Annotated in this window: 51 protein-coding genes and 2 tRNA genes (1 of these 53 only partly in view); 34 read left to right on the top strand and 19 right to left on the bottom strand. The window is 63.2% G+C overall.

Features of this window, described 5'->3' with window-relative positions:
• Positions 1–300: 300 nt before the first annotated feature.
• Positions 301–960 (bottom strand): ceramidase domain-containing protein, encoded by a 660-nt coding sequence (locus GOX53_RS04275; RefSeq protein ID WP_171173760.1) that lies wholly within the window; start codon positions 958–960, stop codon positions 301–303.
• A gap of 57 nt (positions 961–1,017) precedes the next feature.
• Here GOX53_RS04275 and GOX53_RS04270 point away from each other — a divergent pair, with 57 nt between their 5' ends.
• Genes GOX53_RS04270 through GOX53_RS04260 form a run of 3 tightly spaced genes read left to right on the top strand, consistent with a single transcriptional unit; the run spans position 1,018 to position 3,850 of the window.
• Positions 1,018–1,710: a metal-dependent hydrolase gene (locus GOX53_RS04270; RefSeq protein WP_171173759.1), complete on the top strand. Its 693-nt coding sequence runs from the start codon at positions 1,018–1,020 to the stop codon at positions 1,708–1,710.
• Positions 1,710–2,885, top strand: coding sequence for a M24 family metallopeptidase (locus GOX53_RS04265; protein WP_171173758.1), 1,176 nt, complete (start codon positions 1,710–1,712; stop codon positions 2,883–2,885). Before GOX53_RS04270 ends, GOX53_RS04265 begins: the two co-directional genes overlap by 1 nt.
• Positions 2,882–3,850: a nuclear transport factor 2 family protein gene (locus tag GOX53_RS04260; protein ID WP_171173757.1), complete on the top strand. Its 969-nt coding sequence runs from the start codon at positions 2,882–2,884 to the stop codon at positions 3,848–3,850. The genes GOX53_RS04265 and GOX53_RS04260 overlap by 4 nt, the downstream gene beginning before the upstream one ends.
• Before the next feature lie 4 nt (positions 3,851–3,854).
• Here GOX53_RS04260 and GOX53_RS04255 read toward each other — a convergent pair whose 3' ends face one another.
• Positions 3,855–4,304, bottom strand: a complete 450-nt coding sequence (locus GOX53_RS04255; protein ID WP_171173756.1) for a nucleoside deaminase — start codon at positions 4,302–4,304, stop codon at positions 3,855–3,857.
• Here GOX53_RS04255 and GOX53_RS04250 point away from each other — a divergent pair.
• The 7 genes from GOX53_RS04250 (at position 4,285) to GOX53_RS04220 (ending at position 11,338) form a co-directional block, all read left to right on the top strand.
• Positions 4,285–5,184, top strand: a complete 900-nt coding sequence (locus tag GOX53_RS04250) for a pseudouridine synthase (RefSeq protein ID WP_254446453.1) — start codon at positions 4,285–4,287, stop codon at positions 5,182–5,184. The genes GOX53_RS04255 and GOX53_RS04250 overlap by 20 nt on opposite strands.
• Positions 5,185–5,360: 176 nt before the next feature.
• Entirely contained in the window at positions 5,361–6,272 is a 912-nt protein-coding gene (locus GOX53_RS04245) for a 5-bromo-4-chloroindolyl phosphate hydrolysis family protein (RefSeq protein ID WP_171173755.1), read from the top strand.
• A gap of 28 nt (positions 6,273–6,300) precedes the next feature.
• Positions 6,301–7,491, top strand: a complete 1,191-nt coding sequence (locus GOX53_RS04240) for a toxic anion resistance protein (RefSeq protein ID WP_171173754.1) — start codon at positions 6,301–6,303, stop codon at positions 7,489–7,491.
• Between the two features lie 45 nt (positions 7,492–7,536).
• Positions 7,537–8,460: a DUF2927 domain-containing protein gene (locus GOX53_RS04235; protein ID WP_171173753.1), complete on the top strand. Its 924-nt coding sequence runs from the start codon at positions 7,537–7,539 to the stop codon at positions 8,458–8,460.
• Between the two features lie 22 nt (positions 8,461–8,482).
• Entirely contained in the window at positions 8,483–9,631 is a 1,149-nt protein-coding gene (locus GOX53_RS04230; RefSeq protein WP_171173752.1) for an SPFH domain-containing protein, read from the top strand.
• A 66-nt stretch (positions 9,632–9,697) separates the two neighbouring features.
• On the top strand, positions 9,698–10,189 hold the full coding sequence (locus tag GOX53_RS04225; protein ID WP_371810248.1) for a cytochrome b: 492 nt from the start codon (positions 9,698–9,700) through the stop codon (positions 10,187–10,189).
• 18 nt (positions 10,190–10,207) lie between these two features.
• The gene (locus tag GOX53_RS04220) at positions 10,208–11,338 is read left to right on the top strand and encodes a TFIIB-type zinc finger domain-containing protein (RefSeq protein ID WP_171173750.1); all 1,131 of its coding nucleotides are present in this window, start codon (positions 10,208–10,210) and stop codon (positions 11,336–11,338) included.
• A 34-nt stretch (positions 11,339–11,372) separates the two neighbouring features.
• On the opposite strand, the gene GOX53_RS04215 is transcribed toward GOX53_RS04220, so the two are convergent.
• Positions 11,373–11,792: an Hsp20/alpha crystallin family protein gene (locus tag GOX53_RS04215; RefSeq protein ID WP_171173749.1), complete on the bottom strand. Its 420-nt coding sequence runs from the start codon at positions 11,790–11,792 to the stop codon at positions 11,373–11,375.
• 149 nt (positions 11,793–11,941) lie between these two features.
• Here GOX53_RS04215 and GOX53_RS04210 point away from each other — a divergent pair, with 149 nt between their 5' ends.
• On the top strand, positions 11,942–12,610 hold the full coding sequence (locus GOX53_RS04210; RefSeq protein WP_171174015.1) for a nitroreductase: 669 nt from the start codon (positions 11,942–11,944) through the stop codon (positions 12,608–12,610).
• 102 nt (positions 12,611–12,712) lie between these two features.
• Here the strand turns inward: GOX53_RS04210 and GOX53_RS04205 are convergent, their stop codons facing one another.
• The 3 genes from GOX53_RS04205 to GOX53_RS04195 all read right to left on the bottom strand — a co-directional run bounded on the left by GOX53_RS04205 (position 12,713) and on the right by GOX53_RS04195 (position 15,549).
• Positions 12,713–13,516: a hypothetical protein gene (locus GOX53_RS04205; protein ID WP_171173748.1), complete on the bottom strand. Its 804-nt coding sequence runs from the start codon at positions 13,514–13,516 to the stop codon at positions 12,713–12,715.
• Between the two features lie 87 nt (positions 13,517–13,603).
• Entirely contained in the window at positions 13,604–14,062 is a 459-nt protein-coding gene (locus GOX53_RS04200; RefSeq protein ID WP_171173747.1) for a DNA polymerase III subunit chi, read from the bottom strand.
• Positions 14,063–14,067: 5 nt separating this feature from the next.
• The gene (locus GOX53_RS04195; protein WP_171173746.1) at positions 14,068–15,549 is read right to left on the bottom strand and encodes a leucyl aminopeptidase; all 1,482 of its coding nucleotides are present in this window, start codon (positions 15,547–15,549) and stop codon (positions 14,068–14,070) included.
• A 230-nt stretch (positions 15,550–15,779) separates the two neighbouring features.
• Between GOX53_RS04195 and lptG the strand changes: the two genes are divergently transcribed.
• From lptG to GOX53_RS04125, 14 genes are all read left to right on the top strand, one after another.
• Positions 15,780–16,880, top strand: coding sequence for an LPS export ABC transporter permease LptG (gene lptG, locus GOX53_RS04190; RefSeq protein ID WP_171173745.1), 1,101 nt, complete (start codon positions 15,780–15,782; stop codon positions 16,878–16,880).
• Positions 16,880–19,042, top strand: coding sequence for an LPS-assembly protein LptD (locus GOX53_RS04185; RefSeq protein ID WP_171174012.1), 2,163 nt, complete (start codon positions 16,880–16,882; stop codon positions 19,040–19,042). The genes lptG and GOX53_RS04185 overlap by 1 nt, the downstream gene beginning before the upstream one ends.
• Entirely contained in the window at positions 19,033–20,286 is a 1,254-nt protein-coding gene (locus GOX53_RS04180; protein ID WP_171173744.1) for a peptidylprolyl isomerase, read from the top strand. The genes GOX53_RS04185 and GOX53_RS04180 overlap by 10 nt, the downstream gene beginning before the upstream one ends.
• A complete protein-coding gene (gene pdxA, locus GOX53_RS04175) occupies positions 20,283–21,248 on the top strand; it encodes a 4-hydroxythreonine-4-phosphate dehydrogenase PdxA (protein ID WP_171173743.1) in 966 nt (321 codons plus the stop codon). The genes GOX53_RS04180 and pdxA overlap by 4 nt, the downstream gene beginning before the upstream one ends.
• Before the next feature lie 84 nt (positions 21,249–21,332).
• Positions 21,333–22,175, top strand: coding sequence for a 16S rRNA (adenine(1518)-N(6)/adenine(1519)-N(6))-dimethyltransferase RsmA (gene rsmA / locus GOX53_RS04170; RefSeq protein WP_171173742.1), 843 nt, complete (start codon positions 21,333–21,335; stop codon positions 22,173–22,175).
• Between the two features lie 105 nt (positions 22,176–22,280).
• The gene (gene dtd, locus GOX53_RS04165; protein WP_171173741.1) at positions 22,281–22,718 is read left to right on the top strand and encodes a D-aminoacyl-tRNA deacylase; all 438 of its coding nucleotides are present in this window, start codon (positions 22,281–22,283) and stop codon (positions 22,716–22,718) included.
• Entirely contained in the window at positions 22,715–23,821 is a 1,107-nt protein-coding gene (locus tag GOX53_RS04160; protein ID WP_254446452.1) for a DUF4147 domain-containing protein, read from the top strand. The genes dtd and GOX53_RS04160 overlap by 4 nt, the downstream gene beginning before the upstream one ends.
• Positions 23,822–23,872: 51 nt before the next feature.
• Positions 23,873–25,867 carry a CocE/NonD family hydrolase gene (locus tag GOX53_RS04155; protein WP_171173740.1) on the top strand — a complete coding sequence of 665 codons (1,995 nt, stop codon included), beginning with the start codon at positions 23,873–23,875 and terminating at the stop codon, positions 25,865–25,867.
• Between the two features lie 127 nt (positions 25,868–25,994).
• Positions 25,995–27,581 (top strand): ABC transporter substrate-binding protein, encoded by a 1,587-nt coding sequence (locus GOX53_RS04150; RefSeq protein ID WP_171173739.1) that lies wholly within the window; start codon positions 25,995–25,997, stop codon positions 27,579–27,581.
• A 1-nt stretch (position 27,582) separates the two neighbouring features.
• Positions 27,583–28,539 (top strand): ABC transporter permease, encoded by a 957-nt coding sequence (locus tag GOX53_RS04145; protein ID WP_171173738.1) that lies wholly within the window; start codon positions 27,583–27,585, stop codon positions 28,537–28,539.
• On the top strand, positions 28,536–29,351 hold the full coding sequence (locus tag GOX53_RS04140; protein WP_171173737.1) for an ABC transporter permease: 816 nt from the start codon (positions 28,536–28,538) through the stop codon (positions 29,349–29,351). The genes GOX53_RS04145 and GOX53_RS04140 overlap by 4 nt, the downstream gene beginning before the upstream one ends.
• A complete protein-coding gene (locus GOX53_RS04135) occupies positions 29,348–30,985 on the top strand; it encodes an ABC transporter ATP-binding protein (RefSeq protein ID WP_171173736.1) in 1,638 nt (545 codons plus the stop codon). The genes GOX53_RS04140 and GOX53_RS04135 overlap by 4 nt, the downstream gene beginning before the upstream one ends.
• A 160-nt stretch (positions 30,986–31,145) precedes the next feature.
• On the top strand, positions 31,146–31,982 hold the full coding sequence (locus GOX53_RS04130) for an alkaline phosphatase family protein (RefSeq protein ID WP_171173735.1): 837 nt from the start codon (positions 31,146–31,148) through the stop codon (positions 31,980–31,982).
• 55 nt (positions 31,983–32,037) lie between these two features.
• On the top strand, positions 32,038–32,598 hold the full coding sequence (locus GOX53_RS04125) for a DUF4453 domain-containing protein (protein WP_171173733.1): 561 nt from the start codon (positions 32,038–32,040) through the stop codon (positions 32,596–32,598).
• A gap of 86 nt (positions 32,599–32,684) precedes the next feature.
• Here the strand turns inward: GOX53_RS04125 and GOX53_RS04120 are convergent, their stop codons facing one another.
• The 4 genes from GOX53_RS04120 to GOX53_RS04105 form a co-directional block, all read right to left on the bottom strand.
• A complete protein-coding gene (locus GOX53_RS04120; protein WP_171173732.1) occupies positions 32,685–33,608 on the bottom strand; it encodes an alpha/beta hydrolase in 924 nt (307 codons plus the stop codon).
• Between the two features lie 11 nt (positions 33,609–33,619).
• Positions 33,620–35,509 (bottom strand): acyl-CoA synthetase, encoded by a 1,890-nt coding sequence (locus tag GOX53_RS04115; protein ID WP_171173731.1) that lies wholly within the window; start codon positions 35,507–35,509, stop codon positions 33,620–33,622.
• Positions 35,510–35,670: 161 nt separating this feature from the next.
• Positions 35,671–37,491, bottom strand: a complete 1,821-nt coding sequence (locus GOX53_RS04110) for an ABC transporter transmembrane domain-containing protein (protein ID WP_171173730.1) — start codon at positions 37,489–37,491, stop codon at positions 35,671–35,673.
• A 132-nt stretch (positions 37,492–37,623) separates the two neighbouring features.
• Positions 37,624–37,697: transfer RNA gene (locus GOX53_RS04105), tRNA-Gly, on the bottom strand.
• A gap of 248 nt (positions 37,698–37,945) precedes the next feature.
• On the opposite strand from GOX53_RS04105, the gene GOX53_RS04100 reads away from it, so the two are divergent.
• Positions 37,946–39,835 carry a PhoX family phosphatase gene (locus GOX53_RS04100; RefSeq protein ID WP_171173729.1) on the top strand — a complete coding sequence of 630 codons (1,890 nt, stop codon included), beginning with the start codon at positions 37,946–37,948 and terminating at the stop codon, positions 39,833–39,835.
• 120 nt (positions 39,836–39,955) lie between these two features.
• Here the strand turns inward: GOX53_RS04100 and GOX53_RS04095 are convergent, their stop codons facing one another.
• Positions 39,956–42,136 (bottom strand): xanthine dehydrogenase family protein molybdopterin-binding subunit, encoded by a 2,181-nt coding sequence (locus GOX53_RS04095; protein ID WP_171173728.1) that lies wholly within the window; start codon positions 42,134–42,136, stop codon positions 39,956–39,958.
• Position 42,137: 1 nt separating this feature from the next.
• Positions 42,138–42,602 carry a (2Fe-2S)-binding protein gene (locus tag GOX53_RS04090; protein ID WP_171173727.1) on the bottom strand — a complete coding sequence of 155 codons (465 nt, stop codon included), beginning with the start codon at positions 42,600–42,602 and terminating at the stop codon, positions 42,138–42,140.
• A gap of 140 nt (positions 42,603–42,742) precedes the next feature.
• Here GOX53_RS04090 and GOX53_RS04085 point away from each other — a divergent pair, with 140 nt between their 5' ends.
• On the top strand, positions 42,743–43,348 hold the full coding sequence (locus tag GOX53_RS04085; protein ID WP_171173726.1) for a TetR/AcrR family transcriptional regulator: 606 nt from the start codon (positions 42,743–42,745) through the stop codon (positions 43,346–43,348).
• 335 nt (positions 43,349–43,683) lie between these two features.
• Here the strand turns inward: GOX53_RS04085 and GOX53_RS04080 are convergent, their stop codons facing one another.
• Positions 43,684–44,445 (bottom strand): NAD kinase, encoded by a 762-nt coding sequence (locus GOX53_RS04080; protein WP_171173725.1) that lies wholly within the window; start codon positions 44,443–44,445, stop codon positions 43,684–43,686.
• 169 nt (positions 44,446–44,614) lie between these two features.
• Here GOX53_RS04080 and glyA point away from each other — a divergent pair, with 169 nt between their 5' ends.
• A complete protein-coding gene (gene glyA, locus GOX53_RS04075) occupies positions 44,615–45,910 on the top strand; it encodes a serine hydroxymethyltransferase (protein WP_171173724.1) in 1,296 nt (431 codons plus the stop codon).
• A 174-nt stretch (positions 45,911–46,084) separates the two neighbouring features.
• Here the strand turns inward: glyA and GOX53_RS04070 are convergent, their stop codons facing one another.
• The 4 genes from GOX53_RS04070 to GOX53_RS04055 form a co-directional block, all read right to left on the bottom strand.
• Positions 46,085–46,369 carry a hypothetical protein gene (locus GOX53_RS04070; RefSeq protein WP_171173723.1) on the bottom strand — a complete coding sequence of 95 codons (285 nt, stop codon included), beginning with the start codon at positions 46,367–46,369 and terminating at the stop codon, positions 46,085–46,087.
• A 60-nt stretch (positions 46,370–46,429) separates the two neighbouring features.
• Positions 46,430–47,107: a PspA/IM30 family protein gene (locus tag GOX53_RS04065; RefSeq protein WP_171173722.1), complete on the bottom strand. Its 678-nt coding sequence runs from the start codon at positions 47,105–47,107 to the stop codon at positions 46,430–46,432.
• 93 nt (positions 47,108–47,200) lie between these two features.
• Positions 47,201–47,791: a TetR/AcrR family transcriptional regulator gene (locus GOX53_RS04060; RefSeq protein WP_171173721.1), complete on the bottom strand. Its 591-nt coding sequence runs from the start codon at positions 47,789–47,791 to the stop codon at positions 47,201–47,203.
• A gap of 58 nt (positions 47,792–47,849) precedes the next feature.
• Complete coding sequence (locus GOX53_RS04055) at positions 47,850–48,224, bottom strand: hypothetical protein (RefSeq protein ID WP_171173720.1); 375 nt, start codon at positions 48,222–48,224, stop codon at positions 47,850–47,852.
• Positions 48,225–48,317: 93 nt separating this feature from the next.
• Between GOX53_RS04055 and GOX53_RS04050 the strand changes: the two genes are divergently transcribed.
• Positions 48,318–49,076 (top strand): alpha/beta fold hydrolase, encoded by a 759-nt coding sequence (locus GOX53_RS04050; protein ID WP_171173719.1) that lies wholly within the window; start codon positions 48,318–48,320, stop codon positions 49,074–49,076.
• Here the strand turns inward: GOX53_RS04050 and GOX53_RS04045 are convergent, their stop codons facing one another.
• Entirely contained in the window at positions 49,077–49,268 is a 192-nt protein-coding gene (locus GOX53_RS04045) for a hypothetical protein (RefSeq protein ID WP_171173718.1), read from the bottom strand.
• Positions 49,269–49,355: 87 nt separating this feature from the next.
• Entirely contained in the window at positions 49,356–49,748 is a 393-nt protein-coding gene (locus tag GOX53_RS04040; protein WP_171173717.1) for a rhodanese-like domain-containing protein, read from the bottom strand.
• A 302-nt stretch (positions 49,749–50,050) separates the two neighbouring features.
• Between GOX53_RS04040 and GOX53_RS04035 the strand changes: the two genes are divergently transcribed.
• The 5 genes from GOX53_RS04035 to GOX53_RS04015 all read left to right on the top strand — a co-directional run.
• A tRNA-Glu gene (locus tag GOX53_RS04035) sits at positions 50,051–50,125 on the top strand.
• Positions 50,126–50,384: 259 nt separating this feature from the next.
• A complete protein-coding gene (locus tag GOX53_RS04030; RefSeq protein WP_171173716.1) occupies positions 50,385–51,353 on the top strand; it encodes a carbon-nitrogen hydrolase family protein in 969 nt (322 codons plus the stop codon).
• 56 nt (positions 51,354–51,409) lie between these two features.
• Entirely contained in the window at positions 51,410–54,163 is a 2,754-nt protein-coding gene (locus GOX53_RS04025; protein WP_171173715.1) for an aminotransferase class I/II-fold pyridoxal phosphate-dependent enzyme, read from the top strand.
• Between the two features lie 14 nt (positions 54,164–54,177).
• Positions 54,178–55,629 (top strand): biotin carboxylase, encoded by a 1,452-nt coding sequence (locus GOX53_RS04020; protein WP_171173714.1) that lies wholly within the window; start codon positions 54,178–54,180, stop codon positions 55,627–55,629.
• Between the two features lie 91 nt (positions 55,630–55,720).
• Positions 55,721–56,531, top strand: the 5' portion of a protein-coding gene (locus tag GOX53_RS04015; RefSeq protein ID WP_171173713.1) for a C45 family autoproteolytic acyltransferase/hydolase. 179 nt of this gene lie beyond the right edge of the window; the window shows 811 of its 990 coding nt (coding positions 1–811); it begins with the start codon at positions 55,721–55,723; its stop codon lies off the right edge, out of view.

The raw sequence follows: 56,531 nt of genomic DNA, 5'->3' as shown, positions 1-56,531 counted from the left end.
CAAGGGCGCAGGAGGCTTGTCAGGCGGGTTACAGCGAACACCCTGCCATGCCGCGCCAGCCATCCGCTTCGAAGGGACGTAGCGTAGGCGCCGCACGACATCCCGCGGCAACAGAGGGCCACGCCCTCCCTCGGGTGGGCGCCCGGAACGCGTGTGGTCAGCGATTTATCTCAAGAGCCCGGACGACGGATGGGTGGCGCAAGGCGTCGCCAATGCGCCCTCCCATGGAGGAGGGAGGGCGCGGCCCGGCGGCACTGCGTGCCTTGATTCCGGGCCAATTTGGTCGCCAACTGTGTGGGATCAATCAGCCGCAACTTTCGAAGCCTTAGACCGCCGATAAACCTCAATCATCCAACCCAGCATCACCCCGTTCAAAACGTGCCACAGGAAATGCGTCCCCACAGGCCACACACCGCAAAGCGGCACGTCCAGAGACCGGAAGGTGATGGACACGATCAGCACACACGCTCCAACGGCCAGCCCCAGCGCAGTCTTCGGCGCTCGGTGACGGAGCAATACGGCATAGATCAGGATCAGCAACGGCACCGGCGCGTAGCCCGCGGAGTCGCCCAGCCCCGGGATCAGCCGGAAGACAGGCACGGTCGCCGCTGCGTAGGGAAAAAACAACGCCGTCAGACCGAATGCCCGCCATGTGTTCAGATGCCAGACATCCCGATTGATCGCAAAGATATAGACAAGTATGAACAGCAGGATCGGTGCGACATCCACCACCGCCGCCCAGACCTGCGCATGGGTGTGGAACAGATAGCTCCCCACCCCGATCGCCGCCAGAATGACCACCAGAAGCACGGCCAGCGGCATCCCCTGCCCCCGCACCCGCCGCCACATCACAAACGCAGCGATCAGAAACGCCGCGTTTGTCACCGCGTTCACCGGCTCGGCCCAGTAGTCTGGGCCCAACCGCTCACAATACCCGTCGATTTGCCGCATCCAGTCCATGGATTTTTACTTAAGCGATGCTAGGCTGCCGCGACCAGACATGCGGGAGGTTTTTTCATGAATATCATCTGGCTGGGCCATGGCAGCTTCCGGATCGAGACCGAAGGGCAAGTGCTGCTGATCGACCCCTGGCTGACGGGAAACCCCTCGCTGCCAGAAGAGCATCACGATGCCGCCATCGAAGGAGCCACACATATTTTGCTGACCCATACTCATTTCGATCACGTGGTGGATGTGCTGCCGCTGGCCAAAAAGCTGGGCGTGCCGGTGGTTGGGCAATATGACCTGATGGGGTTCTGGGGTGAGTCCGAAGGGATCGAGACCGTGGGCTTCAACAAGGGCGGCACGGTGGACCTGAACGGCATCATGGTGTCGATGGTGCCCGCCTCGCACAGTTCGACCTTTTCGACACCGGACGGGCTGCGCACCGGCGGGACCGAGGTGGGCTACATGATCCGAACCGAGGGCAAGATGCTCTACGTCTCGGGCGACACCGACATCATGGCCGACATGGAGTGGATGGGGGATTATTACAAACCCGATATCGGCATCCTGTCGGCGGGCGGGCATTTCACCATGGACATGAAGGCCACGGCCTACGCGGCCAAGCGCTACTTCAACTTCAAGACCGTAATCCCCTGCCACTACAAGACCTTCCCGATCCTCGAACAGTCCGCGCAGGACCTGATCGACGGGCTGCCCGGGGTCGATGTGATCGAGCCGCAGGTGATGCAGGGCATCGCGCTCTGATGCCCGCCTCGGATTTCAGCCGGGCCGAATATGCCGGGCGGATCGCCAAGACGAGATCGGCGATGGCGGCGCAGGGGATCGACACTTTGCTGGTCGCGGACCCGTCAAACATGGCCTGGCTGACCGGCTATGACGGGTGGAGCTTCTATGTGCCGCAGATGGTCATCCTGCCCGCCGAGGGCACGCCGCTCTGGTGGGGGCGCACGCAGGACAAGGCGGGGGCGGCGCAGACGACGTGGCTCGATGCCTCGGACCTGCATGACTGGCCCGAAGAGCATGTCCAGCACCCCGACCACCACCCGGTCGAGGCGCTGGTAACCCTGCTGCGCGATCACGGCTGGACCCGCAATCTGGGCGTCGAGATGGACAACTACTATTATTCGGCGGCCAGCCACCGGGTGCTGGAACAGGCCTTTGGCCGTGAGGCGTTGAGCGATGCGACCGGGCTGGTGAACTGGCAGCGCGCGGTCAAGAGCAGCACCGAGTTGGACATGATGCGCAAAGCCGGGCGGCTGACGGCGCATATGCATTCTGTGCTGCGCGAGGGGTTTCGCGAAGGCGTGCCCAAACATGAGTTGGTGGCGCAGGTGCAGGCGGCGGGCGTGGCCGGGCTCCCCGGGCTGCCCGGGGATTATCCCGCCATCGCGCCCATCGCGCCCTCGGGGCGCGAGGCATCGGCCTCACACATCACCTGGAACGACCGCCCGCTGACGGCGGGTGAGGCCACCTATTTCGAAGTCTCCGGCTGCTTCCGCCGCTATCACTGCCCGGCCAGCCGCACGCTCTATCTCGGCGAGCCCCCGGCCGATATCCGCCGCGCCGAAGCGGCCGTGCTCACCGCAATCGAGGACGCCTTCGCGACCGCCCGTCCCGGCGTGACCTGCGAAGAGGTGGCGGCCTGCGTCTACGAAAGCTTCGCGCGCGCGGGTTATGTAAAGGCCAACCGCACCGGCTATCCCATCGGGCTCAGCTACCCGCCCGACTGGGGCGAACGCACCATGAGCCTGCGCCCCGGCGACACGACGCCGTTGCAGGAGAACATGACCTTTCACCTAATGCCGGGCCTCTGGACACCGGACTGGGGTCTGGCGATCACCGAGAGCTTTGTGGTCACGCCGGAGGGCGGCAAACCCCTGGCCGATATGCCCCGCGATCTTGTCGTGAAACCGTTATGACCCAAGCAGTCCGCCCCTCGCCAGAACTGATCGCCGTGGTGCGACGTTGGAACGAAGTGGTTCATGCCAAGGACAGCGCAGCGCTCTCCAACATGCTGTCGACCTCTGAATACCTGCGGTACCAGGGCTCAGCCGAAGGGGAGAGCTGGTCCGGATCTCTGTTCCGAAAAGGCTTTCCCGATCACGTGGCCGAAATCCCGGAATACGACTGGGACGAGCACAGTCTCGAGGCCTTCGAATGCGGCGCGGTCGGCTGGGCCCACTGCGTTGCCACTCTCCGCTTTGCCAGCAACCAAAAGGCCATGGTGCACCGGTTCACCTTTGTCCTGCATCTCGAAGACGGCGTGTGGAAGATCGTGCATTGCCATGTTTCGAACCCGGTCGCGAACATGGAAAAAATCGGTATCGAGCATAAGGCATTGGACGCGCTGGTTGCAGCGGCACGCGATGGGTTTCGCCAGGACCAGCGCGAAGGCATGGCGTCGGTCATGTTCACCGATATCGTCAACTCCTCTGCCATCGCCGAGATGCTGGGGGATCGGGTCTGGACCGAAGCGGTTCAAAAACACCTCGATCTCGCCCGTGACACGATCGAGGCGCAAGGCGGGACGCTGGTGAAATCACTGGGCGATGGAACAATGTCGAGCTTTTCCTCGGCCCGGGCTGCCTTGACGGCCGCCGCGGAGCTGCAACGGCGCAATGCGGAGGAACCTGATGAACCGCCACTCCAGATCCGCATCGGAATTCACACCGGGGACGTGATCCAAACGGATGACGATTTCTTCGGCACGGTGGTGAACAAGGCGGCGCGGGTTGCGGCGGCCGCCACTCCGGGTGAAATCTGCGTGTCCGACGCGACGCAGTTGCTGGTCGGCGGACAGGGCGCACTGACCTTCGGCGCGCCCAGATCGGTTACCCTGAAAGGCCTGCCCGGCGATCACAGGATTTTCGACCTGAAATGGTAGCGCCCTAACGCCGCTCGGCAAAAAACCCCTTGAGCAAACGCTCGGCCTCTTCGGCTCCGATCCCGTCATAGACCTCAGGCACATGATGCGCCTGCGGATGGCTGAACACCCGTGCCCCATGCGCCACCCCGCCCGATTTCGGATCGGCGGCCCCATAGTAGATCCGCGCGATCCGGGCCGCCGCCAGCGCCGCCGCGCACATGGCGCAAGGCTCCAGCGTCACGTAGAGGTCATGCCCTGGCAACCGCTCCGACCCCACCGCTGTGCAGGCTGCGCGCAGCGCAACGATCTCGGCATGGGCGGTGGGATCGTTCCACTCGCGGGTACGATTGCCCGCCGCGGCCACCACCTCGCCTGAGGGGGCGACGATCACCGCACCCACCGGCACCTCTCCGCGCTCTGCCGCCGCGCGCGCCTCCTGCAGGGCGCGATCCATGTATGATCTGAAAACCATGCCTCTGACTGCCCCACAATCCCGGCTTTCGCAAGCCGCCGGGATCAGGTATGGCCGGTCCATGAGCAACACCCCTCCTCCCGGCGACCGGATCGCCAAGACCCTTGCACGTGCGGGCATCGCCTCGCGCCGCGAAGCCGAGCGCATGATCGAAGCGGGCCGCGTGGCAGTTAACGGCAAGACCATCGACAGCCCGGCGCTGAACGTCACCGCCAAAGACAAGATCACCGTTGACGGCAAACCGGTGTCCGAGCCTGAACCGGCGCGGCTGTGGCTCTACTACAAGCCTACCGGGCTGGTGACCACCGCACGCGACGAAAAGGGCCGGGCCACCATCTTCGACGGCCTACCCGAAGACATGCCCCGGGTGATGAGCGTCGGACGGCTGGACCTGAACTCCGAGGGGTTGCTGCTGCTGACCAATGACGGTGGCATCAAGCGCAAGCTGGAACTGCCCTCGACCGGCTGGCTGCGCAAATACCGGGTGCGGATCAACGGGCGGCCCAAGGACGAGGATTTCGCGCCGCTGCGAAAGGGCCTGGTCATCGACGGCGAGCGATTTCAGCCGATGACGGTCACGCTCGACCGGCAGCAGGGCGCCAATGCCTGGCTGACCGTGGGCCTGCGCGAGGGCAAGAACCGTGAGATCCGCCGCGCGATGGAGGATATCGGGTTTTCGGTCAACCGGCTGCTGCGGGTGTCTTACGGTCCGTTCCAACTGGGCAACCTGAAACCCGGCGAGGCCGAAGAGGTCCGCCGCCGCGTGCTGCGCGACCAGTTGGGGCTGGATGCGGACGGCAAAACCCCGCCGCCCGGCGCCGAACGCCCGAAACGTCCCCAACGCAGCCGCAAACCCATCGGCAAAAAACCCCGCGCCTGAGACCTTTAAGCAAACCTTCCCCCTAGCGTGGCGCGGGCGCATCCTCTAGATTCCGGGTGAACACGACACCTTGGGGAGCCTCATGTCTCAGACCGGAGTGCAGAAAATGGCCTTTGCGGCCCTGCTCGTGCTGTTGTTCGGTGTCTGCACCGGATTGCTGGGAGGGCTCTGAGCGCATGGCCAAACGCTATGGCGGCAAGTTCAGCCCCGACGGCTCCGACACCCCCGAGCAGCCGGAACGCAACCAGTTCGATGGTGCGCGCGTGGATCCGGTGGGCGTGCGGGCGAATGTGATGTTCGCACCGGCGATCCCGCTGGTGTTTCTCTCTCTCAACGATGGCGCCATCGGCATGACGCTGGGTCTTGTGGCCGCCGGTCTGCTGACCGGGGCGGCCTACCTGTTGCGCGAGGGGCTGCGGGCCGAGGCCGCCTATAACGCCCGCCGCGTGGCCCGGCGGCCCGCCTTTCCGCGCAAGATCTTTGCCAGCGTCCTGACCGGCATCGGCGCAGGGCTTGCCGCTTTTCGCAATGACTATCTGGATGCCGAGACCGTCGCGCAGGTCAGCCTGCTGGCCCCGGTCCTATATGGTCTGGCGGGCACCGTTCTGCATTCCCTGGCCTTCGGCTTCGATCCGCTAAAGGATAAGGGGATGGAGGGTGTCGATACGTTCCAGCAGGACCGTGTCGCCCGCGCCGTGAACGAAGCCGAAACCTATCTGACCGCCATGTCCGACGCCATCGCCCGCGCAGGCGACCGCCGGATGGAGGCGCGGGTCGAGCGGTTCCAGACCGCCGCGCGCGAGTTGTTCCGCACGGTCGAGGAAGATCCCCGCGACCTGAGCGGCGCCCGCAAATACCTGACCGTCTACCTGCAGGGCGCGCGCGATGCGACGGTGAAATTCGCCGATGTCTACTCTCGCACCCGCGATGCGCAGACCCTGAACGACTACTCGGCACTGCTCGATGATCTCGAACAGAATTTTGCCGCCCGAACCCGCAAGATGCTGCTGGACGACCGCAGCGATCTGACCGTGGAAATCGATGTGCTGCGCGACCGGCTGCAGCGCGAAGGAGTCCGGCTGGACTGACCGGACCATTTGAGTGAGGAAGCGTTTCATGTCCGATGCGATCAAGAACAAGGCCATTGAGGCCGAAACCCTGGTGCACGAAGTCACCGCAGTGGCCCTGCCCGAACCGCAGGCCGATGTCGTGCCGCTGGAAGAGGCGGACGAACCCGTGGGCACCGAAATCCGAAAGCGCATGGGCGAGATCGACATGGGTGACACCAACTCGATCGTGTCGTTCGGCTCGGCGGCACAGGCCGAGTTGCAGGAAATCAGTCAGGCGATGCTGGCGGATGTGCGCAACAAGGATGTGGGTCCCGCCGGCGACAGTCTGCGCAATATCGTGACGACCATTCGCGGCTTTTCGGTCAGCGAACTGGATGTGCGCCGCGAGCGGTCGTGGTGGGAAAGACTGCTGGGCCGCGCCGCGCCCTTTGCCAAGTTCACCGCCCGTTTCGAGACCGTGCAGAACCAGATCGACAAGGTCACCGACGACCTGCTGGGGCATGAGCACACGCTGCTCAAGGACATCAAATCGCTGGATCTGCTTTATGAAAAAACCTTGGATTTCTACGACGAACTGGCGCTCTACATCGCTGCGGGCGAGGAAAAGCTGACCGAGCTGGACAGCCAGGACATCCCGGAAAAAGAGACCGAGGTTCAGGCCGCGCCCGAGGACCAGCAGGTGATGCAGGCGCAGGAACTGCGCGACCTGCGCGCCGCACGCGACGATCTGGAACGCCGCGTGCATGACCTCAAGCTGACGCGACAAGTGACCATGCAGTCGCTGCCCTCGATCCGGCTGGTGCAGGAAAACGACAAGTCGCTGGTGACCAAGATTAACTCGACGCTGGTCAACACCGTGCCGCTGTGGGAAACGCAACTGGCGCAGGCCGTCACCATCCAGCGCAGCGCCGAGGCTGCGGCAGCAGTGCGCGACGCCAACGATCTGACCAACGAACTGCTGACGGCCAACGCCGCCAATCTGCGCGAAAGCAACAAGATGATCCGGCAAGAGATGGAGCGCGGCGTTTTCGACATCGAAGCCGTGAAACAGGCCAACGCGGACCTGATCGGCACCATTCAGGAAAGCCTGCAGATCGCCGACGAAGGCAAGGCCAAGCGGGCCGCCGCCGAAGAGGAGCTGAAAAAGATGGAGGCCGAACTGCGCGATACGCTGGCTGCGGCCAAGGCACGGCGCGACGGGCTGGGCGACACCGCCGCCACCGCCGTTCCGGGCTGACCCTTGCAGGCGCGCACCGGCAGACATTTGGGGGGTGTCTGGGCTTTGACCGCCCTGACGGCCCTTGCCGCGTGCGAGCCCGTATTGCAGTCGGTTCCGGCCCCGCAAGCCCGCCCGGCGGGCCTGACCCAACCGGCGCCCGCTGTGACCGCCCCGTCTGCGGCCAGCCTGGATTTGGCGCGCTACTATCAGAGGGTGCAAAACGATCTGCTGACCCGGGGCCTGCTGCGTACCGATGGCGGAGGGCCGGACACGCCCTATGATGCCGAAGATCTGGCGCGCAATTTCGAGGCCATCGCCTTTTATGACGAATACCCCGGACAAGCCGTATCAGCGACCGGCCGCCGAACCAGCGGTCAGCTTAGCCGCTGGTCCGCACCGGTGCGCATCCGCACCGAATTCGGGCCAAGTGTAGCGCTGGAGCGGCGCGAGAAAGACAAGGCCAGCGTCGAATCCTACGCCGCCCGGCTGGGGCGGGTTTCGCGCCATCCGATCAACACAACGACAAGCCGCAACGCCAACTTTCTGGTTTTTGTCGCGGGCAAAGACGACACTACTTATGTGCAGAACCGCCTGCGCCAGTTGATCCCCAATATCGGCCAGGCGCAGCTCGACCTGTTCGAGGATCTGCCGCGCTCTTTCTATTGCTTTGTCTTTGCCACCGCTGGCGGCGGCTCCCCCTATACCTACACCCGCGCCGTCGCGCTGATCCGGGCCGAACACCCCGATCTGGTGCGGCTGAGCTGCATCCACGAGGAAATCGCGCAAGGTCTGGGTCTGCCCAATGACAGCCCCGCAGCGCGGCCTTCGATCTTCAACGACGACGACGAATTCGCGCTGCTGACCAGCCACGACGAAAAGCTGTTGGAGATGCTGTACGACCCCCGGCTGAAGCCGGGCATGACAGCCGAACAGGCCCGCCCGGTGGCCCGGATCATCGCGCGTGAACTGATGGGCCAGTCACTCTGACCCGCATGACAGGAGAAGACCCATGGGCATTTTCGATTTTCTAAAAGGTGAGTTCATTGACGTCATCCACTGGGTGGACGACAGCCGCGACACCATGGTCTGGCGGTTCGAACGCGAGGGGCACGAGATCAAGTATGGCGCCAAGCTGACCGTGCGCGAGGGGCAGTCGGCGGTGTTCGTGCATGAAGGGCAACTGGCGGACGTGTTCACGCCGGGCCTCTACATGCTCGAGACCAACAACATGCCGATCATGACGACGCTGCAACACTGGGATCACGCGTTCCAGTCACCGTTCAAATCCGAGATCTACTTCGTCAACACCACCCGGTTCAACGACCTCAAATGGGGCACCAAGAACCCGATCATGCTGCGCGATCCGGAATTCGGACCGACCCGCATCCGCGCCTACGGCACCTATACGGTGCGGGTAAAGGATCCGGCGCGGTTCCTGGTCGAAATCGTCGGCACCGATGGCGAATTCACCATGGACGAGATCAGCTTTCAGATCCGCAACATCATCGTGCAGGAGTTCTCGCGCGTGATCGCCGGCTCGGGCATCCCGGTTCTGGACATGGCCGCCAACACCGCCGATCTGGGCAAGCTGATCGCCGCCGAGGTGTCGCCGGTGCTGGAGGGCTACGGGCTGGAGATGCCGGAGTTCTACATCGAGAACATCTCGCTGCCGCCCGCGGTCGAAGCGGCACTGGACAAGCGGACCTCGATGGGTCTGGCGGGCGATCTGGGCAAGTTCACCCAGTATTCGGCGGCCGAGGCGATGACGGCCGCTGCCAACAACCCCGGCGGAGGTGGCGGCATGGGCGCCGGTCTCGGCATGGGGATGGGCATGGCGATGGCGCAGCAAATGTCGAACATGGCAGCGGGTCACCCGAGCGGCCCGTGGGGCGCGTCCGCCCCCGCTGCCGCCGCACCGGCATCGCCTGTGGCCCCGCCGCCCCCGCCACCGGTCGAGCATGTGTGGCATATCGCAGTTGACGGGCAGACCAGCGGCCCGTTCTCGAAGGCCAAGATGGGTCGCATGGCAACCGAGGGAGAGATCACACGCGAGACCTATGTCTGGACCGCCGGTCAGGACGGTTGGAAACGGGCGGGCGACGTGCAGGAGCTGGCGCAGCTGTTCACCATCCTGCCGCCGCCGCCACCGGGAATGTAATGCGACGGAATGTGTGCACTGGCGCGTAGAAGATCTGCGCGAATGCCAAACTCAAGGAGAATGCTAGTGTCCACACGTACCGAATACTCCAAAGCGCAGATCATTCTGCACTGGCTGGTCGCCATTCTGATTCTCGTCGCCTGGCTGACCGGCGACAACATGGGCCGCGTGCTGCGCGCGCGCTTTGACAGCGGCACCACCGGGTTCGAAGGCAGCACCCCTCATGTCTGGCTGGGATGTGCCGTCTTTGTACTGATCCTGATCCGGCTGGTGCTGCGCCGCGTACAGGGCGCGCCCGGCGCGTTGCCCGGATCGACCGAAATGATGGAGAAGGCGGCCCTTTGGGGGCATCGCGTGATCTATCTGCTGATGATCGCCGTTCCCGCCTTGGGCGCCCTCGCATGGTTCGGGGGTGTTCGCGCAGCCGGAGAGGCGCATGAAGCGGCCTCGAACGCGCTGTTGCTGGTCGCCCTTGGTCACGCCGTCGTTGCCATATGGCATCATGTCATCCGCAAGGACGGAGCGCTCAATCGCATGAGATTGTCCCAGAAAGGCTGAACTGCAAGGGTTTGCCCGATGATCGATATTCCGCCCCCACCCGGTTCTTCCACGTCGGCACAAGGCCCGGAAGAACATCGCTTTCCCTGTAACCAGTGTGGGGCGGATTACCGGTTCAATCCGGGTGACGGAGCACTGACCTGCGATCACTGCGGGTATTCCGAGCCGATCGGCGCGGGCCCGTGGAAAGGGGCCGCGCTGCGCGAGATGGATTTCGACACGGCCATCGCCCAGCAATTGCCCGACGCCGAGATCGAGGAAACGCGGGTTCTCACCTGCACCAACTGCGCGGCGCAGGTTGAGTTCGATCCCGACACCCATGCCGCCGAATGCCCGTTCTGCGCCACTCCGGTGGTCACCGATACCGGCATCAACCGCCACATCAAGCCGCGTGGCGTTCTGCCCTTTGCGCTGGATGAACGGTCGGCCCACAAGGCGATGAGCGACTGGCTGGGCGGTTTGTGGTTCGCGCCCAATGGCCTCAAGGACTATGCCCGCAAGGGGCGCCGGATGCAGGGGATCTATGTCCCCTACTGGACCTTTGATGCCGACACGCAGACGGCATATCGGGGTGAGCGCGGCGTGGTCTATTACGAAACCCACACCGTGATGCGCGGCGGCAAGCGGGTGAAGCAACAGGTGCCCAAGGTCCGCTGGAACCCCAAATCGGGCCGGGTGGCGCGGTTCTTCGACGATGTGCTGGTGCTGGCCTCACGCTCCCTTCCCAAATCCTATGCGGATGCGCTGGAACCCTGGGACCTGCCCGCGCTGGAGCCCTATCAGCCCGAATATCTGGCCGGGTTCCGGGCCGAGGCCTATACGGTCGAACTGGCCGAGGGCCAGGCCGAGGCGCGTGCCTACATGACGCGGGTGATCGAGCGGGATGTGCGCTTTGACATCGGCGGAGACCGGCAGCGCATTCACGCGATGGAGACCGCCGTGCGCGATGTGACCTTCAAACACATCCTGCTGCCGGTGTGGATGGCCGCCTACAAGTATCGCGGACAGACCTACCGGTTCGTGGTCAATGGCCGCACGGGCCGGGTGCAGGGCGAACGGCCCTGGTCGGCGATCAAGATCACCATCGCCGTGGTCCTTGGCCTGCTGGTCGCGGCCGGGGTCGGCTATCTGGCCGCCACCGGCCAGTAGCCGGTCCGGACCCGGCCGCGTTTTCCCGAGACAATCAGCTCCGGGAAATCTCGATCCGGCGCGAGGTATCGCGTTTCTCCAGCGCCTTCTTGGGCACCGTGACATGCAGCACGCCGTCCTTCATCGCGGCGCTTGCCTTGGCCCCGTCCGCATCCTCAGGCAGCCTGAACGAGCGGCGGAAGGCACCGTACTGGCGTTCCGAGAAATACCAGGTGTCGCCCTTCTTCTCTTCATGGGTCTTCTTCTCACCCCGGATGGTGACGACGCCATCCTCGACGATCAGCTCGATATCCTCGTCTGAAACACCGGGCAGTTCCATCGAGATGTCATATGCCGCATCATTGCCCGAGGCTTCGGTGGCGGGGTTCAGCCAGTCGGCCAGCTTGGCGCCGAAATGGCGAAACGGGTCGTAGAGCGACGGCCAGAGGCCAGCGTGATCGGATTTTTCAACCATGGTCAGTCCTCCTTTTTCAGCTTTGCCGCAAGGATCGCATGATCGAGCGAAACTGTCCTTGATCGGGCTCAAGCCGGGGCCAGATTGGCCCCTTGCACAGTGCCGATCCCGCCGCCATTCTGCGCCGCAACGCCGAGAGAGGAGCCGAGATGACCCTGACCGATCTGGATGATCTGCTGGCACGGCGGCATTCCTGCCGCGCCTTCCTGCCGGACTCGGTCCCACGCGAAGAGATCGAGCAGTTCATCGCTAGCGCAAGGCGTGTGCCGAGCTGGTGCAATGCCCAGCCGTGGCACGTGACCATCACCAGTGGCGCCGAAACCGACGTCTTCCGCGCCGCCCTGTCACAAGAGGCCGCCACTGGCACCCCCGCCCCAGACCTGCCCTTTCCCACCTCGTATTCCGGCGTCTACCAAGACCGCCGCCGCGCCTGCGGCTGGGCGCTGTACGAGGCTGTTGGAGTGGAGAAAGGCGACCGCGCCGGATCAGCCCGCCAGATGATGGAGAACTTCTCTCTGTTCGGAGCCCCGCACTGCGCCATCGTCTCCAGCCCCGCCGAGCTGGGGTCTTACGGCGCTATGGATTGCGGCGGCTTCATCACCGCCTTTACCCTCGCCGCGCAGGCGCTTGGCATTGCCACAATCCCACAGGCCGCCGTGGCCTCATACGGGCCGTTCCTGCACCGCTATTTCGAAATCCCCGAGGATCGCCTGATCCTCTGCGCCATTTCCTTCGGCTACCCGGACACGGACCACCCCGCCAACGGTTTTCGCACCGAACGGGCAGATCTGGCCGAGGTTATGGACTGGCGGGGGTGACCGCTCAGGCCCCGCCCGGGTTTCCGGAAGACCTTTCAGCGGCTTATCATCCGCAACAAGGTCAGGGTCCGTAAAAAGAAAATTCCGGCTCAAACCGCGAATTCAGGTCTCACCAGCAAGCAACCCGGCCAGCACTCCGGACTTGATCAATTGACGCGTCAAAAGCGTGTGCTGAGCCGACGGATACGGTCTCAACAGGATGTTCGGGAGACCCTCTAGCCGTTCGCACTGAGTTCGATCAACCTTGTGCTCCTGTCCGAAAACGACAAACGCTTTGCCCTGCATCGGGTTTGCTTCGAGCACATTGCGGATGTCGTTCTCAGGATCGGCGAAATCGTACACGCCGTCCTGGGGGCTTCCGCGTTGGAACCGGTTGTAGGTCGGCTCATCAATCAGGGTTTGGGGAGCCACGGCAACAACAACGTCGGCTTGCAGATGCGCTCCGAAATACAGTGCCGCATAAGCCCCCGCGCTCGCACCAACGAATCTGAGCGGGCGTGCTGCCGTCTCAAGCTGGACACGCAGGAACTCGACAGTCTCGTTCCGGCCGTGGGTCAATGGGTAGAGACCGTGCTGAAACCACTTCCGCTTGAAATCCTTGATAAAATAAGTGTCGCCCCAATCCTTGGAGAGGAAATTCTCAAACTCTGGGCCGACAATTCCACCCTGCAGCATCAAGCTGGAGAACGCGACCGTCGTTCCTTGGGCCCGGTCACCTCCGCGAAACTCGATGGGCGAATACCGGGAAGGATATGACGCCACTGCTGCCCGCTCGGCTGTGTGCGCCGAGCAATCAGAGAGGAGTTCCAATATGATCTTTTCTCGGTCCAGAGCGAGTTGAGAGTTCTGCGAGGACCGTTTCTTCATACGCGCAAGAAACTTGCTAGAAATCTGAACTACACTCACACCAAAATCTCAGCAGTTGTCACTCATTGCCGACTGCAGGTACCACCCCTACCTGGGCGATTACAATGGGGGCGGCTCAGCGCACGTTCAGGCCTCGGCCTTTTTCTCCCACCGGCCCGATTCCTCGGACCAGTACTGCGCAGCGCACCCTGCCTCCATCAGCGCCTTCCACTGGTCGCGCGCGTGCTGGACCGCCTGCGGGTCGTTGCCGTCGAACAGGATGCAGACCCGCTCCAGTACCCCCACCTCTTCCGCATCAACCGCCACGCCGTCGATAGCCATGACGCAGGCGGGCGTGTTTGCCGCCTCCGCCTCGGTGGTCAGCAGGATCGGCTGCATCGCGTCATGCGGCCCGCCCGCGCGGCCATGTGGCAAGAACCCGTCGTCAGGCCCCAGCCACAGTTTCTCGTCCAGCCAGTCGAGCCGTCCTGGATCGGTGCCGCGCACGGCAATCGCCCACCCGGCCTGGCACGCCTTGCCCAGCAGGACCGGCAGGGTCTCCTCAAGCGGGCGGCGGGTCAGGTGGTAGAAATAGGCGGCCCCCATCGGCGTTACTCGAAATTGTCCTGCACGAACCGGCTGAGCGCGCGCACGCCCCAGCCGGTTGCGCCCTTGGGCGCATAAGAAGTGTCGGACTTGACCGAGGCGACGCCCGCGATATCCAGATGGATCCAGGGCGTTTCCTCCTTGACGAAACGCTGCAGGAACTGCGCTGCGGTGATTGAGCCTGCGGGCCGTCCGCCCACGTTCTTCATATCCGCGATACGCGATTTCAGCAGGTCGTCATAGGCCTTGCCGAGCGGCATGCGCCACGCGCCCTCATCCTCGGCGTCAGCCGCTTTGAGGAAGGCATTGCAGAACGTGTCGTTGTTCGAGAACACGCCCGCATTCTCATGCCCCAGCCCAACGATGATGGCGCCGGTCAGGGTGGCCAGGTCGATCATGCCCACCGGTTGGAACCGTTCCTGCGCGTACCACATCACGTCGCACAGGACCAAGCGGCCCTCGGCATCGGTGTTGATGATCTCGACCGTATCGCCCTTCATCGAGCGGACCACGTCACCGGGGCGCGAGGCATTGCCCGAGGGCATGTTCTCGACCAGCCCCACAAGGCCCACGACATTGGCCTTGGCCTTGCGCAGGGCCAGCGCCCGCATGGCGCCCGCGACCACACCGGCACCACCCATATCCATGGTCATGTCCTCCATGCCGCCCGAGGGTTTCAGCGAGATGCCGCCGGTGTCGAACACCACGCCCTTGCCGACCAGCGCCAGCGGCGCGTCATCCTTGTCGCCGCCCTTCCACTGCATCACCACGACCTTCGAGGGGCTGTCCGAGCCCTGCCCCACGCTCAGCAGCGTGCGCATGCCCAGCTCGGCCAGCTTGTCCTCTTCCAGCACTTCCACCTCAAGGCCCAGCGCCTTCATCTCGTCCAGCCGGTCGGCAAACTCGGTGGTGGTCAGCACGTTGGCCGGTTCGTTGACCAGATCGCGGGTCATGTGCACGCCTTCGGCGACGGCCATGAGCGGGGCAAAAGCCGCCTCGGCCTGATCCGGCTTGGAATGATGGATCACCACATCGCCCTTGTCCGAGCTTTCCGCCTCATCCTCGTCGCCGGTCTTGTGCGCATCGAAGCTATAGGCGCGCAGCGCTATGCCCGCCGCAAGTTCCTCGATCTTCCCCTGGCTGCCAGCCATCAGAAGCAGCGGCTTGCCATCCGCCGCCTTTGCAAGCGCCACGCCGGCCTTACGGGCCTCGGTCGCATCCGTGCGGCGCGGCAGCACCAGCACATCTAGCGCCTCGGCCGCCATACCGGCAGGCCAGGCCAGCGAGATCACCTGCCCGGCCTTGGCCTTTTCGAACCGCTTGCTTTCGATCAGGCGCGCCACGGCACCCTTCGTCACCCGGTTGGCCCGCCGCGCAGCCTTGTCCAGCTTGCCGTCGGGCGTGACGATAACTGCCACCCGCCCTTCGCTGGTGGCCACAGCGTCAATATCGGTGGACTGGAAACGGATCTGGATCAGGCTGCTCATATCGGGCGCTCCTCGATTGGGTTCCGATAAGAGGTAACGCGCCCTACCCGGCTTGACCAGATAGCAGTTTTCCCCGCCGTTCAATTCGATTAAGGTCCCGGGAAAACAACACGCAGGCTCCGGGGGGAAGCAGTGGCACTAAACGACAGAAACATACTGTCGCACTTGATGTATCGGCCTGGCATCTCCAACACGAATCCCGGCGCTCGCGTCGGGCTGGAGGCGAGCCGGTGATCCTCGACCGCTACTTCGCCCGCCGTTTCCTGCAGAGCTTTCTGTTCATCGGGGCCGTCTTCATGACCCTGATTCTGCTCATCGACCTGATCGAGCAGGTGCGCCGCTTCGACGAGGCGGATCTGAGCCTTGGGCAATTACTGCAACTGACGCTGCTGAACGCTCCCGCGGCGATCAGCGAGATGTTGCCGCTGTTGATGATTCTGGCAACCATTGCGCTGTTCGTGGGCCTTGCCCGCAGCTCGGAACTGGTGGTCACCCGGTCCATCGGGCGCTCGGGCATCCGGGCGCTGGTGGCTCCGGTGCTTGTGTCGGCGGTCATTGGCGTACTGGCGGTGGCGATGCTGAACCCCATCGTCGCGGCCACCGGCGAAGAATACCAACGCCTCGCCGACACCTACCGCAACGGCGGCAACTCGGCCCTGTCGATCAGTGGCGAGGGGCTCTGGCTGCGACAGGGCACCGAGGCGGGCCAGTCGGTAATCCATGCCAACGGGTTCGGTGAGGAAGACGAATTTGCCCTGCTCGACGTGACCATCCTGACCTACTCCAAGGATGGGGGTCCGGTCCGTCAGATCGTGGCGGAAAGTGCCCGGCTGGGCGACGGTGTCTGGGTGCTGGAAAACGCCAAGGCCTGGCCCTTGGCCGCCGGTCTCAACCCCGAAACCAATGCCGCCGTGCACGAGCGGCTGGAGCTGCCAACCACGCTCACACGTGACCGCATTCTGGACACGCTCGGTCAGCAGGGCACCGTGTCGGTCTACGACTTGCCCCAACTGATTCAGGATCTGCAACAGGCCGGGTTCTCGACCAAGCAATACGAGGTCTGGCTGCATGCCGAGCTTGCCAGGCCGCTGTTTCTGATCTCGATGGTGCTGGTGGGCGCCGTCTTTACCATGCGCCACGTGCGATTTGGCGGCACCGGCGTGGCGGTCCTGACTGCGGTTCTCTTGGGATTTGCGCTCTACTTCGTGCGGAACTTCGCGCAGATCCTCGGCGAAAACGGCCAGCTTTCGGTGTACCTCGCCGCCTGGGCACCGCCGATCGCGGCGATCCTGTTGCCTCTGGGCCTGCTGCTGCACGCGGAGGACGGATGATGCGGCGCACGTTCTTTGCCGCGCTGCTATCAGGCGTGGCCTGCCTGACGTCGCTGCCGGCCGCTTTGGCACAGACCACCGCGCAACCCGACGCCGCCGCGCAGACCGAGGAAGACCCCCCCGCCCTGCTGGTGGCCGACAAGGTGTTCATCACGCCCGAGCGCGTGCTGATCGCCGAAGGCAATGTCGAGGCCTATCAGGGCGATGTCCGCCTGAGGGCGCGCAAGGTCACGTTCGACCGCGAGAACGGTCAACTAAAGATCGAAGGGCCGATCCGTCTGGATCAGGGCGGAACCTCGACCATTCTGGCCGACGCCGCGGAACTGGACAAAGGGCTGCAAAACGGCCTGCTGATCAGCGCTCGAATGGTGTTCGACCAGCAGGTGCAACTGGCCGCCCACCAGATGACGCGGGTCGGCGGGCGCTACACTCAGCTTTACAAGACCTCGGCCACCTCGTGCCATGTCTGCGAGGATGGCAGGCCGCCGCTCTGGCAGATCCGGGCGCGCAAGGTCACGCACGATCAGCTTGAACGGCAGCTCTATTTCGAGGACGCGCAGTTCCGCATTCTGGACGTGCCAGTGTTCTACTTTCCCGCCTTGCGCCTGCCCGACCCGACGTTGGAGCGGGCCACTGGTTTTCTGGTGCCGTCGATCCGCACCACTTCGCAGCTCGAAACCGGGGTCAAGGTGCCCTATTTCTTCAAGCTGGGCGATCACCGGGATCTGACGCTGACGCCGTACCTGTCGCCGCGCACCCGGACGCTGGAATATCGCTACCGGCAAGCGTTCAAGAACGGGCGCATCCATATCGAAGGCGCACACACGCGGGACGATCTGCAACCGGGTGAGACCCGGGGCTACCTGTTCGGCCGTGGCTGGTTCAACCTGAAAAACGATTACCGGCTGACCTTCGACGTCAAGGCCGCCTCGGACGACGCGTATCTGGCCGACTACGGCCTGCCGGATTTCGACCGCCTGCGCAGCGAAATCGCCCTGACCCGGATCAAGCGCGACACCGCATTCCGCGTCGGTTTCATCCACTACAAATCCCTGCGGGACAGCGACAACGAAGGCGAGTTCCCCGCGCGGATTTTGGACGTCAACTACCAGAAGCGTTTCTTTCCGACGACGCTGGGTGGCGAGGTGCGGCTGGGCCTGACCGCCCACGGGCACAAACGCCCGAGCAACGAAGATCTTGTTGGCCGCGACGTGGCACGGGCCACGGTCGATGCCGAGTGGCTGAGGACCTGGACCTTCGCCAGCGGGCTGCGGGCCGAAAGTGAGATCGGCGCTTCGGTGGACGGGTTTCGCATCCGCGACGACAGTACCTTCCCGGAGGAAACCCTCCGCACCACCCCGCGTGCGGCCTTCACGCTGCGTTATCCGATGATCAAACGCGAGAGAACCGGCGCGACCCAGTACATCGAACCCATCGCCCAGATCGGCTGGACCAATGTATCGGACACCGACGTGCCGAACGACGAAAGCAACTTCGTCGAGTTCGATCAGGGCAACCTGCTGTCGCTGACCCGGTTTCCCGCCGAGGACAAGCGCGAGGATGGCGCCACCGCCGTTCTGGGCCTCAACTGGGCGCGCTACGATCCAAGGGGCTGGCAGGCTTTTGCCACGATCGGCCAGGTGTTCCGCGACACCACCGATCCCTCGTTCTCCAAATCCTCCGGTCTTGGCGGCCACGCCTCGGACCTGCTGCTGGCGGGCCAGATCAAGCTGGATCAGGGCTTTGGCTTGACCGCGCGCGGGCTCCTCAACAGCGATTTCAACTTCTCCAAGGCGGAACTGCGCGGGGAATGGGATGCCGAACGTGGCGGGCTCAGCGGATCTTACGTCTGGCTCGGGCGCGACCCGGCCGAGGACCGGGACCTTGCGGTATCCGAGATCTGGCTCAACGGGCGTTATGAAATGACCGAGAACTGGACCACGCGCAGCGATATCCGCTATGATTTCAAGGATTCCCGGCCCATCAGTGCCGGCTTCGGTCTGGCCTATCAAAACGAATGTGTGACCGTTAACTTGACCGTCAGACGGCGCTATACCTCGTCATCAACTATTGAGCCCTCGACCGATTTCGGCTTTACCGTTGCCCTGACCGGTTATGCGGTTGACAGCGGACAAAAGAAATACAGGCGAACATGCAGCTGATCACCAGACTTTCGACCCGACCCCTCGCACGCTGGCTGACAGCGGCAGCACTTGTGCTGACGGCGGCCTGCCTTGCGCTGGCCCCCGCTGCGGCCGTGGCGCAAACCCCGTTTTCGCCCGCAATCCGGGTCAATCAGGACGTCGTGACCTGGTACGAACTGGACCAGCGCCTGCAATTCCTGCAACTACTCGGCATTCCCGGCGACAGCGAGGCCGAGGTGCGCCAATCCCTGATCGACGACCGGTTGCGCCTGCAAGCCATCGAAGAGGCCGGAATCGAGATACCGCCGGAAGACGTGCAGGTCGGCATCGACGAGTTCGCAGCCCGCGGCCAGCTGTCGACCGAGGAATTCCTGCGGGTCCTGGGCAATGCCGGTATCTCGCCCGAGACGGTGCGGGATTTTATCCGCAACCAGCTGGCCTGGCGCGACTATATCAGTTCACGCTTCATCTCACGGGCCCGGCCCACCGAAGAAGAGATCGACCGCGCCATGGGCCAGGCCGGTGGGACCGGGCTGCAGGTGCTGCTGTCGGAAATCATCATCCCCGTGACGCCGCAGACACTGGGCCAGGTCGAGACCCTGGCTGACGAGATTGCACAGCTCAAAAGCTATGACGATTTCTCGGCGGCGGCCGCACAGTATTCCGCCGCCGACACCCGCAGCAACGGCGGGCGGATGAACTGGCTGTCGCTGAACAGCCTTCCCCCGGCGCTGCAACCGGTGATCCTGGCGCTCAACGAGGGCGAGATCACCTCGCCCCTGACCCTGCCCAACGCGGTCGCCCTGTTCCAGCTGCGCGGCGTGCGCGAGGTTTCAGGCGGCACGCCGCGTTACGCGGGGATCGAATATGCGGCCTATTACATGGGCGGAGGCCGCAGCCCCGAGACCCTGTCCGCCGCCGCCGAACTGACCGGCCGCGTGGACACGTGCGATGACCTCTATGGCGTCGCCAAGGGGCAGCCCGCCGAAGTTCTGGAGCGCGTGACGGCCAAGCCGTCCGAGATCCCCCGAGATATCGCGCTGGAACTTGCCAAGCTCGACCCGAACGAGATTTCCACGGCGGTGACCCGCAACAACGGCCAGACGCTGGTGTTCCTGATGCTGTGCAGCCGGACCCGCGATCTGGGTGAGGAGACCTCGCGCCAAGACGTGGCCAATGCGCTGACCCAACAGCGCCTGCAGGCCTTTGCCGCAAGCCTGCTGGAACAGCTACGCGCCGACGCCGTCATCGTCGAGCAATGACCGCGCCCATCGCGCTCAGCTGCGGTGAGCCGGCCGGGATCGGTCCTGAGATCGCAGCCCGCGCCTGGGACGCGCTGCGCGACAGCTGCCCCTTCGTCTGGATCGGCGACCCATCGCACCTACCACAGGACGCGCCGATGGCTCTGCTGGACGACCCCGCTGAAGCCGTCACAGCCAGCGCAACGGCACTACCAATCCTGCCTCTGCCCTTCGCCGCGCCCAACCACCCCAGCCAGCCCGACCCGCGCAACGCGCCGGGCGTAATCCGCGCCATCGAGCGCGCAGTGGAGCTGGTGCAATCCGGCGCCGCCTCGGCCATTTGCACCGCGCCCATCCACAAGAAAGCGCTGATCGACGGCGCCGGTTTTGCCTATCCCGGGCACACCGAATTCCTCGCCGCACTGGCCGGGCGCGAGCGGGTGGTGATGATGCTGGCCAGCGAGCAGCTGCGCGTCGTGCCCGCCACCATCCACATCGCCCTTGCGGATGTCCCAACGGCCCTGACCCCTGAACTCCTGCGCGAAACCATCGAGATCACCGCAGCGGGCCTGCGCGACCAGTTTGGCATCGCCCACCCGCGCCTCGCCGTGGCGGGACTAAACCCCCACGCGGGCGAAGGCGGCGCCATGGGGCAAGAAGAGGGCGATTGGATCTCCTCCCTGCTGCAAGAGATGCGGTCCGAGCATTACACCCTGACCGGCCCGCACCCGGCAGACACCCTGTTTCACGCCGCTGCCCGCGCCCGTTACGATGCCGCAATCGCGATGTATCACGATCAGGCGCTGATCCCGGTCAAGACGCTGGATTTCGACCGGGGCGTGAACGTGACGCTGGGCCTGCCCTTCATCCGCACCTCACCCGACCACGGCACCGCCTTCGATATCGCGGGCCAAGGCATCGCCAATCCCACCAGCCTGATCGAGGCCCTCAAGCTCGCCCAGCAGATGGCGCAAAAGGCTTGATGCTTCCTCTTGCCGGAAATATCCCCGCCGGAGGCGAAAAATCTCTGGCGCAGCCTGTCCCTTACACGCCACGGTAACCGGATCATGAGCGCCATCGATACCCTGCCCCCGCTGCGCGAGGTCATCGCGACCCACCAGCTTTCGGCCCGCAAATCGCTGGGCCAGAACTTTCTGCTCGACCTCAACCTGACCGCCAAGATCGCGCGACAGGCAGGGGATCTGACCCAATGCGACGTGCTGGAAATCGGCCCCGGCCCCGGCGGCCTGACCCGGGGCCTGCTGTCTGAGGGCGCGCGCAAGGTGGTGGCGGTCGAGAAAGACACCCGCTGCACCGCCGCGCTGAACGAGATCGCCGCCGCCTATCCGGACCGTCTCGAAGTGATCAACGGTGACGCGCTGGAAATCGACCCGCTGGCCCACCTGACCCCGCCAATCCGCATCGCGGCGAACCTGCCCTACAACGTGGGCACCGAACTGCTGGTCCGCTGGCTAACCCCGCCCGAATGGCCACCCTTCTGGCAGAGCCTGACCCTGATGTTCCAGCGTGAGGTGGCCGAGCGCATCGTGGCCCAACCCGGCAACAAGGCCTATGGGCGGCTGGCCATCCTCGCCCAATGGCGGGCCGAGGCGCGCATCGCCATGTCCCTGCCACCCGGCGCCTTCACCCCGCCCCCGAAAGTGTCCAGCGCCGTGGTGCATCTGACCGCGCTGCCCGAGCCGCGCTATCCGGCGGATGCCGCCACGCTATCGCGGGTTGTCGCCGCCGCCTTCAACCAGCGCCGCAAGATGCTGCGCGCCTCGCTCAAGGGCACTGCGCCGGATATCGAGGATCGCCTGCTCGCCGCGGGCATCCAGCCCACCGAACGGGCCGAGCAAGTCCCGCTCGAGGCGTTCTGCGCCCTGGCCCGGGAACTGCGTAAACCGTAAGCATTTGGGCCGGAAACTCTCGCATACCTGGCTAAGCGGCTTGACCTGCGGCGGGAGGGCTGGCACCCCTGCGTCAACCGCTCTTCCAACAGGGAAAACCATCACATGCGTGCCCTGATCCAACGCGTCTCCCGCGCCTCGGTCACTGTCGATGGCGAGGTCATCGGCCAAACCGGCCCCGGCCTGCTGATCCTTATCTGCGCCATGCAGGGCGATGGCGAGGCGCAGGCGGATCACCTTGCCGCCAAGATCGCCAAGCTGCGGATCTTCAAGGACGAGGCGGGCAAGATGAACCGCTCGGTTCTGGACAGCGGCGGTTCGGCTCTGGTCGTCAGCCAGTTCACGCTGGCCGCCGACACCGCACGCGGCAACCGGCCCGGATTCTCGGCGGCGGCATCGCCGGACGAGGGTGAACGGCTCTACGAATACTTCACCGCCCAACTCGCCGCGCAGGGCGTCCCGGTCGAAACCGGACGCTTCGGCGCCGACATGGCGGTGGAACTGGTCAATGACGGCCCCGTGACGATCTGGATGGAGGCATGATGGACGCCCAGGAAACAGCCCGCGCAATCTGGCAAGCCGGAGTGGACGCCGTCGGCGGCTACGCAGCAACACAAGCCGCGCTTGGCGACTTGCCCAAACCCGACCGCATTCTGGCCGTCGGCAAGGCCGCAGGCGCGATGGCGCAAGCAGCGCTTGGTCAATTTCCCGGGGTACCCTGCCTTGTGGTCACCAAGGACGGCCACGGCGACGGCCTGCCCGACGATGTCCACCTTATCGAAGCCTCTCACCCCGTTCCCGACGCCCGCAGCCTTGAGGGCGGCCGCGCCTTGCGCGAGGCGGTCGAGGCAATGGGGCCGGACACACACCTGCTGTTGCTGATCTCGGGCGGGGCCTCCTCTCTGGCCGAGGATCTGATGCCGGGCAAGACATTGGACGATCTGGCCGCGCTCAACCGCCAACTGCTGTCCACCGGGCTCGATATCGGCGCGATGAATGCCGAGCGCAGGAAGATTTCGCGGATCAAGGGCGGTGGGCTGTTGTCGGGATTTACCGGCGCGCGGGCCGATGTGCTCGCAATCTCGGATGTGCCGGGTGACGATCTGATGGTGATCGGCTCTGGTATCGGTGCCCTGCCCGACGCCCCCGCCTTCAACGCACAGGCACAGATCATCGCCTCGAACGCCCATGCCCGCGCGGCGGCGGTGCAGGCTGCGCAAGGCGCCGGGTTCGACGTTTTGGCCAACGAAGAGGCGCTGCATAACGACCTCCCCACGCTCGCCACAACCCTTGGCCCCCGCCTGCGGGACATGCCGCGCGGCGCAATGATCTTTGGCGGGGAACCCACGGTCGTTCTGCCCGAAAACCCGGGACGCGGCGGGCGCAATCAGGCGCTGGCCCTGGCACTGGCGCGCGAAATCGCCGGATGCGACGGCCTAACCCTCGTGGTCGGCGGCACCGACGGCACCGACGGACCGACCGAATCGGCCGGCGGGATCGTGCATGGCGGCATCTGGGGCGATGGCGCTGCCGAGGCGCTCGAAGCGGCGGACAGCGGCAGCTATCTGGACCTGATGGGCGCGCTGCTGAATACCGGCCCAACCGGCACCAACGTCATGGACCTTTTGGTCGCGATTCGCCGATGAACTGACGCTTACGTTCTTTATTGAAACGAATTTGGGGCGGAAACTCGGTACATGACGTCCACCCCGAACGCCCTGCGCGAGATCGAAGAGATCCCGGATCTCGGCATCACTTTGTCCGACGGCTGCCGCCTGTCCGCCCGTGTCTGGCGTCCGGTCGATGCCGCGGACGATCCGGTTCCCGCCGTGCTCGAATATCTGCCCTACCGCAAACGTGACGGCACCACCGCCCGTGATGCGCTGACCCATCCGTGGTTTGCCAAACGCGGCTATGCCTGCATCCGCGTCGACATGCGCGGCAATGGCGACAGCCAAGGGCTGATGGCGGATGAATACACCCAGCAGGAACTCGACGACGCGGTCGAGGTGATCGACTGGCTCGCCACGCAGCCGTGGTGCAGCGGCAATGTGGGCATGATGGGGATCAGTTGGGGCGGCTTCAACGCGCTGCAGGTCGCAGCGATGCAACCCGAAGCGCTGAAGGCGATCATCACTCTGTGTTCCACTGCGGACCGCTACGCCGACGACATCCACTACAAAGGTGGTTGCCTGCTGAACGAGAACCTCGGCTGGGGCGCCACCATGTGGTCCTATTCCTCGCGCGCACCCGATCCCGCGTTGCGGGACAACTGGCGCGAGATGTGGCTTGAGCGGCTTGAGAACGAGCCCTTTCTGCCCTCGGTCTGGCTGCGCCACCAGACCCGCGACGCCTACTGGCGGCACGGATCGGTTTGCGAGAATTTCGGGTCCATCAAGGCGGCGACGCTGGCTATGGGCGGCTGGGGCGATGCCTACAAGAACACGGTGCCGCTGCTGGTCGAGCAGTTGGACGCACAGGTCAAAGGCATCAACGGCCCGTGGGTCCACAAATACCCGCATTTCGCCGTCCCCGAACCACGCATCGGGTTCCTGCAAGAGGCGCTGCGCTGGTGGGACCACTGGCTCAAGGGGCGTGATACCGACGTGTCCGATGACCCGGATTACCGCGCTTATCTGATGGACGGCGCACGACCAGCGCGGTGGTATACCGAACGCCCGGGCCGCTGGATCGCGGAACCCAAGGGCGCGACCACGCATCTGCAAACACAAACCCTGACGCTTTGCAATGACGGGCTCGGTGCGGATGGGCCACTGGATATTAAGGTACGCTCGCCGCATCACTGTGGGATGGAAAGCGGAGAATACTGCGCCATCTGGCTGGGTCCCGAACTGCCCGGAGATCAGCGCCCCGATGACGCCCTATCGGCCTGCATCGACGGCGCGCCCCTGACGCAGGACATGGACATCGTCGGCGCGCCGCGCCTGCGGCTGCGGCTGAGCGCCGACACGCCGCAGGCCCAGATCGCGGTGCGGCTCAACCATGTGCATCCCGACGGCGCCTCGACCCGGATCACCTTTGGCGTACTGAACCTGACCCATCGCGACGGCCATGCCGATCCGCAACCGTTGGAGCCGGGCACAACCTACGACATCACGCTGGACCTCGATCACATCGCCTATCGCGTGCCCAAAGGGCACCACCTGCGGCTGGCGATCTCCAGCGCCTATTGGCCGCTGATCTGGCCCTCGCCCGAAACCGCCGAACTGCATCTGACCGGCGGAGAAATCGCCCTGCCCCTGCGCCCCTCGGGCCAGACCGACGAATACGCCTTTCCGCCCCCCGATGCCGAGGCACCCTGGGCGACCGAGACCCTGCGGGAAGGCTCCAACGCGCGCCGCACCGAAACCGATCAGGTCACCAGCGAGGTGCATCTGGTCATCGAGGACGATTTTGGCTTGGTCCGCGACTCCGACCACGGCCTGATCAGCGGCGGCATCGCGCGGGAACGCTGGTCCATCCATCCCGACGATCCGCTCTCTGCGCGCGGCACCTGTCAGTGGACCAAGGAGATGGGCCGCGACGGCCTGCACCTGCGCACCGAAGCCCGCTGTGAAATGTGGTCCGACCGCGACAGATTTCATCTGCACGCAACACTCCATGCTTATGAAAACGAAAAGGAGATTTACAGCCGCGAGATCGAGGACAGCATTCCGCGCAACCACGTTTGAACCGCATCGCCGATCCGGGCCGAGATTAACCCTTGCCCGTCAGGCTGAAATGCGCCAACTTTGACTCACGCGTCAATAAAAAAACTGCCCCTCAGAGGCAGATGGACAGATCAACTGGGAGAATCCAATGAACGATCAACTCAATCACATGGCCGGCCAGGTGGCCGCAGGCAAGATGACCCGCCGCGAATTCATGGGGAAAGCCGCGGCCCTGGGCATCTCGGCCGCCGTTGCCTCGACCATGTTCGCGGGCGCAGCACATGCGGCAGGCCCGGTCAAGGGCGGCACCATCCGCGTCGGCATCCAGGGCGGCGGCTCATCCGACAGCCTTGACCCGGCACTGGCCGCAAACGCCACCGCGACACAGGTTCTGCGTCTCTGGGGCGAACCGCTGCTGGAACTGGACCCCAATGGCGGGCTGTGGCCGCGCCTGGCGGAAAGCTTCGAGGCTTCGGCGGATGCGCGGGTCTGGACCTTCAAGATCCGCTCGGGCGTCAACTTCTCCAACGGTCAGACCATGACCGCCGACGACGTTCTGGCGACCATGGAGCGCCACTCCGGCGAAGACACAAAATCGGGTGCCCTGGGCATCATGCGCGGCATCAAGGACATGCGCGTGGACGGCGACCAGTTCATCGTCGAACTGGACAAGCCGAACGCCGACCTGCCCTACCTGCTGACCGACTATCACCTGCTGATTCAGCCGGGCGGCGGCAAGGACGATCCGACCGCGGCAATCGGCACCGGTCCCTACGTCCTGAAATCGGTCGAGCCGGGCGTGCGCTTTGTCGGCGAAAAGAACCCCGACTATTGGGATGACACTGTCGGTCACGCCGACACCATCGAACTGATTGTCATCAACGACGACACCGCCCGCGTCGCAGCGCTGCAGTCGGGTCAGGTGCACATGATCAACCGTGTGCCGCCACGTACTGCCCAGTTGGTTGGACGCGCGCCCAACATCAACCTGCGCACCACTTCCGGCCCGGGGCACTACGTGTTCATCATGCACACCAACACCGCACCCTTCGACAACAAGGACCTGCGGATGGCGCTGAAATACGGCATCAACCGGCAGGAGATGGTGGACAAGATCCTGTTCGGCTTCGGCTCGGTCGGCAACGACACTCCGATCAACAGCTCCTACCCGCTTTTCACCGAGCTGGAGCAGCGTGAATACGATCCGGACAAGGCCGCGTTCCACCTCAAGGAATCCGGCTTTGACGGCACGGTACTGCTGCGTACCTCGGACAACTCGTTCCCGGGTGCCCCGGACGCGGCGGCCCTGTTCCAGCAGTCCTGCGGCTCGGCGGGCATCAATATCGAGATCAAGCGCGAGCCCAATGACGGCTACTGGTCCGAGGTCTGGAACAAGCAGCCCTTCTGCACCAGCTATTGGGGCGGACGTCCGACCCAGGACTCGATGTTCTCGACCGCGTATCTGTCGACGGCAGACTGGAACGATACCCGTTTCAACAACGAGCAGTTCGACCAGCTTCTGTTTGCCGCGCGCGGGGAACTGGACGAGGGCAAGCGGACGCAGATGTACGCGGACATGTCCACCATCCTGCGCGATGAGGGCGGGCTGATCTGCCCGATGTTCAACCAGTTCATCGACGCGACAACCTCAGACGTGGACGGCTGGATCGACTCGCAGAACGGTTTCGACCTGAACAACTTCTACGCACCAATGACGATGTGGGTTGCTGCCTGATATGGGACCCGCGATGAAACTTGTGGTCCAGCGCATTGCGCTGGGCCTTTTGCTGCTATTGGCAGTCTCCGTACTTATTTTCGCGGGCACGATCATCCTGCCCGGCGACGTGGCCCAGTCCATTCTCGGCCAATCCGCAACGCCTGAGGCCCTGGCCAACCTGCGCGAGGAACTTGGGCTGAACGAACCCGCGATCACCCGCTATTTCGACTGGCTGTTCGCCGCGCTGCAGGGCGATCTGGGCGTCGCGCTGACCAATGGCCGCGACATTGCCGAAAGCATCGGCCAGCGCATGTCAAACACTCTGTTCCTGGCCTTTTGGGCCGCGCTGATCTCGGTGCCGCTGGCCATCCTGCTGGGCCTGATCGCAGTGCGCTACAAGGACCGCTGGCCCGACAAGGCGATCTCGGCGATCACGCTGGCCTCGATCTCGATCCCGGAATTCCTCATCGGCTATCTGCTGATGTATTTCATTGCCGTGAAACTGGGCTGGTTCCCGTCGGTCGCGATGATCGGCGATCACATGAACCTGCTGCAGAAACTGCAGGCCATCGCCCTGCCGGTCATGGTACTGACGCTGGTGGTTCTGGCGCACATGATGCGCATGACCCGCGCCGCCATCCTGAACGTGATGCAGTCGGCCTATATCGAAACCGCCGAGCTCAAGGGCCTGACCGGGTTTCAGGTCATCGCCCGGCATGCCTTTCCCAACGCCATCGCACCGATCGTCAACGTGGTGATGCTGAACCTGGCCTATCTGGTCGTGGGCGTCGTGGTGATCGAGGTGGTGTTTGTCTATCCCGGCATGGGCCAATACCTGGTGGACCATGTGTCGAAACGTGATGTGCCGGTGGTGCAGGCCTGCGGCCTGATCTTCGCCGCCGTCTATATCGGCCTCAACATGATCGCCGACATCGTCTCGATCCTGGCCAACCCGCGTCTGAGGCATCCGAAATGAAGAACATCCCCATTTCCGCAATGATCGGGCTGTTCTTCACGGCTCTCTATTTTCTCATGGCGATCTTTGCCCCGCTGCTGGCGCCCTATGGTATGGCCGAAGTGGTTGGCGGCGTCTGGGAACCCTCCTCATCCAAACATCTGCTGGGCACCGACAATATCGGCCGCGACCTGCTCAGCCGAATGATCTATGGCGGGCGCACCACCATCTTCATCGCCACCGCCGCAACCATCCTGTCCTTCGTGACCGGCTCGGTTCTGGGCTTTTTCGCAGCCGTGATGGGCGGCTGGGTCGATCAGGTGCTGTCGCGCTTCGTCGACCTGATCATGTCGATCCCGACGCTGATCTTCGCCCTCGTGGTGCTGTCGGTGATGCCGGTGACCCTGCCGGTGCTGATCCTGGTGATGGGCCTGCTCGATTCGACCCGCGTCTATCGCTTGGCCCGCGCCGTGGCCGTGGACATCACGGTCATGGACTATGTCGAGGCGGCGCGCCTGCGCGGCGAAAAGATCGCCTGGATCATCTTCCGCGAGATCCTGCCCAACGCCCTGTCGCCACTGGTGGCCGAGATGGGCCTGCGCTTCATCTTCGCTGTGCTGTTCGTCTCGACGCTGTCGTTCCTGGGTCTGGGCGTGCAACCGCCCGAGGCGGACTGGGGCGGCATCGTGAAAGAGAACAAGGAAGGCATCGTTTACGGTATTTCCGCCGCCCTGCTGCCGGCCGTTGCCATCGCCACGCTGGCGATCTCGGTCAATCTGGTGGCCGACTGGGTGCTCAACCGCACCACATCGCTGAAAGGAGGCCGGGGATGAGTGACAATCTTCTCAAGGTCCGCGACCTGAAAATCGGCGCAACTGTCTACCCGCCGGGCGAAAAGCCTCATGACATCGAGATCGTGCACGGGGTCAGCTTCGACCTCGAGCGCGGCAAGGTGCTGGGGCTGATCGGCGAATCCGGTGCCGGCAAGTCCACAATCGGTCTGGCCTCGATGGCCTATGGCCGGGGTGGGGTCAAAATCACCGGCGGCGAGGTCTGGGTGAACGGGCGGGAAATCCTGAAAACATCGTTGAAGGATATCCGCAACCTGCGCGGAGGCGAGGTAACCTACGTGTCGCAATCCGCCGCCGCCTCGTTCAACCCCGCCAAGAAGATCATGGATCAGGTGGTCGAGGCCGCGGTCGAGCAAAAGAAGTTCTCGCGCAAAGAGGCCGAGGCCCGCGCGCGCGAACTCTTCGCCAAGCTGGGTCTGCCGGATCCGGACAATATCGGCGAGCGCTATCCGCATCAGGTCTCGGGCGGTCAGCTTCAGCGCTGCATGACGGCGCTGGCGCTGTGCCCCGAGCCCGATCTGGTCGTTTTCGACGAGCCCACCACGGCGCTCGACGTGACCACCCAGATCGACGTGCTGATGGCGATCAAGGAGGCCATTCGCGACACCGGCGTTGCCGCGCTCTACATCACCCACGACCTCGCCGTCGTGGCACAGGTGAGCGACGACATCATGGTGCTGAAGATGGGCAATACGGTCGAATACGGCACCACTGATCAGATCATCAACAACCCGCAGGAAGAGTACACACGGGCGCTGGTCTCGGTCCGCTCGATCGAGCACGAAGAGAAAAAACCCACACCGGAACCGGTGCTGAGCGTCGAGGGGATCACCGCGCGCTACAAAGGTCTGAATTTCGACGTGCTGCACAATGTCAACGTCGACCTGCATCCGGGGCAGACGCTGGCGGTCGTGGGCGAATCCGGCTCGGGCAAGTCCACCCTGGCCCGGGTGATCACCGGCCTGCTGCCGCCCCGCGATGGTGAGATCACCTTTGCCGGGCGCAAGCTGTCGCGCGATCTGGCGGGGCGGTCGCGTGAGGACCTGCGCGAGTTGCAGATGATCTACCAGATGGCCGATGTGGCGATGAACCCGCGTCAGACCGTGGGAACCATCATCGGACGGCCGCTGGAGTTCTATTTCAACATGCGCGGCGCCGAAAAGCGCAAGCGGATCATCGAGCTTCTGGACGAGATCGAGCTGGGCGAAAAGTTCATGGACCGCTATCCGGCGGAACTGTCCGGCGGCCAGAAACAGCGTGTCTGTATCGCGCGGTCGCTGGCGGCCAAGCCCAAGATGATCATCTGCGACGAGGTCACCTCGGCCCTCGATCCGCTGGTCGCCGACGGCATCCTCAAACTGCTGCTGGATCTGCAGAAGATCGAGGACGTGGCCTATCTGTTCATCACCCACGATCTGGCGACGGTGCGCGCGATCAGCGACTCCATCGCCGTGATGTATCAGGGGCGCGTGGTCCGCTATGGCCCGAAAAGCCAGGTGCTCAGCCCGCCCTTCGACGACTACACCGACCTGCTGCTCAGCTCGGTGCCCGAGATGCATCTGGGCTGGCTGGAAGAGGTCGTCGCCCACCGCAAGATGGAAAGCGCGGGGAACTGATCCCCGCCCTTTCGCAGCGTCCGCATGACGTTCTGAAATCCCGGCGTTCTGTCCCACGGCAGACGTCGGGATTTTACCATTCGGGACGCGAATTGACGGGCCGGGCCGGATGGCGGCACTAGGCTTGACCAGAATCCAAACCCGCGAAAAGGAGATCGCGATGGACCGGAAAGTACTGCTGATCGTCCTGGACGGGGTGCCCTGGCGCAACTTCCGCCGCCTGTTCGGCAATCTCGAAGGCTGGGTGCAGACTGGCGAGGCGCGGGTGTGGAAGCTGCGCGCGGTGCTGCCGTCCATCTCCGCCAGCTGCTATGCCTCGATCCACACCGGGGTGGTCCCTGCCGAGCACGGCTGCACAGGCAATGGCAACGTGTTCCGGCTCAGCCACAAGGATATCTTTTCGCAGGTGCGCGAGGCCGGAGGTGTCACCGGCGCGGTCACCCACAGCTTCTGGTCGCAGTTCTTCAACCGCCATCCCTTCGATTTCGTGCGGGACGTGGAATATGACGAACCCGACAGCCAGACCATCAACCACGGCCGCTTCCACACGATGACCGGGTACGGCAGGGACAATCAGATGACGCCGTCCGACGTCGATCTCTTTGCGACGCTCACCAATCTCTGCCTGCGCTTCGGGCTGGATTACGGCATCCTGCACACCTGCACGCTGGACAGCATGGGGCATCGGTTTTTCCACGAATGTCACGAGATGGACCATGCCTGTTTTGTCATGGACGAAATGCTGGCCCCGTTCATCCCGCGCTGGCGGCAGTTGGGGTACGAGGTGATCGTGACCGCCGATCACGGCCAGGACGAGCGCGGCCATCACGGCGGGCGCCATCCGCTGCAACAGGAAACCGCGCTCTATTACTTCGGCGATGCCAAAGGCCCCGCCGAGGATTACGTGATCGACCAGTTGCAGTTGGCCCCCACCATCCTCACCCGCATGGGCGCACCGGTGGCCGAGACCATGAAGGCCGAGCCTTTCCTGAAATAGCGGACCGTGGCACCCTGTACCCGTTTCAAGCTTTCAATTGATACGGGTCATTGCGATGCACAGGGTATTTCTGTTCCTTCTTCTTTCGACCTCTCCGGCCTGGGCCGGAGGGGATGGCTGCCACGATCTGTGGTTCACCCGCAACCTGATCATGGATCGCGCCGGCTATTGCTTCGGCACGGCGCTGGGACAGGTCGCGTTCGACAACAGCGATTGCATCGGGAAATCGGTGTCCCTCGATCCCGCGTCCGCGCAGATCGTGGATCAGATCCGCGGAATGGAACGCTTTCACGGCTGCGCGGTCGATACCGGTCAGGTGTGGCTCGATCTGGACGATGTGTTCATCCGGCGGCAGCTCACGGATCTGCCGATCCGGGAAGAGTTCGAAAGCGCCTGTATCGGCTGGCTGGGACCGGTCACGATCCTCTATTCCGGTCATAGCTCCGGCGCCGTCCCGGTTGGGCAGATTCAGCCCGGTGACACGCTGAGCTACTCTCATCTCCCGGTCGGCAACTGGACCTATCTTACCGTGCGGGGCCCGGACTGGCAGATCAAAGGCGGTGGCTGGCTGGACACCGCCGCCACGCCCGAGCAATGTCGCGAGGTCGCGGGTTAGATCATGTTGCGCAAAAGCGGGAACCGGTTTTGCGTTTCCCGGGCATGCGAAATCAAAATAGTCAGAGCGCGTTGCGTTCCATGGCCTCAGTCGTAGGGCCACACCTCCTGCCCTAGCGCCTCGATGGCCACGACGATGCGCTCGAAACTGTCCTGCGCCCGGGTGACCGAGCTGCGGGCGCGTAGATAGCCGTGCACCAGCCCCTCTTCGTTGATCCAACACGCCTTGCCACCTGCCGCCTGCACCCGCTCGCAATAGTCGCGACCGTCATCGCGCAGAGGATCACAGCCGGCGGTAACAACCACCGTCAGCGGCAGGCCCGAGAAATCGTTGTCCCCCAGCGGCGCATAAGAGGGATTGTCCCGAGGTTCATCCCCCTCACACCGCACGGTCTTGTAAAACCGCAGATCCTCAAGGCTCAGCAAAGGCGCGTGCGCATGTTCGATGTATGAACCCTCGCCCATGTCGCCGCCGAGACCGGGATAGATCAGCACCTGCCCCAGAATGCTCTCCAGCCGCCCGCGCGCATGATGCGCCACGCAGGCCGCCAGATTGCCCCCGGCGCTGTCACCGGCCAGCACCAGTGGGTCGCCAAACTCGGTGGCGGCCCATTTCGTGGCGGTCCAGCAATCCTCGAACTGCGCCGGATGGCGGAATTCGGGACACAGCCGGTAATCCACCGCCACCACGCGATAGCCGGTCTGAACGCAGATCTCGGCGCAGACATCGTCATGGCTGTCCAGCCCGCCAACGACAAAACCGCCGCCATGGTAATAGACGACGGTTCGGGTGGGATCACCGGCGGAATAGATGCGGACCGGAACTCCGTTCGCGGACCGGTCCTCGGTCGCGACGCCATCCGGGCGCCCCTGATGGAACACCCGGCACATATCGTCATAGACCCGCCGCTGATCAGCGATAGAGAGGTTTACCGCATCCTCGGGGTAACTCTCCAATGTCCGCCTGATGAAGGTCCAGGTTTCCTCGTCGATCAGCCGGTCATAATCCATTGCCCCTCCGCTCAGGCTGCCCATTCCCAAGGCCGGGTATAGGCACCCAGCACCTTGCTGACATCGTCTTCGGAGGAGCCCTGCGCGTCAAGCTGCGCGACCAGCCCGCGTTTCTTGTCGTCGATCACCGAGACCACGCGCGCCGATACCCCGGCCTGCTCCAGCGCGCCATTGTAGATGCGGGTGATCGCCATCTTGCGCAGATCGGGTTTGAACACCTTGCCCACGGCGGTCTTGGGCAGTTCCGTCAGAATGGTCATGTGCTTGGGCTGCGCGGCCCGCTCGTGCACATGCACCTTGCAATGCTCCAGCAGCTCCGCCTCGGAAACCGACGCGCCCTCGACCAGTTCGACAAAGGCGCAGGGCACCTCGCCGGAATGGGCATCCGGCTGACCGATGGCACCCGCAAAGGCCACCGCCTCATGCGCCAGCAGCGCCTCTTCGATCTCGGCGGGGTCGATATTGTGGCCGCCGCGAATGATCAGGTCCTTGGCGCGGCCGGTGATCCACAGATAGCCGTCCCCGTCAAACCGGCCCAGATCGCCGGTGCGCAGGTATTTGTCGTGGTGATAGAGGTTCGCGTTCTTGTCCGCCTCGGTATAGGTATTGCCCGCAAAGACGCCAGGGTTCGAGATGCAGATCTCGCCGATCTCATCGACCGCGCATTCGCCGGGGCCATCCGGACCGTCGCGCAGGATCTTGACGTCGGTGTAGGGGAACGGGATGCCGATCGAGCCGATCTTCTTCTCGCCATCGACCGGGTTGCATGAGACCAGGCAGGTCGCCTCGGTCAGGCCATAGCCCTCAACGATGGTGACACCGGTTGCCTGCTCGAACCGGCGGAACAGCTCCACCGGCAGCGGCGCCGAGCCGGAGAACGCAGTCTTGACCGTCGAGATATCGGCATCGACCGGGCGCTGCATCTTGGCCGAGATAGCGGTGGGCACGGTGATGATGAACGAGATCTTCCAGCGCTCGATCAGCTTCCAGAAATTGTCGAACACCCCATCGCCGCGATACCCGGCGGGTGTCGGGAACACCACATGCGCGCCCGAGGACACGGCGGCCATGACGATCACATGACAGGCAAAGACATGGAACATCGGCAGCGGGCACATGATGTTGTCGTTTTCCGAGAACAGCAGCGTGTGCCCCAGCCAGCCGTTATAGATCATGCCGGAATACTTGTGCTGCGCCACCTTGGGCATGCCGGTGGTGCCGCCGGTGTGGAAATAGCAGGCCACCCGGTCCTCGGTACTGTCCGCAAAGCTCAGCGCGCTCGGCTGTTTGGCCAGTTCCTTGTTGAAGTTCAGGTAATCCGCGTGGGCCAGATGCTCCTTGTCCTGCAGCTTGGGCCGGACCAGCGGCACGATCCACGACTTGGGCGGCGTCAGATAGCGGTTGAGGTCGATCTCCAGCACGGTGTTCACACCTGGCGCGTGGCGTACCGCCTCGGCCACCTTCTGGGCGATATCGGTCTTGGGGAAGGGTTTCAGCGTCACCACCACCTTGGCGCCGGTTTCCCGCAGGATCGAGGCGATCTGTTCCGGCTCCAGCAGCGGGTTGATCGGGTTGACGATCCCGGCCACGGCCCCGCCCATCATGGTGATCAGCGTCTCGTTGCTGTTGGGTAGCACATAGGCCACCACATCCTTCTCGCCGATACCGAGCGAGCGGAACAGGTTCGCGGCCTGATTGACCTTGCCCAGCAGTTGCGACCAGGTCAGCGTTTCTGCCTTGTCGGTCGGGCCGGACAGCAACTGGAAACTGAGCGCCTTGTGGTTGGGAAACTTTCCAGCAGTCCGCGCCAGCAGCGCGTGCAGCGTGATCGGCAGATCACGCTCCTCCCACGCCATTTCTCCCTCGATCCGTGCCCGGTCTTCCAACCCCGCAAATGCCATACGGCTTCCTCCCCTTATGTGCCACCCGTCCTCCCGGGTGTTTGTTCGTTCCGCTCCAAGATGAGAGCAAATCCTCGTCTGCGCAAGCGAGGGCTTATCGGGAGAGGGTCAACATGGATAGAATGACGCTACGGCGATTGGGAAGGTGCCGGAACGTCACCTCATTCGGCGGCCAGACCGTCAGTGAATTGCAGCCGCGCGAGACGGGCATAAAGGCCATCCTGCGCCACTAACTCGTCATGGGTGCCCTGCGCCACGATACGGCCCGCCTCCATCACAACGATGCGGTCGGCTTTTTTCACAGTGGCCAGCCGGTGCGCCACGATCAGCGTGGTCCGTCCGGCGCTCAGCTCGTCCACCGCCCGTTGCACCGCCAGCTCGCTTTCAGCATCCAGAGCCGAGGTCGCCTCGTCCAGCAGCAGCACCGGCGCGTCGCGCAGGATGGCGCGGGCGATAGCGATGCGCTGTTTCTGACCGCCCGACAGCATCACGCCGCGTTCGCCGACAAAACTGTCATAGCCTTCGGGCAGGGCCGCGATGAAGTCATGCGCGGCAGCGGCGCGGGCGGCGGCCTCGACCTCGGCATCGGACGCATCGGGGCGGCCAAAGCGGATATTGTCGCGGGCCGAGGCGGCGAAGATCACCGGGTCCTGCGGCACCAGCGCGATATGGCGACGGAACGCGGCCCGGTCCATGGTCCGCAGGTCCACGCCGTCCAGCGTGACGCTGCCCGCATCCGGGTCGTAGAACCGCTGGATCATCTGGATCACCGTGGTCTTGCCCGCGCCCGAGGGGCCGACAAAGGCCACCGTCTCACCCGGTTTGACCTGCAGCGACATGCCATCCAGCGCCACCACATCCGGACGCGCGGGATAGCGAAAGTTCACATCCTGAAACCCGATCTCGCCCCGCACCGGCTGCGGCAGAACCTGCGGGCGCACTGGATCGGTCACCGTATCCTCGGCATTGAGCAGCTCGACCAGCCGCTCGGTGGCCCCGGCGGCGCGTTGCAGCTCGCTCCAGATCTCCGACAGCGCCGCGACAGAGCCTGCCATGATCACCGAATAGATCACGAACTGGATCAGCGTGCCCTCGGTCATCAGCCCGGCGCGCACGTCGTTGGCACCCATCCACAGCACCCCGACGATGCCGGAAAAGACCAGAAAGATGACGATCACCGTCAGCACCGCGCGGGTCTGGATACGGCGGAGCGAGACGGTATATGCGGTCTCGGTCATCTCGGCGAATTGCGACCGGCTGGCGGTCTCATGCGTAAAGGCCTGCACCGTCTGCACCGCGCCCAGCGCCTCGCCCGCATTGCCCGAGGATGCCGCGATCCAGTCCTGATTCTCGCGGCTGATGCCCCGCAGGCGACGGCCCAGCACTAGGATCGGCACCACCACCACCGGGATCAGCAGCAGCACCATGCCGGTCAGCTTGGCCGAGGTCAGCAGCATCAGCACCAGCCCGCCCAAAAACATCAGCATGTTGCGCAGCGCGATCGACACCGACGAACCGAGCACGGACTGAATCAGCGTGGTATCGGTAGTGATCCGGCTCAGCACCTCGCCGGTCATGATGCGCTCAAAGAACTCGGGACTCATCCCGATGATGCGGTCGAAGACGGCCTTGCGGATGTCGGCCACAACCCGTTCGCCCAACCGCGTCACCAGCGCATAGCGCACGCCGGTGCCCAGCGCCAGAATCGCGGCGATGCCGAGGGCGGCCAGAAAATACTGATCCAGCAGCGCCCCATCCTCGATCCGGAAATGGTCCACCACGCGGCGCACCGCCAGCGGCAGGGTCAGCGACATGCTCGCCGTCACCACCAGCGCAACGGTCGCGCCGGTCATCAGCAGCCGATAGGGCTTCATGAACGGCCAGAGCGACGCCAGAACGCCGAGCTTCTTGGACCCGGCCCGCTCTTCGCTGGCCCCCGGTGCGGGGGTGGCTGCCGATTGTGCGGACTGAGTGCGTGCCATATCAGGCCCTTGTTGCTGTTTCTTCACGATGCCCGTGCTTCTTGGCGGCAGAGCCGCGCAGCGTCAAGCAACGCTGCCCCCTGCTGTGCAGCACAGGTCCATTTGACGCAAGCGAAAGCGGATTGGAAGAACTGGAGCGGGTAGACGGAATCGAACCGACATAGCCTGCTTGGAAGGCAGGGGCTTTACCATTAAGCTATACCCGCTCTGGTTCCCCGTCACTAGGACAAGCAACGGGGATGGTCAAGCCGGTTCTTTTCGACACAGATACGCCTCCGAAATGCGGTCTACTCCCCCGATCACAGGGAACACGGGCGCAATCCCACCTATCCCTGCCACGCCGCAAAAATTGGTTTCAGCCTCTGGGCGAAGCGCACGCAACTCTGTTAGCTGATTGTCACATTCTCGCTCTAAACCTGCGTTATCCCGCAACTTCAAATAGCCAGGAACCCCCATGAAAGACATTGATCCCCGGACACTTTCCGCCGACGACTGGGACGAGCTGCACTTTCCCCGCCCCGAAGAGAACGATTTCGACCGCGTCGTCGAAGCCGCGATTTCGCGCCGTGGCTTTCTGGGCGGTGTGCTGGCCTTTGGCTCGGGGGCTGCGGCGATGGGCGCCGGGCTGCTGGGCTCAACCTCGGCGCAGGCCGCTGAGGCCTCGCGCTTTGCCTTCACGCCGATCCCCGCGCAGACCGATGGCACGGTACATGTGCCCGAGGGCTATAGCTGGAAGATCCTGATGCGTTGGGGCGACCCGCTGTTTTCAGACGCGGACGGTTATGACGTGACCGAGGGCGGCCCGGTGAAAAGCTCGGACAGGATCTTTGGCGAAAACACCGACGGGATGGAGACCTTCTCGTTTCGGGGTCACCAGTTGATCGCGATCAACCACGAGTATCCCAACCGCAAGATCAACCTGCCCGCCGCGCAGGAGGGGACACCGGCCAGCGCCGATGACGTGCTGAAATTGCAGAACCTTCAGGGTGTGACGGTGATGGAGATCACCGAGGGCCTCGATGGCTGGACCGTGGTCAAGGACAGCCCCTTCAACCGCCGCATCCACCACAACACCCCGATGAAGATCGTCGGCCCCGCAGCGGGTCATGACCTACTCAAGACCGAGGCCGACCCGACCGGCACGTCCTCGCTGGGCACCATGAACAATTGCGGCTCAGGCAAGACCCCCTGGGGCACCTATCTGACCTGCGAAGAAAACTTCAACGGCTACTTCGGCTCCTCGGATGAAAACGCTAGCTATGACCAAAAGGTCGCGGACGGCATGAAGCGTTACGGCCTCAAGGCCGAAAGCTGGAACGGCTACGAACTCTTCGACCCGCGCTTTGACACCTCGAAAAACCCGAACGAGCCGCACCGCACCGGTTGGATCGTCGAAATCGACCCGACCAAGCCGGACAGCACCCCGATCAAGCATTCCGGTCTAGGCCGTTTCAAGCATGAGAATGCCGAGGTCGTTCTGGCCCCCGACAGCCGCGTGGTGGTCTATATGGGCGACGATGAACGGGGCGAATACCTCTACCGCTTCGTGTCGAACGATCCTTTCGTCCCGGGCAACCCGACCGAGGGTCTGCTGAACGACGGAACGCTCTATGTTGCCAAGTTCAACGACGATCAGACCGGCGAGTGGCTGGCGCTGACGCCCGAGACCACGGGCATGGAGGCCGCCGACATCGCCATCTTCACCCGCATGGCGGCGTCCGCCGTGGGCGGCACCACCATGGACCGGCCCGAATGGGTCGCCACCAACCCGGTCTCTGCCGAGGCCTATTGCTGCCTGACCAATAACAAGAACCGGGGCGTCAAACCCAACGCGGGCGGCGACGACACCTCGGCCAACGGCCCCAACCCGCGCAACGAAAACAGGTATGGTCAGATCGTGCGCTGGCGCCCGGCGGATGAGGATCATGCCGCCGACGGGTTCGACTGGGATCTCTACGTCACGGCGGGCAACCCGACCGTGCATCAGGATGATCGCGCCGGTTCGCCAAACGTGAACGAGGGCAACCTGTTCAACTCACCCGACGGCATGGCCATCGACTCAACCGGGCTGGTCTGGATTCAGACCGACGGCAATGACGACAACGAGGGCGATTTTGCCGGCAACGGCAACAACCAGATGCTGGCGGGCGACCCGGTGACGGGTGAAATCGCGCGGTTCATGACCGGCCCCAATGGCTGCGAAGTGACCGGGCTCGCGTGGTCCGCCGACAAGCGCACCGCCTTTGTCGGCATCCAGCACCCGGGCAGCAACTGGCCCGACGGGGGCACGCCGCGCTCTGCCATCATCACCATCAAACGCGACGACAACGGCCAGATCGGCTGAGCCTGCTTGCACAGATAAACGCCCCCGACCGCCGTGTCGGGGGCGTTTCACTGCCTGAACAGGATCAAAGCGTTTTCATCTGCGCCCCCGCTGGATTGCCGGGGGTGCTAGTCGGGCCCATCAGACGAAAGCCACCCCGTTCTCGGCCATGGGCAGGTTACCAACCCGCAGATCACTGGCCGCCGCGATGGCGTTGGCCAAGGCGGGCGCTGCGGGCGGTGTGCCCGGCTCGCCCACCCCGGTCGGGGCCTCGGCAGACGGCACGATATGTACGTCGATGGCCGCGATATCGCCGATGCGCAGGGGTTCGTAATCCGGGAAGTTGAACTGATCCACCGCGCCGCTGGTCAGCGTGATCTGATCGCGCATGACATGGCCAATGCCATAGCCGATCCCGCCTTCCATCTGCGCCTTGACCACGTCCGGGTTCACCGCAAGACCGCAATCGACCGCGCAGGTGATCCGCTCGATCTTCACGCCATCTTCGGCATTGCCCGAAATCTCGGCCACCTCAGCCACGTAGGAGCCAAACGACTTGTGTACCGCAATGCCCTGCGCGCGACCCGCAGGCGCATTGCCCCAGCCCGCCTTCTCAGCCGCCAGCTTCAGCACACCGGCCATCCGGTCCTGATCGGCACCGCCGGTCAGATAACGCAGGCGGAACTCAACCGGGTCCTGCCCCGCGGCCCTGGCGGCCATGTCCATCATGACCTCCATCACATAGGCCGTGTGGGTATGCCCCACCGACCGCCACCACAGCGTACTGGTCGCCTTCTTGGTATCGGTCAGCCCGAAAAAGCCTCCGGGGATCTGATAGGGGCTGTCCGACGTGCCCTCGACCGAGCTGTGATCGACCCCGTCATGGACGCTGAAATCCTCGAACGCGGTGCCCTTCATGATCGACTGACCCGCAATGCGGTGATCCCAGCCCACGATATTGCCGTCGGCATCCAGCCCGACCCGGACCTTGTGACCAAAGGCGGGGCGATAATAACCGCTGCGCAGATCGTCCTCACGCGACCAGACCAGTTTCACCGGTCGGGTGCGGTCGGTGACGATAAAGGCCAGCGCCGCCTCGACCTGATAGTCCGCATCCGGCGTGGCCCGGCGGCCAAAGGAACCGCCCGCAAACATCGTGTTGATCTGGATCTTCTCCATCGGCAACTCAAAGATCTGCGACAGGGCCAAATGCGGACCCGTGGGGAACTGGCAGCCGTCATGCAGCAGGATACCGCCATCCTCGGTGGCCTGAATGGTGCAGGTCAGCGGCTCCATCGGCGCATGTGCGAGCAGCGGAAAGTAAAAGCTCTGCTCGACAACCTGCGCTGCTCCGTCCAGCGCGGCCAGAGTCGCCGCCGCGTCGGTCTTGTTGACGTTGTATTCCGGCTCGGCATCCAGCGCGGCCATGATCTCGGCCTTGATCTGCTCGGAATCGCGCGTTTCGGCGGCAGAGACATCCCACTCGACCTCAAGCGCATCACGCGACTGCATCGCGGCCCAGGTGTTTTCCGCGTACACCGCGACACCAGCGTTGTTCGGCAGGGTCTGGGACATGATGTAGCCCTTGATCCCCTGCGCCGCGCTGTCGTCGAAACCGGTCACCAGGGCGCCGCGCTGCTCGGGGCGCTTGATCATGGTCACCATCTGGTTCGGCAGATGCACGTCCATCGCATATTGCGCGGTTCCATTGCCCTTGATCGCGCTGTCCACACGGCGGACCTCGGTGTTTCCGATCAGACGGAATTCGGACGGGTCCTTGAGCCTTGGTTCTGCCGGGGCTTCCAGCTCGGCGGCGGCAGCCACTAAGTCACCCAGCGGCGCGGACTGACCGGCACCGGCGATGACGCCCTCATCCAGCGTCAGTTCCGAGGCATCGACGCTCCAGGCCTGAGCGGCGGCGTTCAGCAGCATCTCACGCGCGGCAGCACCTGCGGTGCGATATTGCTGGAACGAGTTCGCCATGGCGGTCGAGCCGCCCGTGCCCTGGAACTGCCCGAACAGCAGGTTGTTATAGAGCGCCGGGTTCGACGGGGCGAATTCGTATCCGATCTGATCCATGCGCAGGCCGATTTCCTCGGCGATCAGCGTGGTCAGGCCGGTGGCCGGGCCCTGCCCTTTCTCGAAATGCTTGACGATGGCGGTGACTGAACCATCCGACCCGATCTTGACGAACGGGTTCAGCATGGCGCTTTCGCCCGAGGCGGCGGCAATGGCGCCATCCGGACGGGCGCCGACCATCAGAACGGCGGTGGCGGCGGCGGCCCCTTTCAGGAACCCGCGGCGAGAAGTGTTCACGGTCATATCAGGCCTCCAGAATTTCGGCTGCGCGCTGAATGCCTGCCCGGATGCGCTGATAGGTGGCGCAGCGGCAGGCATTCCCGTGCATGTAACTGTCAATCTCTTCGACGGTGGGCTTGGCGTTCTCGGACAGCAGCCCAACCGCGGACATGATCTGCCCGGACTGGCAATAGCCGCATTGCACCACGTCCAACTCGACCCAGGCCTGCTGCACAGCGGCCCCGATCTTGCTGTCCTCCATCGCCTCGATGGTGGTGATCTCGGCTTCGCCCACATCCTCGATATAGGTCTGGCACGACCGCACCGGTTCACCGTCCAGATGTACGGTGCAGGCCCCGCAGGACGCGACACCGCAGCCGAACTTGGTCCCGGTCATCTTGAGTTCATCCCGGATCACCCACAGCAGTGGTGTTCCGGGTTCGACGTCGACGTCATGCGTCTGGCCGTTCAGTTTGAGTGAGATTGTCATGAAAGTGCCTCCCGTGCAGCATCAGGCTGGTGAGTCGGTAAACTGGTGCGTTTACCGTATGCAAAGCCACCCAGGGTGTAAACTGCAAAGTTTACCGCCTTGATTGACGGTTACGTGAATTTGGCCCATAGCTGGATGTCATGTACGAGTGCAGCGGCCCCAATGCGTCGAAATACGCGCAGATCATTGATGCCGCCGTAGAGGAGTTCCAGGAAAAGGGGTTCTCTGCGGCCAGCATGGATCGGGTGTCGGCACGGGCCGAGGTCTCCAAGCGGACGGTCTACAAGTATTTTGAAAGCAAGGAAAAACTGTTTCGCTCGATTGTCAGCGTTCTGGCCGAGCGGTTCGCGGACATGCGGCACATCCGCTATGACCCGGACCGGGACATCCGGGAACAGCTGATCGAACTGGGCTGGGCCGAAGGGCGGCTGCTGATCTCGCCCGAGGTCATGGCGATGGCGCGGATGATCATCAGCGAAACCCTGCGCAATCCCGATCTGGCCGAGGCGGCACAGGGCAAGATCGACAAGACCGGCGCCTTCATTGACATGCTGCGCGCCGCCAATGAGGACGGCCAACTGAACGTGCCCGATCCCGAGGAGGCCGCGCAGGAATTCATCGCGCTGCTCAAGGCCAAGGCGTTCTGGCCCTATATCTTCGGCTCTGCCCTGGTCTCGGAAGAGCAAATGCAGAAAATCGTCGAAAGCAGCGTCGAGATGATGATGTGCCGATACGGCACCGGGTGAAACTGGCCGGGCGGGTCATGGCAAGCAACAAATGTGCCGCGCCCGATGCGCGGCTCTCGCCGCCCCGGCGCCTGCACAATAATAGACCCCGGGCCTTGCAGCTCCCCTGCGCCCGGGGTCCTCTTGATCAAAATATCCCCGGTTTCTTGTGGTGAATGCGGCGTTAACCACACCCGCCAGCGCGAAACATGCGCAATCTTGTCGAACACGTCGGTCGGTGGCCACTCACCTCCACCAGGACGTTTCCTCCGGGTAAGACAAGCATATGCCGAAGCAGCCCCGCCTGCCTGTGATCTGGTTCACAGAACTCGGAACTTTTTTAAGAAATCTTAATTTTACGTAAACTGTTCCGAAATCAGGCGCTCTTCCAGCCCGTGACCCGGATCGAACAGGATGCGGTGCGAGATTGCAGGCTCGGACCGGATTTCGACCCAGTCGATATCCGAAATGGAGATCGAGTCCGCGTCCGCCATCACGGGGCGCTTGTCGGCCTCCACGACGTCAAAGCGTACATGCGCGGTTTTCGGCAAAACCGCCCCCCGCCAGCGGCGGGGACGGAACGCGGCAATCGCGGTCATGGCCAAAACATCCGAGCCGATGGGCAGAATGGGACCGTGGGCGGAATAGTTGTAAGCGGTCGATCCCGCCGGGGTTGAAACCAGCGCGCCGTCGCAAACCAGCTCGGCCAACCGCAGCCGCCCGTCGATGGTGATCTTGAGCCGGGCCGCCTGTGGACCGGCACGCAGCAGCGAGACCTCGTTGATCGCCAGTGCCTCATGCACTCGCCCCGCCTGATCCATTGCCGTCATCGCAAGCGGGTTGATGATCTCTTCCTCTGCGGCCGCTAGACGATCAAGCAGATCGGTTTCGGAATATTCGTTCATCAGAAACCCAATGGTGCCGCGATTCATGCCGTAAACCGGCGCATGCAAATGCTTGCTACTGTGCAGCGTGCGCAGCATGAACCCGTCGCCGCCAAGGGCCACGATCACGTCGGCGTCGCCGGGGGCGGCATTGCCATAGCGCCCGATCAGGGCGGCGCGGGCGGTCTGGGCCACCGGAGCGTCACTGGCCAGAAAAGCGATTCTCTTACTCATCAATTTCGGTTTCCGGTGCTGCGCATTTGGTTCCGAAACAAACATACCTTTCCCCGAGAGACCAGAGTTGACGCCACAGCGGGCCATTTCGTCGCTTTACAACCTTTCTCGGATCGCTGGTTTCCGATAGGAAATTCGCCAAACACACCCCCAGCCATTTGGAGCCCCCATGAACGCCAACCTTCGTGACACCGGTTTCTTCACCCAGTCTCTTGCGGATCGGGACCCTGAGCTGTTCGGCTCGGTCACCTCTGAACTTGGCCGCCAGCGCGACGAGATCGAACTAATCGCCAGCGAGAACATCGTCTCGGCCGCCGTGATGGAGGCGCAGGGCTCGGTGATGACAAACAAATACGCCGAGGGCTATCCCGGGCGCCGCTACTATGGTGGCTGCCAGTTCGTCGATGTCGCCGAGAACCTGGCCATCGACCGCGCCAAACAGCTCTTTGGCTGTGAGTTCGCCAACGTGCAGCCGAACTCGGGTTCGCAGGCCAATCAGGGCGTGTTCCAGGCACTGATCAAGCCGGGCGACACCATTCTGGGCATGAGCCTGGACGCAGGCGGCCACCTGACCCACGGCGCGGCTCCGAACCAGTCGGGCAAGTGGTTCAACGCCATCCACTACGGCGTCCGCAAACAGGACAACCTGATCGACTATGAGCAGATCGAATCGCTGGCGAAAGAGCATCAGCCCAAGCTGATCATCGCGGGCGGCTCGGCCATTCCGCGCGTCATCGACTTTGCCAAGATGCGCGAAATCGCCGACATGGTCGGCGCCTACCTGCATGTGGACATGGCCCATATCGCCGGTCTGGTCGCAGCAGGTGAACACCCCTCGCCCTTCCCGCATGCGCATGTGGCCACCACCACCACCCACAAGACCCTGCGCGGCCCGCGCGGCGGTATGATCCTGACCAATGACGAGGCCATCGCCAAAAAGGTCAACTCGGCGATCTTCCCCGGCATTCAGGGTGGCCCGCTGATGCACGTGATCGCAGGCAAGGCGGTCGCTTTCGGTGAAGCGCTGCAGCCTGCGTTCAAGGACTACATCAAGCAGGTCGTGGTCAATGCACAGGCGCTGTCGGATCAGTTGATCAAGGGCGGGCTGGACACGGTGACCCACGGCACCGACACCCATGTGGTGCTGGTGGACCTGCGCCCCAAAGGCGTGAAGGGCAATGCGACCGAAAAGGCCCTGGGCCGCGCGCATATCACCTGCAACAAGAACGGCGTGCCGTTCGATCCGGAGAAGCCAACCATCACCAGCGGTATCCGCCTGGGCTCACCCGCTGGCACCACCCGCGGCTTTGGCGAGACCGAGTTCCGTCAGATCGCGGACTGGATCATCGAGGTTGTTGACGGTCTGGCCGCCAATGGCGAGGACGGCAATGGTGCGGTCGAGGCCAAGGTAAAGGCCGAAGTGGCCGAGCTGTGTGCCCGTTTCCCGCTCTATCCGAATCTGTAACCGGACAGACCCGACAAGAATCATCCCGCCGCTGGATCTGTCCACGGCGGGTTTTTTTGTTTGCGAGGAGCACCCTCAAGGGATCGGAGGGCTCCCGCCCCTTCTGCCCGCATCTTAGATGCAGGCAAAAGCGTTGGGCCCGGCGCCGCGCCTTTCGGCGCGGCGGGGCAAGCGTCAGATATCCGATTTCGGATCCTTCAGCGCCTCTTCCAGCAGCTTCTCGTTGCGCGCCTCTTCGATGCGGTTGATCCGGTCCTCGGACGAGCGGTAGTCGAAGCGGTATTTCACCACGTTGATCAGGCTCAGCGTCAGCAGCACCACGCCCATGCCCCAGTAACCTTTGGTGGCCAGCGGCACGTCGGTGGACAGCCACAGCGAGATCGCCAGCAGGACATAGGCCAGCACAACACCGGCGCCGTTCAGCATCAGGATCAGAGCGTTTTCGTTACGGGTATTCATCTTGTCTCTCCATTCATTCGATAAAGTCACCGGTTCTCACGAGGTCCGGACAGTGTCGGTTCAGTCCTTGGCGTTGAGGCGGCTCAGAACGTCAGCAGCGGTCGATCGGGTCTTTGGACCAAAGCCCGCCTCCTCCATCCGCGCTGCAACGGCGGAGTGATCCAGCGTCGCGTCGATCTCGCGCAGGATTTCGCCCTGTTCGAACGGGTCATCCTGCTGCATCACGCGGGCAATCAGGCTTTCGGCCTCTTCGATAGGGCTCTCACCACCGACATGCCGGTTCAGCCGTTTCTGCAGCCCCTGCTCGCGCCTGACCGCCCGGGCGGCAATCGCGCCCTGCTTCAGGTCGATGATGCGGCGGCTGGCGGCGTCGACGGTCTGGCGCAACTGCAGAATGCGGGTGTCGAGCCGGTCGAGGGTCTTGCGGCGCACCGCAGACTCGTTTTCCAGATCCGCCACCGCCTGAGCCGCGCTCTGAGCCAGATCCTCGCGCCCGCCATCCAGCGCCTCCTGCGCGCGGGTCATCAGGTCAGCGATCCGCCCCTGCAGCCCGTCCACCTGGCGCTGCTCTCCGCGCTGGCGTTGGATCAGGCTGGCAAGGGTCAGCTTGGCCGCCTTCAGGCTGCTCTCCGCCTCGCGGATCTTCTGGTCGATCAGTTCAATGGAATAAGTGTCACGCAATTGCTCTTCCGCGCGGGCATTTGCACCGACGATCAGGGTCTTCAACGTGCCGAACATGGGTTCCTCCAATATCATGAACATCGTTCACAAATTGGAGATAGCAAATTCATGAACGCCGTTCAAGGCATGTTGTGAACACTGTTCAGGAAACTAATTGTTTCCAATCTGGCGAAGAACCTGCCCGATCATCCGCTCGATCTGTTCCGGCGGCACGCCCGAGATACGGTTTTCCAGCCCCAGACTCACGATCCCATGCACCGAAGAGAACAGCGCCCGGGTCATCAGTTCCAGCTCTTCCCGCTTCATCTCGGGGAAGATCTGCGACACCGGCTCCGAGATCAGACCGAAAAGCCCCGCCAGCGCCTCGCGATACCAATCGGGCACCGGCCCGTCCTGTGTCATCTTCAGTTCAAAAAGCGCCCGCCAGAGATTGGTGTGCGCATCGGCAAAGCGCAGATAGGCGGTGCTCATCACGATCAGCCGCTGCACCGGCGCCTCGCTGCCATCAAAGGAATCGGAGACCGCCTGCCCCAAAGCGCGGAAAGTCCGGCCGTTCACGGCCATCACGATGGCATTGAGATCCTCGAAGGCATTGTAGATCGCCCCCAACGCACAGCCCGCGTCCCGGGCCAGATCCCGCGCCCGCAATTCGCCCAAGCCCTCGCGGGCAATGCGACTCTCGGCCGCCTCGACCAATCTCTCACGCAGCTGCGCCCTGCGGGCCTGGGATTTCGATGGCATGGCGTTCCTTTCCTGAACCATGTTCAGGAATAGCCGGAGCACACCGCCGGGAAAAGGGTCAGATCACGCCTTGCCAGCGCAAAAACACCAGCAGCAGGATGGCAAACACCAGAATGTTGAAGGCGAGCCCGCCCAACATGCTCAGCAGCCAGCCCTTGCGCCGGTCGGCCAGATCGATGGCGCGCAGATGCGCCTGCACCTCCTGCACCGCGGTGACCAGCTTCGGTGTATCCAGCGTCAGCCGCAGTTTCGGGTGATTGGCCAACGGTTCAGCCTTGGCCAGTTCCATCGCCTGCCCGTGAATGCGGCGCGGCAGCCGGTGCCGGGCCCGGCGTAGCGAGGCGGCCAGCGTCTTGCCACGCACGCCCAGCTTGGCGCGCAACAGCGCGATGGTCTCCGCAATCTGGTCCTGTACGGCGATCTGTTCTGACATCCAACCGGGCCTCCTAGCCGGACAGTCTACCGGCTTGTCGGGGCGGCCTCAATGGGGCTGGCCCATCGCCGCGCACGCAGGTATCACCAACCCATGTTGAACATGATCCATTTCGGCACCCCGACCGACACCCCGCCCCTGCTGATCGCCCACGGCCTCTATGGCTCGGCCCGCAACTGGGGCGTGATTGCCAAACGCCTGTCTGACGAACGGCAGGTGATCTCGGTCGATATGCGCAACCACGGGCAAAGCCCCTGGTCGGACACGCATGACTATCCCGCACTGGCGGCGGATCTGGCCGAGGTGATCGCGGCCATCGGTGGGCAAGCGGATGTCGTGGGCCATTCCATGGGCGGCAAGGCGGCGATGACGCTGGCGCTGCACCATGGGGCACTGGTGCGCAAGCTGGTTGTCGCCGATATCGCGCCGGTCGCCTATGGACACAGTCAGATACAGTATATCGAGGCGATGCGGGCCGTGGACCTGTCGCAGGTCGAACGGCGCTCGGACGCCGAGGCGCAGCTTGCCGCACACGGGGTCGAGAAAGCGTTGCAGAGCTTCTTCACCCAATCGCTGGACCTGCCCGCCAAGCGCTGGCGGCTGAACCTTGACGGTCTGGCCGCCGAAATGCCCAGAATCATGGGCTTCCCCGAGGGCGGCACGCCATGGCGGGGTCAGTCGCTGTTTTTGTCGGGCGCGGCCTCGGACTATGTGCTGCCCGGCCACCGCGACACGATCCGCGCGCTGTTCCCACAGGCACGCTTTGCCAAGATCCCCGGCGCCGGGCACTGGCTGCACGCGGAGAAACCCCGCGAGTTCGAGGCCGCCACGCGCGCCTTTCTCAACGCCTGATCAGGCCGACTGCCCTGAGTAGAGATGCCGGGCCACCAGCCAGGAGGCCGGCGCGGCCAGAACGAAGCCCGCCCCGGCGGCCCAAAGGATCGCCGCCACAGAAACCATGCCTGCCGACAGAACCGCGATCACGGCGGTCCCCGCCAGGGCTGTGGAGATCAGGGAATAGAGGATTGCAGCAAGACGCATCATGGCCGGTGATTCCTGTTCAAAACCGTTCGGCCATGACATTAGCGGGTTGGAATATGTACCACTTTGACCTGTGTCAGATCGGACCGGTCACATCCCGGGATCGACCGGCTCGATCACCGCGCCGCCGCCCTGCTGCCAGTCGGTCAGCCCGCCCAGATTGTAGACCTCGGCATATCCCATCTCCTTGAGCAGCTTGCCCGCCAGCGCGGCACGTCCGCCCGAGGCGCAGTGCAGCACGATCGGCCGATCGAACCGCAACTCGGGGTCGTGATACTGGGTCGTGGGATCGGCGCGGAACTCAAGCATGCCGCGCGGGATGTGATGCGCCTCGACGGCCCGCCCGCTGCGCTCCAACTCGGGCGCATCCCGGATGTCGAGCAACAACGCCCCGTCGGCCACCAATTCCTGCGCCTTCGCACCGTCGATGCGCTCAACCACCGCGTTGGCGGCCTCCATCATGTCCTTGACCGTCAATGGCATTTGGCAGTTCTCCCTGATCGTTCACCGGAAAGCTAACATGCGGCATTCCCAAGGTGTAGACCGCGTTCGTCGGCAAACTGACGGCAATCCCCCGAACATTGGACCAGCGCTCGCGCGCACCTGAATACGCTTGTCTTTGCGGGGTGACAGCCTGTCAGAAACTCTGCCCTTCTCACCGTGCGAAACTGTTTACGTCGGTATTCCCACCCTCCAACCGGCTCATTTGCTTTGAATGGTTTTTTTCGGCCGCTGCCCTTGCGCCGCACAGGTGCAATTCGTAAAAGCCCCTGACATGCCGCTTTGGCCCGTTCGTCTATCGGTTAGGACGCCAGGTTTTCAACCTGGAAAGAGGGGTTCGATTCCCCTACGGGCTACCACTCTTTCCCAAACTCGACTGTTCCAAAACCCGCCATGGCATGCGCCTACACCCGCGCATCGCGACGTCTGGACTGCATCTTGCCCAAAAAAGCACCGATGCCGAAGAACCGACTCAAAGACCCACGAATTGCCGTCGCGCAGTGGCAGGCGTAAGCCGGACGGGATTCCCCCGAAATTGATGCATTTGATAATTCTCTCCACGCATTCTAGGCTCGGGGGCACAGCCAGCCGTGGCCAAGAAAAGAGGCAGACACATACATGACCCCATTTGCAATCGCAGGCGTTCAGATGCACGTTTCCGCGCTTCATTCGAACGTGGAGGCGATGCGCCATCGGATCGAGATCCTGATGGCCCGGTTCCCCTGGACCCAGATGGTCGTTTTCTCCGAGCTGGCGCCTTATGGTCCTCTCGATCAGTTTGCGCAGCCGTTTCCGAACGACGCGCTTGCGCAGTTTCAGGACGATGCACGCCGGTTCGGCATCTGGCTGATCCCCGGCTCAATGTTTGAAAAACTCGCCGACGGCCGGATTTTCAATACGTCGGTCGTCATCAACCCGCAGGGCGAAATCGTCAAGAAATACGCCAAGATGTTCCCGTTCAAACCCTATGAACAGGGCATCGCATCGGGGACGGATTTCTGCGTCTTCGACGTGCCCGATGTCGGGCGGTTCGGATTGTCGATCTGCTATGACATCTGGTTCCCCGAAACCACGCGGCAACTGACCAGCCAAGGGGTCGAGGTTTTGCTGCATCCGGTACTGACCGGCACCACGGATCGCGACGCCGAGATTGCCATTGCACGGGCAACGGCAGCGCAGTTCCAATGCTACGTCTTCGACGTGAACGGGCTTGGTGCAGGCGGCGTGGGGCGCTCGCTTGTGGTCGACCCGACCGCAACCGTTCTGCACCAGTCCGCTGGGCAAGAGGATATGTTCCCCATCGAGATCGACCTCGACAACGTGCGCCGTCAGCGCGAAACCGGCCTCAATGGGCTGGGCCAGGTCCTGAAAAGTTTCAGGGATCGCGAGGCCGATTTCCCGATTTACGACCGCGCCAGCGGCGCAGACGCGTACCTGCACACGCTGGGCCCGCTTGAAACGCCAAAACAAGGGTCAAGGGCGGGGGTTGGGGTCCGCGATCCCAGGACGGTTTTGGCCGAAGACAGCCGATCTCGCGCCGATCACGTTGCCATACCGGCGTTCAAGGGAAGAACCGGAACCGGGTGATTTCGCGTTGCGCCATAAGCTTTCGAATTGTTCGATGTGTCACGGAGGAGTAAGAAATGAACCTGCAACACACGAGCACAAAGCTGCCATCGGTCAGTGACTATTACAGCGCAACGCAACTGCGCGCCGACCGATGGAGCGCCCTGCGCGAAACCGCTGAATCCATGCTCGTCCATGACATCGCGGGACGACAGGGCGCCAAGCTGTTGCAGACGGCCGAGGCATTGCTCGACGCGCTTGCACCGATCGAAGTATACTGGGCGTTCCCGGGCGCACACGTTTTCGAACATCTCAGGAAACTGCTCGAACAGCGAAACATCGAAGATCTTTCGATTTCGGTACGGCGCGTCGCCCGCGCCCTGACCTCGGGTGCCTATCGGCGGCGCTCGATTCCCATCGGCAGCGATGAAATCGACAACGAGGATTACGAGGACGAAAGCACCCTCCCGCCTGAAGACCGTGCATTGGGGCGTCCCTATTTCGAGGTTCTGATCGTCGACAACGTCAACGAGCATCAGGAGAGGTTCCTGCGAAACAACCTCTACCGTGTCCGCCGGGCCGAGGACCCGTTCATCTATGAGCCGGTGATTGTGCCCAGCCTCGAAGACGCGCTCATGGGCATCCTCTTCAATCACAATGTGCAGGCGGTGATCGTCCGGCCCGGTCTTGTGCTCAAATCCAAGAACGTCCTGCCGATCATCCAGCAATATCTCAACCGCCTGAAAGAGGACGAGCATGTCGATGCCCTGCAACCCAGCGAGTACGGCCCCGAAGCCTGCCGTCTGATCGCAAAGGTCCGCCCCGAACTTGACGCCTATCTGATCACGGATCGCTCAGCCGAAGACATCGCCGGGATGGATTTGGGACGCTGCCGCCGCGTGTTCTACAATCAGGAGGATTTTCTTGAGCTGCACCTCAATATCCTCCGCGGGGTGAACCGGCGCTACAAGACCCCGTTTTTCACTGCGCTCAAGGAATATTCCAAACAGCCCACCGGCGTCTTTCACGCCATGCCGATCAGCCGCGGCAAATCCATCAGCCGGTCGCACTGGATTCAGGACATGGGCGCCTTCTACGGGCCCAACATCTTTCTGGCGGAAACCTCGGCAACATCCGGCGGGCTGGACAGCCTGCTGGAACCACGCGGCCCGATCAAGGAAGCGCAGGACATGGCCGCGCGCGCCTTTGGCTCGAAACAGACGTTCTTCGCCACCAACGGAACCTCCACCTGCAACAAGATCGTCGTTCAAGCCCTGATCCGGCCCGGTGACATCGTCCTTGTCGATCGCGATTGCCACAAATCGCACCACTACGGCATGGTTCTTGCCGGTGCGAACGTGGTCTACATGGACAGCTATCCGCTCCACGAATACTCGATGTACGGGGCAGTGCCGCTGCGCGAGATCAAGCACACGCTCCTCAAGCTGAAGGCCGCCGGCAAACTGGACCGGGTGCGCATGGTCCTGCTGACAAACTGCACGTTTGACGGGCTTGTCTACAACGTTGAGCGGGTGATGGAGGAATGTCTGGCCATCAAGAAGGACCTCGTGTTCCTGTGGGACGAGGCGTGGTTTGCCTTTGCCCGGTTCAGTCCGATGTACCGCCAGCGCACGGCCATGTCCGTTGCCAACACCCTTCGGACACGTCTGCGCGACGCGTCGCACAAAGAGGCCTGGGACAAGCAGCAGGACCGGCTGAAGGACGCCGACGAGGAAACGTTGCTGAACACCCGCCTCGTGCCCCCGCCGGATGCGCGCATCCGGGTCTATGCCACGCAATCGACACACAAAACCCTGACCTCGCTGCGGCAGGGATCGATGATCCACGTCAACGATATGGACTTCAAGGGCGAGGTCGAACAGGCCTTTCACGAGGCCTACATGACGCACACCTCGACCTCACCCAACTATCAGATCATCGCATCGCTGGACGTCGGCCGACGGCAGGTCGAGCTGGAAGGGTTCGAGTTCGTGCAGCGCCAGGTCGAAAGCGCCATGGCAATCCGGAGGGCGGTAACAAGCCACCCGCTGCTGCAGAAATACTTCCGCGTCCTGACGCCCTCGATCATGATCCCGCCCGAGTATCGCGAAAGCGGCATCGAGGCCTACTACAACGAACAGGATGGCTGGTCGGACAAATGGGAGATCTGGACCAAGGATGAGTTCGTGCTCGACCCGACCCGGGTCACGCTGGGGATCGGCGGAACCGGGTGGGATGGCGACACGTTCAAGACCGACATCCTGATGGACAGATACGGGATTCAGATCAATAAGACCTCCCGCAACACCGTCCTGTTCATGACCAATATCGGCACCACCCGCTCTTCGATCGCCTATCTGATCGAGGTTCTGGTCGAAGTCGCCAAGGAGCTGGACGAACTGCTGGACGACGCCTCGAAAATGGAACGCCTGTCCTTCGATAAGCGGGTCGCGGGCCTTGTCGAACATGTGCCGCCCCTGCCCGATTTCAGCCGGTTTCATGATGCCTTCCGATCAGGCACTGACACGCCCGAGGGCGACGTTCGCACGGCCTTCTTCCTCGCCTATAACGAGGACAATTGCGACTATCACGACCTCGACGACGTGCTGGTGGAGCGCCTCAATTCAGGCGAGGAACTGGTATCCGCCTCATTCATCATCCCCTATCCTCCCGGATTTCCGATCCTTGTCCCCGGACAGGTGATCAGCCCTGAAATCCTGTCTTTCATGCGCGCGCTGGACGTCAGCGAAATCCACGGATACCGGCCCGATCTCGGTTTGCGGGTCTTCACCCACGAGGCCCTGCAAGGGCTGAGCAAAAAAACGAAATAAGAGAGGACAGCCCAATGCCAAAGAAGACCCTGAAGAACATTTCAGAAATCCGGCGCTTCTTTCACACCAACAAGGATCCGATCTATTTCGTATCAGCCACCAACTTCAACCTGCTCGGCCTCGACGAATGGGTGAAGAATTTCAAATACATCTGCTACATGGATTGTTTCGACGGGCGCCACCCCAACGTGCTCGTCCCGTCCGAACTGCCACATGACGAGTTCCAGTCCATCGAAGACATCAACAACTATCTCCTGCAGCACAAAGAGGTGATCGACTACGTCAAGGCACGGGGCGGCAAGCCCAAATTTGCCTTTCTGATGTTCGACGAAAAAACCGAAAAGCTGGTCAAGGAACTGGGCGGAGAGGTCTGGTTTCCCAAGGCCAAGCTGCGCACCAACATGGACAACAAGATCGAAACGGTCCGCATCGGCAACAAGGCGGGCGTTCCGTCCGTTCCCAACGTGTTGTCCGAGGTCGAAAGCTGCGACCATCTGCGTAAGGTGTGTGAAAAGGCCGGGATCGGCCATGATCTGGTGCTGCAATCCGCCTTCGGGGACAGCGGCCACACCACATTCTTCATCAAGTCCGAGGCCGACTTTCGCAAGCACGAGCATGAGATCGTCGGCGAGGGTGAAATCAAGATCATGAAACGGATCGATTGCCGCGGATCTGCGATCGAGGCGTGCGCCACCTCTCAGGGCACGATCGTCGGGCCGCTGATGACCGAACTGGTGGGCTTCAAGGAACTGACGCCCTATCGCGGCGGCTGGTGCGGGAATGAGATCTTCTCGACCGCGTTCCCGCCCAAAACCCGCCAAAAGGCCCGCGAGCTGACATTCAAGTTCGGCGAACAGCTCCGCAAGGAAGGCTATCGCGGGTATTTTGAGCTGGATTTCCTGATCGACAAGAAATCCGGAGACATCTGGCTGGGTGAGCTGAACCCGCGGATCACCGGCGCCTCGTCCATGACCAACCACGCCGCCTTTGCCCATGCGGACGCGCCGCTGTTCCTGTTTCACCTGCTCGAGTTCTCGAAAAAGCCGTTCAAGCTGGACGTCGAAGAACTCAACGCCCGCTGGGCCGATCCCGACATGATCGACAGCTGGTCGCAGATGGTGATCAAGCACACCGAGGACAACGTGGACATCATCACCCATGCCCCCGAAACGGGCATCTACAGGATGCTGCCCGATGGCCGCGTCGAATTCGACCGGTTCGACTATCACCGACGCGCGGTCGAAAGCGATGACGAGGCCTTTTTCCTGCGGATTTCCAATGCCGGCGACTATCGCTACGAGGGGGCGGATCTCGGCATTCTGGTGACGCGCGGACGCTCCATGACGAAAGGCTTCCAACTGACCCAGAAATCCAAGAACTGGATCAACGGGATCAAGAACGCGTATTCGGCCCGGCCCCTGCCATCGGCCAGCGCATTCGACGATCCCGCATTCAAGATCATGTAGACACTTGCCAAGGCAGGCCGCACGCCATGTGCTGCGGCCAGCTCTACCCGGCGATCCTTGCACTTACGGCCAATTCGGCTATCCAGACGCAATGCCCCTGAACTTCAAAGCGATAAGTGAGGATGCGCCGGGGCCCAAGTGGCGCCGGCAGTTCCTGGAATACTGGCCCGCCTACTCGGCCTGGTGGGCCAGAGAGGGCCTGTCGGGCCGTCCCACCTATCACGAATGCCGTCAGGCGCTTTGCACTCACATGCCCGAGATCGTGGATCTTTATGACGAGTTGTGCGCGCTTGTGGGCGGCGGCGATGTCGAGGCGCGGTTTCTCAGTTTCTATTGCCCACCGCGATACCTTGCGGGATGCAGCCAGGCGATCTGGCAGGGCGACACACCCCTGCTGGTGCGCAACTACGACTATGACGAGGATGCCTTCGATGCCGTGATCCTCAAAACCCGATGGAATGGCCGCGGTGTGATCGGAACCACAGACGGGCTGTTCGGGTTGGTGGACGGGATAAACGACGCGGGCCTGACCGCCTCGCTGACCTTTGGCGGACGGCAAGAGGTCGGAACCGGTTTCGGTGTGCCGCTGATCCTGCGCTATATCCTGCAAACCTGCACGACAACCGAAGAAGCAGGCGAGATCCTCAAACGCGTGCCCTGTCACATGAGCTATAACGTGACGGTCCTCGACTCCGCGCGGCGCTACCTGACCGCATATCTGACACCGGATCGCCCGACCATCCTGACCCGCGCGGCTGTGGCAACCAACCATCAGGAGCGGGTCGAATGGTCAAGCCATGCCCGATTCACGGCGACAGTGGAAAGAGAGCGGTTTTTGCTCCAAAGACTGACGCTGCATCCTGAAACGCAAGAGAAATTTGTCGGCGCCTTCCTCAAGCCCC

Source organism: Ruegeria sp. HKCCD8929, assembly GCF_013031405.1.
Taxonomy (GTDB): domain Bacteria; phylum Pseudomonadota; class Alphaproteobacteria; order Rhodobacterales; family Rhodobacteraceae; genus Ruegeria.
Note: the sequence above shows the minus strand (reverse complement) of the source record. Positions and strands in the feature narration are given on the sequence as shown.

What these genes read in the sequence shown, in the direction of transcription:
- GOX53_RS04095 (WP_171173728.1), bottom strand. Translation starts at nt 42,136, where the DNA reads ATGACCGTGAACACTTCTCGCCGCGGGTTCCTGAAAGGGGCCGCCGCC.
- GOX53_RS04215 (WP_171173749.1), bottom strand. Translation starts at nt 11,792, where the DNA reads ATGGTTGAAAAATCCGATCACGCTGGCCTCTGGCCGTCGCTCTACGAC.
- GOX53_RS04135 (WP_171173736.1), top strand. Translation starts at nt 29,348, where the DNA reads ATGAGTGACAATCTTCTCAAGGTCCGCGACCTGAAAATCGGCGCAACT.
- GOX53_RS04115 (WP_171173731.1), bottom strand. Translation starts at nt 35,509, where the DNA reads ATGGCATTTGCGGGGTTGGAAGACCGGGCACGGATCGAGGGAGAAATG.
- dtd (WP_171173741.1), top strand. Translation starts at nt 22,281, where the DNA reads ATGCGTGCCCTGATCCAACGCGTCTCCCGCGCCTCGGTCACTGTCGAT.
- GOX53_RS04200 (WP_171173747.1), bottom strand. Translation starts at nt 14,062, where the DNA reads ATGGGGGCCGCCTATTTCTACCACCTGACCCGCCGCCCGCTTGAGGAG.
- GOX53_RS04180 (WP_171173744.1), top strand. Translation starts at nt 19,033, where the DNA reads ATGCAGCTGATCACCAGACTTTCGACCCGACCCCTCGCACGCTGGCTG.
- GOX53_RS04025 (WP_171173715.1), top strand. Translation starts at nt 51,410, where the DNA reads ATGAACCTGCAACACACGAGCACAAAGCTGCCATCGGTCAGTGACTAT.
- GOX53_RS04125 (WP_171173733.1), top strand. Translation starts at nt 32,038, where the DNA reads ATGCACAGGGTATTTCTGTTCCTTCTTCTTTCGACCTCTCCGGCCTGG.
- GOX53_RS04110 (WP_171173730.1), bottom strand. Translation starts at nt 37,491, where the DNA reads ATGGCACGCACTCAGTCCGCACAATCGGCAGCCACCCCCGCACCGGGG.
- GOX53_RS04210 (WP_171174015.1), top strand. Translation starts at nt 11,942, where the DNA reads ATGACCCTGACCGATCTGGATGATCTGCTGGCACGGCGGCATTCCTGC.
- GOX53_RS04055 (WP_171173720.1), bottom strand. Translation starts at nt 48,224, where the DNA reads ATGTCAGAACAGATCGCCGTACAGGACCAGATTGCGGAGACCATCGCG.
- GOX53_RS04255 (WP_171173756.1), bottom strand. Translation starts at nt 4,304, where the DNA reads ATGGTTTTCAGATCATACATGGATCGCGCCCTGCAGGAGGCGCGCGCG.
- GOX53_RS04220 (WP_171173750.1), top strand. Translation starts at nt 10,208, where the DNA reads ATGATCGATATTCCGCCCCCACCCGGTTCTTCCACGTCGGCACAAGGC.
- GOX53_RS04030 (WP_171173716.1), top strand. Translation starts at nt 50,385, where the DNA reads ATGACCCCATTTGCAATCGCAGGCGTTCAGATGCACGTTTCCGCGCTT.
- GOX53_RS04120 (WP_171173732.1), bottom strand. Translation starts at nt 33,608, where the DNA reads ATGGATTATGACCGGCTGATCGACGAGGAAACCTGGACCTTCATCAGG.
- GOX53_RS04085 (WP_171173726.1), top strand. Translation starts at nt 42,743, where the DNA reads ATGTACGAGTGCAGCGGCCCCAATGCGTCGAAATACGCGCAGATCATT.
- GOX53_RS04100 (WP_171173729.1), top strand. Translation starts at nt 37,946, where the DNA reads ATGAAAGACATTGATCCCCGGACACTTTCCGCCGACGACTGGGACGAG.
- GOX53_RS04145 (WP_171173738.1), top strand. Translation starts at nt 27,583, where the DNA reads ATGGGACCCGCGATGAAACTTGTGGTCCAGCGCATTGCGCTGGGCCTT.
- GOX53_RS04275 (WP_171173760.1), bottom strand. Translation starts at nt 960, where the DNA reads ATGGACTGGATGCGGCAAATCGACGGGTATTGTGAGCGGTTGGGCCCA.
- GOX53_RS04230 (WP_171173752.1), top strand. Translation starts at nt 8,483, where the DNA reads ATGGGCATTTTCGATTTTCTAAAAGGTGAGTTCATTGACGTCATCCAC.
- glyA (WP_171173724.1), top strand. Translation starts at nt 44,615, where the DNA reads ATGAACGCCAACCTTCGTGACACCGGTTTCTTCACCCAGTCTCTTGCG.
- GOX53_RS04155 (WP_171173740.1), top strand. Translation starts at nt 23,873, where the DNA reads ATGACGTCCACCCCGAACGCCCTGCGCGAGATCGAAGAGATCCCGGAT.
- GOX53_RS04090 (WP_171173727.1), bottom strand. Translation starts at nt 42,602, where the DNA reads ATGACAATCTCACTCAAACTGAACGGCCAGACGCATGACGTCGACGTC.
- GOX53_RS04265 (WP_171173758.1), top strand. Translation starts at nt 1,710, where the DNA reads ATGCCCGCCTCGGATTTCAGCCGGGCCGAATATGCCGGGCGGATCGCC.
- GOX53_RS04150 (WP_171173739.1), top strand. Translation starts at nt 25,995, where the DNA reads ATGAACGATCAACTCAATCACATGGCCGGCCAGGTGGCCGCAGGCAAG.
- GOX53_RS04065 (WP_171173722.1), bottom strand. Translation starts at nt 47,107, where the DNA reads ATGTTCGGCACGTTGAAGACCCTGATCGTCGGTGCAAATGCCCGCGCG.
- GOX53_RS04185 (WP_171174012.1), top strand. Translation starts at nt 16,880, where the DNA reads ATGCGGCGCACGTTCTTTGCCGCGCTGCTATCAGGCGTGGCCTGCCTG.
- GOX53_RS04160 (WP_254446452.1), top strand. Translation starts at nt 22,715, where the DNA reads ATGATGGACGCCCAGGAAACAGCCCGCGCAATCTGGCAAGCCGGAGTG.
- GOX53_RS04050 (WP_171173719.1), top strand. Translation starts at nt 48,318, where the DNA reads ATGTTGAACATGATCCATTTCGGCACCCCGACCGACACCCCGCCCCTG.
- pdxA (WP_171173743.1), top strand. Translation starts at nt 20,283, where the DNA reads ATGACCGCGCCCATCGCGCTCAGCTGCGGTGAGCCGGCCGGGATCGGT.
- GOX53_RS04195 (WP_171173746.1), bottom strand. Translation starts at nt 15,549, where the DNA reads ATGAGCAGCCTGATCCAGATCCGTTTCCAGTCCACCGATATTGACGCT.
- GOX53_RS04260 (WP_171173757.1), top strand. Translation starts at nt 2,882, where the DNA reads ATGACCCAAGCAGTCCGCCCCTCGCCAGAACTGATCGCCGTGGTGCGA.
- GOX53_RS04080 (WP_171173725.1), bottom strand. Translation starts at nt 44,445, where the DNA reads ATGAGTAAGAGAATCGCTTTTCTGGCCAGTGACGCTCCGGTGGCCCAG.
- GOX53_RS04020 (WP_171173714.1), top strand. Translation starts at nt 54,178, where the DNA reads ATGCCAAAGAAGACCCTGAAGAACATTTCAGAAATCCGGCGCTTCTTT.
- rsmA (WP_171173742.1), top strand. Translation starts at nt 21,333, where the DNA reads ATGAGCGCCATCGATACCCTGCCCCCGCTGCGCGAGGTCATCGCGACC.
- GOX53_RS04140 (WP_171173737.1), top strand. Translation starts at nt 28,536, where the DNA reads ATGAAGAACATCCCCATTTCCGCAATGATCGGGCTGTTCTTCACGGCT.
- GOX53_RS04270 (WP_171173759.1), top strand. Translation starts at nt 1,018, where the DNA reads ATGAATATCATCTGGCTGGGCCATGGCAGCTTCCGGATCGAGACCGAA.
- GOX53_RS04040 (WP_171173717.1), bottom strand. Translation starts at nt 49,748, where the DNA reads ATGCCATTGACGGTCAAGGACATGATGGAGGCCGCCAACGCGGTGGTT.
- GOX53_RS04060 (WP_171173721.1), bottom strand. Translation starts at nt 47,791, where the DNA reads ATGCCATCGAAATCCCAGGCCCGCAGGGCGCAGCTGCGTGAGAGATTG.
- GOX53_RS04240 (WP_171173754.1), top strand. Translation starts at nt 6,301, where the DNA reads ATGTCCGATGCGATCAAGAACAAGGCCATTGAGGCCGAAACCCTGGTG.
- GOX53_RS04070 (WP_171173723.1), bottom strand. Translation starts at nt 46,369, where the DNA reads ATGAATACCCGTAACGAAAACGCTCTGATCCTGATGCTGAACGGCGCC.
- GOX53_RS04245 (WP_171173755.1), top strand. Translation starts at nt 5,361, where the DNA reads ATGGCCAAACGCTATGGCGGCAAGTTCAGCCCCGACGGCTCCGACACC.
- GOX53_RS04130 (WP_171173735.1), top strand. Translation starts at nt 31,146, where the DNA reads ATGGACCGGAAAGTACTGCTGATCGTCCTGGACGGGGTGCCCTGGCGC.
- GOX53_RS04045 (WP_171173718.1), bottom strand. Translation starts at nt 49,268, where the DNA reads ATGATGCGTCTTGCTGCAATCCTCTATTCCCTGATCTCCACAGCCCTG.
- GOX53_RS04250 (WP_254446453.1), top strand. Translation starts at nt 4,285, where the DNA reads ATGTATGATCTGAAAACCATGCCTCTGACTGCCCCACAATCCCGGCTT.